The organism is Paenibacillus sp. AK121, assembly GCF_019042715.1.
Lineage (GTDB): Bacteria > Bacillota > Bacilli > Paenibacillales > Paenibacillaceae > Paenibacillus > Paenibacillus polymyxa_C.
In genome coordinates this window covers 115,344-170,989 of the sequence record NZ_JAHPJM010000004.1, presented here as the reverse complement: position 1 = coordinate 170,989, position 55,646 = coordinate 115,344, and the positions used below count along the sequence as shown (strand labels likewise).

At 46.0% G+C, this 55,646-nt stretch carries 70 protein-coding genes (2 of these 70 cut by a window edge); 57 read left to right on the top strand and 13 right to left on the bottom strand.

Features of this window, described 5'->3' with window-relative positions:
* Positions 1 to 412 carry the 5' end (the start) of a non-homologous end-joining DNA ligase gene (ligD, locus tag KSP24_RS09620; protein ID WP_090736333.1) on the bottom strand. Its footprint begins 491 nt before the window's first position, so only the first 412 of its 903 coding nucleotides appear in the window; its start codon is at positions 410 to 412; its stop codon lies beyond the left edge, outside the window.
* A gap of 206 nt (positions 413 to 618) precedes the next feature.
* Here ligD and KSP24_RS09615 point away from each other — a divergent pair, with 206 nt between their 5' ends.
* The 8 genes from KSP24_RS09615 (at position 619) to KSP24_RS09580 (ending at position 9,409) form a co-directional block, all read left to right on the top strand.
* On the top strand, positions 619 to 1,890 hold the full coding sequence (locus KSP24_RS09615; protein WP_225683733.1) for a sulfotransferase family protein: 1,272 nt from the start codon (positions 619 to 621) through the stop codon (positions 1,888 to 1,890).
* On the top strand, positions 1,887 to 3,812 hold the full coding sequence (locus KSP24_RS09610) for an asparagine synthase-related protein (RefSeq protein WP_216975016.1): 1,926 nt from the start codon (positions 1,887 to 1,889) through the stop codon (positions 3,810 to 3,812). Before KSP24_RS09615 ends, KSP24_RS09610 begins: the two co-directional genes overlap by 4 nt.
* Before the next feature lie 53 nt (positions 3,813 to 3,865).
* Entirely contained in the window at positions 3,866 to 3,994 is a 129-nt protein-coding gene (locus tag KSP24_RS09605) for a paeninodin family lasso peptide (RefSeq protein ID WP_013369856.1), read from the top strand.
* Positions 3,995 to 4,120: 126 nt separating this feature from the next.
* Positions 4,121 to 5,176 (top strand): dephospho-CoA kinase, encoded by a 1,056-nt coding sequence (locus tag KSP24_RS09600; protein ID WP_216975015.1) that lies wholly within the window; start codon positions 4,121 to 4,123, stop codon positions 5,174 to 5,176.
* The gene (locus KSP24_RS09595) at positions 5,163 to 5,465 is read left to right on the top strand and encodes a lasso peptide biosynthesis PqqD family chaperone (protein ID WP_013369858.1); all 303 of its coding nucleotides are present in this window, start codon (positions 5,163 to 5,165) and stop codon (positions 5,463 to 5,465) included. Before KSP24_RS09600 ends, KSP24_RS09595 begins: the two co-directional genes overlap by 14 nt.
* Before the next feature lies 1 nt (position 5,466).
* On the top strand, positions 5,467 to 5,952 hold the full coding sequence (locus KSP24_RS09590; protein WP_013369859.1) for a lasso peptide biosynthesis B2 protein: 486 nt from the start codon (positions 5,467 to 5,469) through the stop codon (positions 5,950 to 5,952).
* Between the two features lie 51 nt (positions 5,953 to 6,003).
* On the top strand, positions 6,004 to 7,530 hold the full coding sequence (locus tag KSP24_RS09585) for a nucleotidyltransferase family protein (RefSeq protein WP_216975014.1): 1,527 nt from the start codon (positions 6,004 to 6,006) through the stop codon (positions 7,528 to 7,530).
* Positions 7,531 to 7,549: 19 nt separating this feature from the next.
* A complete protein-coding gene (locus KSP24_RS09580; RefSeq protein WP_216975013.1) occupies positions 7,550 to 9,409 on the top strand; it encodes an ABC transporter ATP-binding protein in 1,860 nt (619 codons plus the stop codon).
* 19 nt (positions 9,410 to 9,428) lie between these two features.
* Here KSP24_RS09580 and ku read toward each other — a convergent pair whose 3' ends face one another.
* Positions 9,429 to 10,343 (bottom strand): non-homologous end joining protein Ku, encoded by a 915-nt coding sequence (ku, locus tag KSP24_RS09575; RefSeq protein ID WP_013369862.1) that lies wholly within the window; start codon positions 10,341 to 10,343, stop codon positions 9,429 to 9,431.
* Between the two features lie 209 nt (positions 10,344 to 10,552).
* On the opposite strand from ku, the gene KSP24_RS09570 reads away from it, so the two are divergent.
* Positions 10,553 to 10,792 carry a hypothetical protein gene (locus tag KSP24_RS09570; RefSeq protein ID WP_013369863.1) on the top strand — a complete coding sequence of 80 codons (240 nt, stop codon included), beginning with the start codon at positions 10,553 to 10,555 and terminating at the stop codon, positions 10,790 to 10,792.
* Positions 10,793 to 10,843: 51 nt separating this feature from the next.
* Entirely contained in the window at positions 10,844 to 11,023 is a 180-nt protein-coding gene (locus tag KSP24_RS09565) for an H-type small acid-soluble spore protein (RefSeq protein WP_216975012.1), read from the top strand.
* A gap of 132 nt (positions 11,024 to 11,155) precedes the next feature.
* On the opposite strand, the gene KSP24_RS09560 is transcribed toward KSP24_RS09565, so the two are convergent.
* The 5 genes from KSP24_RS09560 to KSP24_RS09540 form a co-directional block, all read right to left on the bottom strand.
* Positions 11,156 to 11,812: a 3-oxoacid CoA-transferase subunit B gene (locus KSP24_RS09560; protein ID WP_013369865.1), complete on the bottom strand. Its 657-nt coding sequence runs from the start codon at positions 11,810 to 11,812 to the stop codon at positions 11,156 to 11,158.
* A complete protein-coding gene (locus tag KSP24_RS09555; protein ID WP_216975011.1) occupies positions 11,805 to 12,473 on the bottom strand; it encodes a CoA transferase subunit A in 669 nt (222 codons plus the stop codon). The genes KSP24_RS09560 and KSP24_RS09555 overlap by 8 nt, the downstream gene beginning before the upstream one ends.
* 37 nt (positions 12,474 to 12,510) lie before the next feature.
* A complete protein-coding gene (locus tag KSP24_RS09550; RefSeq protein WP_013369867.1) occupies positions 12,511 to 13,251 on the bottom strand; it encodes an acetoacetate decarboxylase in 741 nt (246 codons plus the stop codon).
* Positions 13,252 to 13,304: 53 nt separating this feature from the next.
* Positions 13,305 to 14,489 (bottom strand): acetyl-CoA C-acetyltransferase, encoded by a 1,185-nt coding sequence (locus KSP24_RS09545; RefSeq protein WP_216975010.1) that lies wholly within the window; start codon positions 14,487 to 14,489, stop codon positions 13,305 to 13,307.
* A gap of 656 nt (positions 14,490 to 15,145) precedes the next feature.
* Positions 15,146 to 15,676 carry a cysteine hydrolase family protein gene (locus tag KSP24_RS09540; protein ID WP_013369869.1) on the bottom strand — a complete coding sequence of 177 codons (531 nt, stop codon included), beginning with the start codon at positions 15,674 to 15,676 and terminating at the stop codon, positions 15,146 to 15,148.
* Between the two features lie 135 nt (positions 15,677 to 15,811).
* On the opposite strand from KSP24_RS09540, the gene tsaE reads away from it, so the two are divergent.
* Genes tsaE through tsaD form a run of 4 tightly spaced genes read left to right on the top strand, consistent with a single transcriptional unit; the run spans position 15,812 to position 18,724 of the window.
* A complete protein-coding gene (gene tsaE, locus KSP24_RS09535; RefSeq protein ID WP_013369870.1) occupies positions 15,812 to 16,291 on the top strand; it encodes a tRNA (adenosine(37)-N6)-threonylcarbamoyltransferase complex ATPase subunit type 1 TsaE in 480 nt (159 codons plus the stop codon).
* A gap of 3 nt (positions 16,292 to 16,294) precedes the next feature.
* Positions 16,295 to 17,131: a tRNA (adenosine(37)-N6)-threonylcarbamoyltransferase complex dimerization subunit type 1 TsaB gene (tsaB, locus tag KSP24_RS09530; protein WP_137078054.1), complete on the top strand. Its 837-nt coding sequence runs from the start codon at positions 16,295 to 16,297 to the stop codon at positions 17,129 to 17,131.
* A 16-nt stretch (positions 17,132 to 17,147) separates the two neighbouring features.
* Complete coding sequence (gene rimI, locus KSP24_RS09525; RefSeq protein ID WP_013369872.1) at positions 17,148 to 17,663, top strand: ribosomal protein S18-alanine N-acetyltransferase; 516 nt, start codon at positions 17,148 to 17,150, stop codon at positions 17,661 to 17,663.
* Positions 17,660 to 18,724 carry a tRNA (adenosine(37)-N6)-threonylcarbamoyltransferase complex transferase subunit TsaD gene (tsaD, locus tag KSP24_RS09520; RefSeq protein ID WP_137078055.1) on the top strand — a complete coding sequence of 355 codons (1,065 nt, stop codon included), beginning with the start codon at positions 17,660 to 17,662 and terminating at the stop codon, positions 18,722 to 18,724. The genes rimI and tsaD overlap by 4 nt, the downstream gene beginning before the upstream one ends.
* A 547-nt stretch (positions 18,725 to 19,271) precedes the next feature.
* On the opposite strand, the gene KSP24_RS09515 is transcribed toward tsaD, so the two are convergent.
* Positions 19,272 to 21,236 (bottom strand): ABC-F family ATP-binding cassette domain-containing protein, encoded by a 1,965-nt coding sequence (locus KSP24_RS09515; RefSeq protein WP_017426495.1) that lies wholly within the window; start codon positions 21,234 to 21,236, stop codon positions 19,272 to 19,274.
* A 269-nt stretch (positions 21,237 to 21,505) separates the two neighbouring features.
* Between KSP24_RS09515 and KSP24_RS09510 the strand changes: the two genes are divergently transcribed.
* The 7 genes from KSP24_RS09510 to groL all read left to right on the top strand — a co-directional run bounded on the left by KSP24_RS09510 (position 21,506) and on the right by groL (position 26,791).
* On the top strand, positions 21,506 to 22,159 hold the full coding sequence (locus tag KSP24_RS09510; protein ID WP_216975009.1) for a 5-formyltetrahydrofolate cyclo-ligase: 654 nt from the start codon (positions 21,506 to 21,508) through the stop codon (positions 22,157 to 22,159).
* A gap of 38 nt (positions 22,160 to 22,197) precedes the next feature.
* Positions 22,198 to 22,686 (top strand): cyclic pyranopterin monophosphate synthase MoaC, encoded by a 489-nt coding sequence (gene moaC / locus KSP24_RS09505; RefSeq protein ID WP_216975008.1) that lies wholly within the window; start codon positions 22,198 to 22,200, stop codon positions 22,684 to 22,686.
* Between the two features lie 113 nt (positions 22,687 to 22,799).
* Positions 22,800 to 23,282: a MogA/MoaB family molybdenum cofactor biosynthesis protein gene (locus tag KSP24_RS09500; protein WP_013369877.1), complete on the top strand. Its 483-nt coding sequence runs from the start codon at positions 22,800 to 22,802 to the stop codon at positions 23,280 to 23,282.
* 102 nt (positions 23,283 to 23,384) lie between these two features.
* Positions 23,385 to 23,636: a twin-arginine translocase TatA/TatE family subunit gene (locus KSP24_RS09495; RefSeq protein ID WP_216975007.1), complete on the top strand. Its 252-nt coding sequence runs from the start codon at positions 23,385 to 23,387 to the stop codon at positions 23,634 to 23,636.
* Between the two features lie 112 nt (positions 23,637 to 23,748).
* On the top strand, positions 23,749 to 24,516 hold the full coding sequence (gene tatC, locus KSP24_RS09490) for a twin-arginine translocase subunit TatC (RefSeq protein WP_216975006.1): 768 nt from the start codon (positions 23,749 to 23,751) through the stop codon (positions 24,514 to 24,516).
* A 291-nt stretch (positions 24,517 to 24,807) separates the two neighbouring features.
* Complete coding sequence (groES, locus tag KSP24_RS09485; RefSeq protein WP_007429271.1) at positions 24,808 to 25,089, top strand: co-chaperone GroES; 282 nt, start codon at positions 24,808 to 24,810, stop codon at positions 25,087 to 25,089.
* 73 nt (positions 25,090 to 25,162) lie between these two features.
* Complete coding sequence (gene groL, locus KSP24_RS09480) at positions 25,163 to 26,791, top strand: chaperonin GroEL (RefSeq protein ID WP_013369880.1); 1,629 nt, start codon at positions 25,163 to 25,165, stop codon at positions 26,789 to 26,791.
* A gap of 66 nt (positions 26,792 to 26,857) precedes the next feature.
* Here the strand turns inward: groL and KSP24_RS09475 are convergent, their stop codons facing one another.
* Both KSP24_RS09475 and KSP24_RS09470 read right to left on the bottom strand, forming a co-directional pair.
* Positions 26,858 to 28,054 carry a tyrosine-type recombinase/integrase gene (locus tag KSP24_RS09475; RefSeq protein WP_216975005.1) on the bottom strand — a complete coding sequence of 399 codons (1,197 nt, stop codon included), beginning with the start codon at positions 28,052 to 28,054 and terminating at the stop codon, positions 26,858 to 26,860.
* Between the two features lie 15 nt (positions 28,055 to 28,069).
* Positions 28,070 to 28,462: a LexA family protein gene (locus KSP24_RS09470; protein WP_330705983.1), complete on the bottom strand. Its 393-nt coding sequence runs from the start codon at positions 28,460 to 28,462 to the stop codon at positions 28,070 to 28,072.
* 22 nt (positions 28,463 to 28,484) lie between these two features.
* On the opposite strand from KSP24_RS09470, the gene KSP24_RS09465 reads away from it, so the two are divergent.
* From KSP24_RS09465 to KSP24_RS09310, 35 genes are all read left to right on the top strand, one after another.
* Complete coding sequence (locus KSP24_RS09465) at positions 28,485 to 28,808, top strand: terminase small subunit (protein WP_254207710.1); 324 nt, start codon at positions 28,485 to 28,487, stop codon at positions 28,806 to 28,808.
* Positions 28,789 to 30,051, top strand: coding sequence for a PBSX family phage terminase large subunit (locus tag KSP24_RS09460; RefSeq protein WP_216975106.1), 1,263 nt, complete (start codon positions 28,789 to 28,791; stop codon positions 30,049 to 30,051). Before KSP24_RS09465 ends, KSP24_RS09460 begins: the two co-directional genes overlap by 20 nt.
* A gap of 20 nt (positions 30,052 to 30,071) precedes the next feature.
* Positions 30,072 to 31,544, top strand: coding sequence for a phage portal protein (locus KSP24_RS09455; protein ID WP_216975003.1), 1,473 nt, complete (start codon positions 30,072 to 30,074; stop codon positions 31,542 to 31,544).
* The gene (locus KSP24_RS09450) at positions 31,541 to 33,238 is read left to right on the top strand and encodes a minor capsid protein (RefSeq protein WP_216975002.1); all 1,698 of its coding nucleotides are present in this window, start codon (positions 31,541 to 31,543) and stop codon (positions 33,236 to 33,238) included. Before KSP24_RS09455 ends, KSP24_RS09450 begins: the two co-directional genes overlap by 4 nt.
* A gap of 232 nt (positions 33,239 to 33,470) precedes the next feature.
* On the top strand, positions 33,471 to 34,076 hold the full coding sequence (locus KSP24_RS09445; protein ID WP_216975001.1) for a phage scaffolding protein: 606 nt from the start codon (positions 33,471 to 33,473) through the stop codon (positions 34,074 to 34,076).
* Entirely contained in the window at positions 34,076 to 34,432 is a 357-nt protein-coding gene (locus KSP24_RS09440; protein WP_216975000.1) for a hypothetical protein, read from the top strand. The genes KSP24_RS09445 and KSP24_RS09440 overlap by 1 nt, the downstream gene beginning before the upstream one ends.
* Before the next feature lie 29 nt (positions 34,433 to 34,461).
* Positions 34,462 to 35,451 (top strand): major capsid protein, encoded by a 990-nt coding sequence (locus KSP24_RS09435; RefSeq protein ID WP_216974999.1) that lies wholly within the window; start codon positions 34,462 to 34,464, stop codon positions 35,449 to 35,451.
* Between the two features lie 17 nt (positions 35,452 to 35,468).
* Positions 35,469 to 35,663, top strand: a complete 195-nt coding sequence (locus KSP24_RS09430) for a hypothetical protein (protein ID WP_216974998.1) — start codon at positions 35,469 to 35,471, stop codon at positions 35,661 to 35,663.
* A 13-nt stretch (positions 35,664 to 35,676) separates the two neighbouring features.
* Positions 35,677 to 36,051 (top strand): head-tail connector protein, encoded by a 375-nt coding sequence (locus KSP24_RS09425; protein ID WP_216974997.1) that lies wholly within the window; start codon positions 35,677 to 35,679, stop codon positions 36,049 to 36,051.
* A gap of 43 nt (positions 36,052 to 36,094) precedes the next feature.
* Entirely contained in the window at positions 36,095 to 36,424 is a 330-nt protein-coding gene (locus KSP24_RS09420; protein ID WP_216974996.1) for a hypothetical protein, read from the top strand.
* Positions 36,421 to 36,819 (top strand): HK97 gp10 family phage protein, encoded by a 399-nt coding sequence (locus KSP24_RS09415; RefSeq protein WP_216974995.1) that lies wholly within the window; start codon positions 36,421 to 36,423, stop codon positions 36,817 to 36,819. The genes KSP24_RS09420 and KSP24_RS09415 overlap by 4 nt, the downstream gene beginning before the upstream one ends.
* A gap of 4 nt (positions 36,820 to 36,823) precedes the next feature.
* Complete coding sequence (locus tag KSP24_RS09410; RefSeq protein WP_216974994.1) at positions 36,824 to 37,249, top strand: phage tail terminator family protein; 426 nt, start codon at positions 36,824 to 36,826, stop codon at positions 37,247 to 37,249.
* The gene (locus KSP24_RS09405; RefSeq protein ID WP_216974993.1) at positions 37,242 to 37,484 is read left to right on the top strand and encodes a hypothetical protein; all 243 of its coding nucleotides are present in this window, start codon (positions 37,242 to 37,244) and stop codon (positions 37,482 to 37,484) included. Before KSP24_RS09410 ends, KSP24_RS09405 begins: the two co-directional genes overlap by 8 nt.
* Positions 37,484 to 38,365 carry a phage tail sheath subtilisin-like domain-containing protein gene (locus KSP24_RS09400; protein WP_330705985.1) on the top strand — a complete coding sequence of 294 codons (882 nt, stop codon included), beginning with the start codon at positions 37,484 to 37,486 and terminating at the stop codon, positions 38,363 to 38,365. Before KSP24_RS09405 ends, KSP24_RS09400 begins: the two co-directional genes overlap by 1 nt.
* A 22-nt stretch (positions 38,366 to 38,387) precedes the next feature.
* A complete protein-coding gene (locus tag KSP24_RS25630; protein ID WP_330705986.1) occupies positions 38,388 to 38,492 on the top strand; it encodes a hypothetical protein in 105 nt (34 codons plus the stop codon).
* Between the two features lies 1 nt (position 38,493).
* Positions 38,494 to 38,961, top strand: a complete 468-nt coding sequence (locus tag KSP24_RS09395) for a phage tail tube protein (protein WP_058830706.1) — start codon at positions 38,494 to 38,496, stop codon at positions 38,959 to 38,961.
* Between the two features lie 25 nt (positions 38,962 to 38,986).
* Positions 38,987 to 39,412: a phage tail assembly chaperone gene (locus tag KSP24_RS09390; protein WP_216974992.1), complete on the top strand. Its 426-nt coding sequence runs from the start codon at positions 38,987 to 38,989 to the stop codon at positions 39,410 to 39,412.
* 231 nt (positions 39,413 to 39,643) lie between these two features.
* Positions 39,644 to 39,775, top strand: coding sequence for a ribbon-helix-helix protein, CopG family (locus tag KSP24_RS25230; protein ID WP_254207709.1), 132 nt, complete (start codon positions 39,644 to 39,646; stop codon positions 39,773 to 39,775).
* Positions 39,776 to 39,893: 118 nt separating this feature from the next.
* The gene (locus KSP24_RS09385) at positions 39,894 to 40,352 is read left to right on the top strand and encodes a hypothetical protein (protein ID WP_216974991.1); all 459 of its coding nucleotides are present in this window, start codon (positions 39,894 to 39,896) and stop codon (positions 40,350 to 40,352) included.
* Positions 40,352 to 41,299, top strand: coding sequence for a PDDEXK family nuclease (locus KSP24_RS09380; protein WP_216974990.1), 948 nt, complete (start codon positions 40,352 to 40,354; stop codon positions 41,297 to 41,299). Before KSP24_RS09385 ends, KSP24_RS09380 begins: the two co-directional genes overlap by 1 nt.
* A 70-nt stretch (positions 41,300 to 41,369) precedes the next feature.
* Positions 41,370 to 41,723, top strand: a complete 354-nt coding sequence (locus KSP24_RS09375; protein WP_216974989.1) for a hypothetical protein — start codon at positions 41,370 to 41,372, stop codon at positions 41,721 to 41,723.
* 57 nt (positions 41,724 to 41,780) lie between these two features.
* The gene (locus KSP24_RS09370) at positions 41,781 to 44,255 is read left to right on the top strand and encodes a phage tail family protein (protein ID WP_216974988.1); all 2,475 of its coding nucleotides are present in this window, start codon (positions 41,781 to 41,783) and stop codon (positions 44,253 to 44,255) included.
* Complete coding sequence (locus tag KSP24_RS09365; protein ID WP_216974987.1) at positions 44,255 to 44,962, top strand: LysM peptidoglycan-binding domain-containing protein; 708 nt, start codon at positions 44,255 to 44,257, stop codon at positions 44,960 to 44,962. Before KSP24_RS09370 ends, KSP24_RS09365 begins: the two co-directional genes overlap by 1 nt.
* A 4-nt stretch (positions 44,963 to 44,966) precedes the next feature.
* A complete protein-coding gene (locus KSP24_RS09360; protein ID WP_216974986.1) occupies positions 44,967 to 45,965 on the top strand; it encodes an XkdQ/YqbQ family protein in 999 nt (332 codons plus the stop codon).
* Positions 45,965 to 46,324, top strand: coding sequence for a DUF2577 domain-containing protein (locus KSP24_RS09355; protein WP_023987551.1), 360 nt, complete (start codon positions 45,965 to 45,967; stop codon positions 46,322 to 46,324). The genes KSP24_RS09360 and KSP24_RS09355 overlap by 1 nt, the downstream gene beginning before the upstream one ends.
* Positions 46,321 to 46,728: a DUF2634 domain-containing protein gene (locus KSP24_RS09350; protein ID WP_216974985.1), complete on the top strand. Its 408-nt coding sequence runs from the start codon at positions 46,321 to 46,323 to the stop codon at positions 46,726 to 46,728. Before KSP24_RS09355 ends, KSP24_RS09350 begins: the two co-directional genes overlap by 4 nt.
* A complete protein-coding gene (locus KSP24_RS09345) occupies positions 46,721 to 47,788 on the top strand; it encodes a baseplate J/gp47 family protein (RefSeq protein WP_216974984.1) in 1,068 nt (355 codons plus the stop codon). Before KSP24_RS09350 ends, KSP24_RS09345 begins: the two co-directional genes overlap by 8 nt.
* Before the next feature lie 6 nt (positions 47,789 to 47,794).
* On the top strand, positions 47,795 to 48,328 hold the full coding sequence (locus tag KSP24_RS09340) for a YmfQ family protein (RefSeq protein ID WP_216974983.1): 534 nt from the start codon (positions 47,795 to 47,797) through the stop codon (positions 48,326 to 48,328).
* A complete protein-coding gene (locus tag KSP24_RS09335) occupies positions 48,321 to 49,742 on the top strand; it encodes a hypothetical protein (protein ID WP_216974982.1) in 1,422 nt (473 codons plus the stop codon). The genes KSP24_RS09340 and KSP24_RS09335 overlap by 8 nt, the downstream gene beginning before the upstream one ends.
* 189 nt (positions 49,743 to 49,931) lie before the next feature.
* Complete coding sequence (locus KSP24_RS09330; RefSeq protein ID WP_216974981.1) at positions 49,932 to 50,816, top strand: hypothetical protein; 885 nt, start codon at positions 49,932 to 49,934, stop codon at positions 50,814 to 50,816.
* 13 nt (positions 50,817 to 50,829) lie between these two features.
* On the top strand, positions 50,830 to 51,345 hold the full coding sequence (locus KSP24_RS09325; protein WP_216974980.1) for a hypothetical protein: 516 nt from the start codon (positions 50,830 to 50,832) through the stop codon (positions 51,343 to 51,345).
* Positions 51,342 to 51,488, top strand: a complete 147-nt coding sequence (locus KSP24_RS25625) for a CD1375 family protein (protein ID WP_367949304.1) — start codon at positions 51,342 to 51,344, stop codon at positions 51,486 to 51,488. Before KSP24_RS09325 ends, KSP24_RS25625 begins: the two co-directional genes overlap by 4 nt.
* 55 nt (positions 51,489 to 51,543) lie before the next feature.
* Positions 51,544 to 51,945, top strand: a complete 402-nt coding sequence (locus KSP24_RS09320) for a hypothetical protein (protein WP_090887529.1) — start codon at positions 51,544 to 51,546, stop codon at positions 51,943 to 51,945.
* Positions 51,946 to 51,948: 3 nt separating this feature from the next.
* On the top strand, positions 51,949 to 52,869 hold the full coding sequence (locus KSP24_RS09315; RefSeq protein WP_216974979.1) for a peptidoglycan recognition protein family protein: 921 nt from the start codon (positions 51,949 to 51,951) through the stop codon (positions 52,867 to 52,869).
* A gap of 15 nt (positions 52,870 to 52,884) precedes the next feature.
* Positions 52,885 to 53,469: a phage holin gene (locus KSP24_RS09310; RefSeq protein WP_216974978.1), complete on the top strand. Its 585-nt coding sequence runs from the start codon at positions 52,885 to 52,887 to the stop codon at positions 53,467 to 53,469.
* A gap of 472 nt (positions 53,470 to 53,941) precedes the next feature.
* On the opposite strand, the gene KSP24_RS09305 is transcribed toward KSP24_RS09310, so the two are convergent.
* A complete protein-coding gene (locus KSP24_RS09305; protein ID WP_064962270.1) occupies positions 53,942 to 54,406 on the bottom strand; it encodes a hypothetical protein in 465 nt (154 codons plus the stop codon).
* A 401-nt stretch (positions 54,407 to 54,807) separates the two neighbouring features.
* Here KSP24_RS09305 and KSP24_RS09300 point away from each other — a divergent pair, with 401 nt between their 5' ends.
* Positions 54,808 to 55,254: a NucA/NucB deoxyribonuclease domain-containing protein gene (locus KSP24_RS09300; protein WP_216974977.1), complete on the top strand. Its 447-nt coding sequence runs from the start codon at positions 54,808 to 54,810 to the stop codon at positions 55,252 to 55,254.
* Positions 55,255 to 55,393: 139 nt separating this feature from the next.
* Here the strand turns inward: KSP24_RS09300 and KSP24_RS09295 are convergent, their stop codons facing one another.
* A complete protein-coding gene (locus KSP24_RS09295; RefSeq protein ID WP_016822009.1) occupies positions 55,394 to 55,558 on the bottom strand; it encodes a hypothetical protein in 165 nt (54 codons plus the stop codon).
* Between the two features lie 22 nt (positions 55,559 to 55,580).
* Positions 55,581 to 55,646, bottom strand: the 3' end of a protein-coding gene (locus KSP24_RS09290) for a hypothetical protein (RefSeq protein WP_216974976.1). It continues 543 nt past the right edge of the window; 66 of the gene's 609 nt are visible here — the last part of the coding sequence; its start codon lies beyond the right edge, outside the window — the gene reads right to left on this strand; its stop codon occupies positions 55,581 to 55,583.

Here is a 55,646-nt window from a genome sequence, read left to right as displayed (position 1 = left end):
CCTCTCTGGATGGATCAAGATCAATCATCCATTCACAGGGCAGTTGGCTTCCTGCTAGGTGCAGAGAGGGATGAAATTCCAACGCAGCTTGATTACCGAGCCAGAGTAGTTGGGGCAGCTTGCCAAGCACGATATACTCAATGCCATCATGCAGAGCGGTTTCAATGTAGTCTGGCCGAGGATGTGGGGCATTTTTCTGATAAAAAAAGTCCCCATGAATCCCATGTGGCCAACGGATGACAGTCAGTAGACGCTGATGGCAATATTTGAGCAGGAAGGGGGCCAATACCGCAAGCTTGCGAAGATATAGCGCCTTAGTTACACCTGCTTCGGGCCACAGCGGTTTATCCGGGTTTGTGATCGCAATTTCGTGACCTTCAATCGTAATCGTACCTTTAACAGCTCGTCCCATAGTGCTATGCTCCTTTGGCTAACATGCAGCAAGATCATTATTTACAGACAGCTGGCTGCACTTCTAAATCTACATAAGGTTTAACATGAACGTGCAGCACAGAATTTATCCATTAAGGGGATTGACAAGATACACTATGTATCATAAATTATAATAAAAATACGATGTGTATCTATTAAAACGTCTTGAGCAGAGGTAGAGGAGGAATGTGCTTGATTGAAAAGCAAGGCGGAAAGCTAGTATTTTTGTTGAGTGTCCCTCGAAGTGGAAGCTCGCTGCTAACCGCCATTTTGCAAAACCATTCCCGCCTGTTTGCCACGCAGGAAATGTGGTTTCTGCTTAGTTTATATGATCTTCCTCAGTCACATGCCCGGCCATATGGAGGAACAGGAATACTCCGGCAATTTTTTAAAGGCATGGTCCCTCCACAGGTATTGGAGCAGGCCTCTCGTTCGTATGCACTTGAAATATATAATGGCCTGCTTCAAGGGACGACCGCTGATATGCTTATCGACAAATCACCGCGTTACTATACAGTGCTTGAATTTTTAGACCGTTTGTTCCCGGCTGCCCGCCGAGTATGGCTTATCCGCAATCCTTTAGCCATCGTGGCTTCGTTTAAAAAGGTTAATCAGCTCCGGGGCGGACACTTTCACCTGCTGAAGGAACTGGGGAGTCCGCATTTTAATATGAAAATGACAGATATTACGGTTGGTTTGTTCCGTTACGCTCATTATTTTGCCACACCTCATCCACTTGCATACCCGCTGATGTATGAACAGCTCGTAGCCAATCCAAGGATGGAGATCGAGAAGCTGTGTCATTTTCTGGGGATCCATTATGAGCCGGGAATGGAAAGGTACGGGAACTTTGCGAATACGCCTCAATCCAGTCTTTTTTATAGCATGGGAGCGGGTGATCCGTTTGTCATGGAGCATGAACAGGCGCATCAGAATTCGGTACATAGCTGGCAACATCTGTTAAGTAAAATGGAAATTGAACTGTATTGCAGAAGTATTGGAGCTCGCTTGTTTAGGCAGCTTGGTTACGGGGAGGCGCTGGAACAGGCTGAGCAGATGACTGGAGTCCGTTTTGAAGATGATCCGGATGTAGAGCTGTTGAGTCGACGTACACACCAATTCCTCCAACAAAGTGGCTTTGAATGGAAGGCAGCTTATCGGATGCTGGAAGAACATGATGCAGATAACAGAGTATTCATGACAAATGCAACCCGTCATGCAGCACCTCACAACCTGGCAAGGATGGATATATCACAGGTCGTGAGTGATAGACGAATTCAATCGCTGGAAAACAGACTGGCACATAGCTTTGAAGAGCGGAACCGGCTTATCGAGCAGCTCCAAAGCTATCATCGCCCTAGCCAAGGTATCGGATCCCGCCTATTTGCCCGTAAGCTCGGGCGCTGGGCGTCTGTAGTATTATCAAGTATCGGAAAAGAAAAAGGGGGGAGAACGTGAGTGCAATTGCCGGAATCTATAGATTTGGGCATGAGTCTGTATATGCTGAAGAAGGCGAGAGAATGATGCAAACTCTGCAAAAATATCCCGCTGACCGCGTGTGCACTTGGTGTGAAGGTTCCATTTTTTTGGGATGTCATGCCCAGCATGTGACCCCCGAATCTGTCCATGAGCGTCTTCCCTTCTATGATGAGCTGAGAGATTTGGCCATTACGGCCGATGCGATCATTGACAATCGTTCTGAGCTGTTTGAACGGCTGGCAGTTGAGCAGGGGCAGCGACAAGGTATCACGGACAGCGAGCTGATTTTGCTGGCATATGACAAATGGGGTGTAGATGCAGCAAGCTATCTGATAGGCGATTTTGCCTTTGTCATTTGGGATGCTAAGAAACATCGGTTATATGGTGCTAGAGATATGACAGGCAATCGTACGTTGTACACCTACCAATATGACGGAGGATTTGCGTTTAGCACGGTAGTCGCTCCGCTATGGGTTCTGTCCTCTCTGCGAAAAGAACTGCATGAACCATGGCTGGCCGAATTCTTATCGATCCGTGCAATGCAGGAATCCGTCGATATTGGAACGACTGCCTACAAGCATATCAATCAGTTGCCTCCTGCACATTGGTTCACCATGGAAGAGGGAAAGCAATTGCTCCGTAAATATGCATGTCTGGATGAGGTAGAGCCGCTGCGGTTCAAAACAGGGGGCGAATACATAGAAGCTTTCCGCGAGGTGTTCTCACAGGCGGTAACTGCCCGATTACGGACGCATCGCGCCGTAGGGACTGCCCTGAGTGGGGGATTGGATTCTGGAGCGGTTGCCAGCTTTGCCGCACCAGCGCTGCACTTACAACACAAGCCGCTACATGCCTACAGCTATGTACCTGTTCAAGATTTTACAGATTGGACACCGCCTACATTGCTGGCGAACGAACGCAGCTATATACAGTCCACAGCTCGCTATGTGGGCAATATTCATGAAAATTATATGGATTTTGAGGGGAAAAGTCCGTTTTCTGAAATTGATATTTGGCTGGAGTTGATGGAGGCTCCCTACAAATATTTTGAAAACTCCTTTTGGATCAGAGGTTTTTATGAGAAAGCACAGGAACATAATGTCGGTGTTCTGTTGACTGGGGCACGTGGTAATTTTACCGTATCGTGGGGACCTGCAATGGATTATTACGCCCGTCAGTTTCGTCGTTTACATTGGCTGCAATCCTTGCAGGGAGTGTGGCGATACAGCAAGCTTACGGGCAATCGTATGTCTCATCTACTACCTGTGATGTTGAAAAAAGCCACTTCACTTGAAGCCCGTACATGGTTGCGACGCGGCAATCGAAGTCCGATTCCTTCACTGATTCACCCGGAGTTTGCCAAACGGATGAATGTAGAAGATATTCCTGTATTGAGTGGAACAGGTTGGAGGAAAAATGCCGATCAGACAAGAAAAGAAAAGTTTTCGAATTTGGCGATTGCCAACAAAAATGGTGTTATGGCGACCAAACTTTCACTTCGTTATGGCCTGTGGGAACGTGATCCGACCGGGGACAGTCGTGTAATTCGCTTTTGCTTATCGGTGCCTTTTGAACAATATGTACAAAACGGTCGGGACAGGGCCCTCATTCGTAAAGCTATGCGTGATCATCTCCCTGATGATGTTCGGTTGAACCAGCGGGTACGCGGCGTACAGCCTGCTGATTGGCTACATCGTATGCTCCCTTGCTGGGACACGTTTATGGGAGAACTGCAAGTAATGTGTCATGATTTGCGAGCTGCCGAATATCTCAATATGGACTACATTAAGACGGCTATGGCGAAATACCGACATCCCCGTCCGGAGCAGGCATCTGATCCGAATATACGACTGTTTATGCACAGCCTGATCGTGTACCGTTTTCTCTGCGGTTTGAACTGATTTGGATCTATCCGATCGGACGGTGTGCCATTCGTGGGAGGGGAGGTGATGAGATGAGTAAAAAAGAATGGCAGGAACCTACGATTGAGGTACTGGATATTAACCAGACTATGGCGGGTAAAGGCTGGAAGCAGATTGACTGGGTGTCAGATCATGATGCCGATCTGTATAATCCCAGCTAACGGATAATTATACATGAGCCGATATTGGGCTGAGATCCATAAAGCTCACCGATCACGAGCCGTCTTTATTTTTTTCGGGGTAGGTTGGACCGGAAGAAATAAAGACGGGATTTTAAGAACAGGGGAGTGAGTCCTATCGCGCATGACAGGAGTGCCCAAAACAGTTGGGTGAAATATACAGCCTTTGGACTCAGGATTGCCAGTGAGCTGACTCTGCCTGAGCTGATCCCGGCAGAACCGGGATTGGTAGAGGATGTGGTCGTTCGACAGGTTGATTTGTCAGCATGGAGGGACCAACTGGAGCAGACCAATTTTGTAATACAGGGTGAACGCTTTATGTTCCTAATACCGGGCACGGCCATTTATGCCATCAGGGGAGGCCAGGAAATCGAGGTAAGTATGTTACCTGGGGCTGATCCTGACACCGTGCGGCTGTTTGTACTGGGCACATGCATGGGTGTTCTACTGTTGCAAAAACGGATTTTGCCTATTCACGGAAGTGCGGTTGCCATCGGAGGTCGGGCCTACGCATTTGTAGGTGAATCCGGCACGGGAAAATCGACGCTGGCTGCTGCCTTTAGACAGGCTGGCTATCAGATGATCAGTGATGACGTGATTGCTATAAACGTTACAGCTTCCGCAGCCATCGTATATCCGGCATATCCGCAGCAGAAGCTGGGGCTGGAAAGCTTGCTTCAACTGGAGGGATTACGGGAGAACAGGCATGTACGACAAAGAAAGCACGTCCTTTCCCTAACTGACGACAATCCTGTAAGGGCACAATACCGAGATTTGCGTAGGATTGCAGGGGAGTTCAATAAATATGCCGTGCCTGCTGTGGACGAATTTTATAACGATCCGCTTCCCCTGGGCGGCGTATTCGAGCTTGTGAGCGATTCTCCCAACCGTGAGTTGATGCGGGAAGGGGAGCCAGTGGCCGTTACGGAACAGCCCTTGAACAAACTGGAGTGCTTGCATACTTTACTACAGCATACATATCGTAGGGTGATCATTCCGCGAATGGGTTTGGGTGAATGGTATTTTGATACAGCGGCCCGGATGGCTCGGAAAGTGGAAGGCTGGCGACTGCTGAGGGATAGCTCCCTTTTTACGGCGTCCGAGGTTGTACAACGGGTACTTGAACTCATTCATAAGGAGGAAAAGAGTTATGGCAGCCACTAATCCAGCTAAGGATCATTATCGCGTCACGTATGGTGAAGAGGTCTATGTAAGTGATATGGACGGAGAAAAAGTGATGATGAGTATTCATACTGGAAAGTATTATAATTTGGGCTTCACCGGAGGACGGATCTGGGAACTGGCAGAATCCAGTCCTTCACTTGGAGATATTGTAACTGTCCTGATGAATGAATATGAAGTGGACGAGGAACAGTGCAGACAGCAGGTACATACCTTTGTAGCTGAATTGGAGCGGGAAGGATTGCTGAGACTCCTGCGGGAGTTGGACTAACATGCGGATACAACGGCTTCTTCTCTTGCCTCCAGAGGTCAGGAGATTGTTCCCGGAAGCCTGGCTGGAGCTGGGATGCGCGAGATTTCGCCAGCGTCGTTCTTTTGGAGATTACTCGGGGGCTTGGGGAAAATGCATGGAAGAAACTCCCTGGCAGTGCGAGATCGGGCAGGAGAAGTCTATCCGTCACATTTCACAAGCTGTGGATTTGGCCAGCCGTTATACTCCTTGGCGCAGTAGCTGTCTTGTACAAGCCGCTGCCGCTATGACGTTGCTGGTACGCAGAAAACTGGACTGCACACTGTATCTGGGCACAGCCAAAAATGCTGCGGGACAACTGGCCGCACATGCATGGGTACGCAGTGGGCCGATCTATGTCACGGGAGAACGGGAGATGGGGGCGTTTACCGTGGTGGGAATATTCGGGAGACGTGCTGGGACAGCTACAAATACGAAGACAGCGGATAAAGGCAGTTCTCTGTTTTAGTGCGATATAAAAGGAACAAAGAGCGTTCAAAGAATCGAAGGAGAAGAATCCATGACTACCAAGTCTATTTTGGAACTTGCGAATTGGAATGAGGATCAAGAATTCACGTTATTACTCTCTCTACTTCGTAAAGACGTCAATCTATGGCAGGATACGGCGACTGCTTTCCAGCTGCAGGAGATGGATTGGTCCCGCTTGCTGCGTCTGACAGAACACCATCGTGTGGTACCTACAGTGTATCTCCAGCTGAAAACGTTGAATCACCCGTTCATCCCCGCAGAATTGCTGCGAAACCTTCAGGCACAATATCAACGAAACACGCTACGCATGCTCCAGCTTCAAGCAGAAGCCGAGCGTCTGACCAGGCTGCTCACAGCTCATGGAATCCGTGTGCTGATGCTGAAGGGTCCTGCTCTGGCGCAGCAATTATACGGGGATGTTTCCCTGCGTACCTCTAAAGACATTGATTTACTTATTGCCCCGGATGACATGGATGAAGCGGAGCATTGGATGAAGGAAGCCGGATATGCGTCCAAAAGCGGAGAAGTACGCGTCCTTGGTAGCTGGAAGTGGAAGGATCATCATGCCTCCTTCCTACATCCGCAAAAGAGGTTAGAAATCGAGTTGCACTGGCGGCTTCACCCGGATGGAGGGCGGGAGCCCTCCTTTGACGAGCTTTGGGACTGTCGGCAAATGGGGAAGGCCGCAGGAGTTCGAGCCAGTCAGATGGCACCGGCGACTTCTGCCGACAACAGGAATGTGATGACATCCTGTATGTATACGCTTGGCAGCGAGCATCAATTTCTATACTTGAGCGCACACGGAGCGCGTCACGGCTGGTTCAGGCTGCGCTGGTTAGTAGACATCGACAGGCTTGCGGTACGCGCTGTCGATTGGGGGGTGCTACTGCCGCTAATGCGCCGTTACGGGGGCCTGCCTGCGGGCGGGCAGGCTTGGGCGCTGGCTGCTGCGCTGTTGGGTACGCCGATCCCGGAGCCGATGCGTCCGATATCGGCTACCCGGCAGGCGCACAGGCTTGCGCTGAGCGCGCTGGCCTTTATGCAGGCCAGCGTCCCCGCGCCGTACCCGGTTGCCAATCGGGCGGGTACAGGCAGACTCGTTCAGTCAGAGCTGTTGCCCAGCGTAGCTTTGACCGAGTCGATGAATACCGCACCTTTGAGTGGCGGTATTTCAGCCAGTAGAGCCGCAGGCGAAGCTGTTCTGTACGCCGTCAAGGATGCTGCTGACATACCGAAAGATGCCAGCAGTATCCTTGGTGACCCGGTGAATACAGTGAACACTGCTGTAAGCAGCCTTTCCAAGCCTGTAGGTGCTACTTCAGTCGCCCCCAGTCCAGCCATTGCTGGAGCTACAACAACAGCGTTTACCCCTCAGCCGGTTAGCCGCGCTTACTTGCTTTCCTTAAAGGAGCCAAGACACAGACTATGGTATCTCATCAGCCGTTTGTTTCCTTCTACGAGGGATTCAGTCGTTTTCCCACTGCCTCGCCAGCTGCATTTTTTGTATATTCCTTTACGTCCATTTCTTTGGCTGAAGCGGCGATTTACAAAGCACTGACCGATAAGGAGTGTACATTATGACTCACCTGCGAATATATATGACCAAGCTGTATGCTGTGAACGGCGGGGCACTAATTCTTAATATTGGATGTATGATCATCATCAGCTTACTGGAAGGTGTCGGCATTTATATGCTTATTCCTATGCTGGCGGCCATCGGTGTATTTGGTGGTCATTCAGAAATGCCATTTCTGTCGGATGGATTTGATTATTTTTTGCCGTACATTCCTAAAAGCTGGCTGTTGCCGGGGATGTTAATGCTTTTCGTAGTGCTGCTTACAGGGCAGGCTTGGCTTCAGCGTTACCAGTCCATTCTCAGCTCGCGGATTCAGCAGCGTTTTATGCGTTGCCTTCGCATAGACGTATACACTTCCTTTATGAAGGCGCAGTGGGCTTTTTATTTGCGTCAGCGTAAATCTGATTTTAGCCACGTGATGACGACCGAGCTGGCGCGTGTCAGTCAGGGAACGAATTTGCTCCTTCAACTGACCACAGCCATCATGTTTACGCTAATCCAGATTGCGCTGGCTTTTTGGTTGTCCCCTTCTTTAACCGGGCTGGTGTTTCTGAGTGGACTGGTGTTGTTTGTCGTGTTCCGTCGCTCCATCCGAAATGCCAAACAATTAGGTGATCGTACCACTGAACTGTCACAGGTTTATTTTGCCGGAATTACGGATCATATGAACGGGATGAAAGATATTAAAAGTAATCTGCTGGAAGCGGCGAATATCCATTGGTTTCGCTCTCTGACACAGCGTATGGAGGATAATACGACTCAGTTTGTTCGACAAAATGCGACCACGCAGTTTTTTCATCGCATAGCGGCAGCTGTTTTTGTCGTTAGTGTCCTATTTGTGTCGCTCCAGTGGCTGCATGTTACACCTGAAAAATTGATTGTGCTCATCCTTATATTTTCCCGCTTATGGCCCAGGTTTGCCCTTATTCAAGCGAGCCTGGAATACATCATGTCTATGATCTCTGCTTTTGAGAGTGTAACCAAAGTGCAACGAGAATGCGAGGCTTTCTCAGACCCCTCGTTGATCGGGCTTACATCTTCTAAGGCTCATGTCCCATTCGATTCATCGGTATATCATCTACCATCTATATCTGCACGGCAACCCCTATCCCTTCGTAATGGAATAGAATGCAGCCATTTGGATTATTGCTACGAGGGTGCGGCAGAACCTGCACTACGTCATATTAATTTGTTTATACCCGCCCGGGGAATGACTGCCATTGTAGGCAAATCAGGAGCAGGCAAAAGCACCTTGGTTGATGTCCTGATGGGTTTTATACGCCCAACTGAGGGGCAGATTAAAATCGATGGTCATGTGCTGGATGACGAATTGCTGCCGCTGTGGCGGCAGTCGTTTGGTTACGTGTCACAGGACCCATTTCTGTTCCATGCGACCATCCGCGAAAATTTGAAGCTGGCTGATAAGGATGCCAGTGAACAGCAGCTATGGGAGGCGCTACATTTTGCAGCCGCAGACAACTTTGTATCCAGACTGCCTGAAGGGCTGGACACGGTCATTGGTGATCGCGGGATCCGTCTGTCCGGGGGAGAGCGTCAACGGCTGGTATTAGCGCGGGCCATTTTGCATCATCCTCCTGTACTTATTTTGGATGAAGCGACAAGTGCGCTGGATGGTGAGCATGAGGCTGCAATTCAGGCAGCATTGGAACGGATGAAAGGTCAAATGACGTTGATCGTGATCGCTCACCGTCTGTCAACGATCAGACATGCGGATCAAATTGTTGTAATGGATCAAGGTGAGGTCATACAGCAGGGGAACTACCGCCAATTGGAAGAAGAGGAGCGGGGGGCGTTTAGTCAGCTACTATCGTATCAAAGCAGTATCAGCGCCGCCCCTTAATCAGACTTTTCTGTAAAGCTCAAGTTTCTTTACGTTTGGTGGTGCTTCTTCTCTTTTTGACTGGAGTCGGAGAGAGGGCGTCGCCTGCCACAGCCTGCTGTGCTGTCACGGCTGCTGGTTTACGCGTAGGACGTTTTTTCGCAGCAGGACCAGGATCGGTAACGACAGGCTTCACTGCCTCAATACTGGCTTGAAGGGCAGCCATTAAGTCAACCACATTGGTCTGAGGCTGTGTTGGGGCAATTCGCACCTCTTCACCAGCCACTTTATGCTGGATAAGATCCAGCAGACGTTCGCGATACTGATCCGTATACTTTGCTGCATCAAAAGGGGTAGATAGCTGCTCAATCAGCATTTTTGCCATGGTCAGCTCTTTCTCTTTAACCTCCTCCTGTCCAGGTAAGTTGGGAACTTGAGCAATGGGACGGATTTCGTCCGGATAAAACATGGTCTCCACCGCCAAGCATTCATCCAGCACGCGAATGGCTGCCAGACTACTTTTTGAGCGGATGGAGATTTGGGCAATCCCGATTTTTCCGGTATCTTTCATTGCATTCATGAGTAGCTTATACGCATTCGAGCCAGCCTGATCCGGGGACAAATAATACGTTTTTTGAAAGTAGATCGGATCAATTTCCTGTAAATCCACAAAGTCCAAAATTACGATATTTTTATCGGCTTGTCCGCTAACTTGCTCCAGTTCTTCCTTGTCGAACATGACAAATTTTCCTTTTTCATATTCGTACCCTTTTCCAATTTCCTCCCATTCAACCTCCTTATCACAAACAGGGCACTTCCGTACATAGCTTAGTGGACTCCCACACTCCTTGTGAATATAACGCATGGAAATGTCCTTGTCCTCAGTTGCTGAGAACATTTTAACTGGCACATGAACCAGCCCGAAGCTGATCGCGCCTTTCCAGACCGTATGCATACCGCCAGTCCTCCTTTTTTTAATCCTCATATTTCATATTTCGATTCCGGGCACCCGGGCTGTGAGCATTTCATTTTTCACTTAGTATGCTTCGTACAAAAGATTGTATGAGATGCAAATGAAGGCTCGAATTGCTTTCACTTGCGCATGGTTTCGGTTTTTTTGGTGAATGTTAAGCCATATCCGATTCAAAAGGAGGTATACAACTGATGCCTAGAAAACCCTATCCTCAGCAGATCAGTCATCGTGTGGGGCAAAGTCACATTGCCTTTCGAGGGCCTGCTGGAGGCGAACAGGATGCATTGCCGCCCGAGTTTGCTCTTTCACATGGAACGCCGCCGCCTTTTCCCGTAGCTGTTGCTCATGTGGATATGGAGGCTGTAGTTTCAACATCGCCTTCTCATAGCTTTCCTTCATTGGATGTGGAACGGATTATAGACGAAGACTAGGTGACCTATATTTTGAATTTTGCACAAAAAAAAGAGTAGGAGGAGAACAGCATGAACGTGGAACGAGCAAAAGCCATTTATGATTCATCCGAAACGATTGCCGTCCAATTGGATGGCAAACCGATTTGGATTGAGCATATAGATGAAGCGAATGGTATGGCAACGGTACAGATCGGCAGCAGACCTGGCGATACACAAACCGTTCGTGTAGATCGACTGGAAGAACAATAGAAGAGAGGCTCCAACCTAAAAAGGCTCGCAATTGCTCAATGAGCAATTAGCGAACCTTATTTTATATAATGAATGCGATTGTGAAGACAAGTTAAACGCCAGACAAGTTAATTTGAAGGTGGAACTGATTTTTTACACTGCAATGGTCTTTAAATGTGGAGAAACCATCAACTCAGCCTCTGTCGCCATTTGAACATCTTCCACCGACAAACCTGGAGCAATTTCCTTGAGCATCAGCCCTTTACCCGGTATAACATCAATGACACCTTTTTCGGTTACAATGGTCTTTACCACATTTACAGCGGTTAGGGGCAGCTTGCATTGTTTCAGTATTTTCGGCGCCCCATTTTTGTTCACATGCTCCATGGCTACAATCACTCTCTTGGCTCCAACCACCAAATCCATGGCCCCACCCATGCCTGGCACCTTTTTCCCGGGGATCATCCAGTTTGCAAGGTTGCCTTTTTCATCGACCTCCAGGGCACCCAAAACGGTGACGTCCACATGCCCTCCACGTATGATGGAAAATGAAAGCGCACTGTCAATAAAGCAGGCTCCTTTCACGGTTGTAACGTAGTTTCCGCCTGAATCGATACAATCGAGTCTTTCTTTTCCCGGAGCTGCTTTGGGGCCAACGCCGACGATTCCGTTCTCCGCCTGCAGCATAATATTAACGTTTTCGGGGATGTAGTCCACCGCCATTGTAGGCAATCCAATACCAAGATTAACCACTTCACCATCTTTGAATTCTTGGGCTATTCTTCTAATAATCAATTCTCTATTATTCATTATCTCCACCCACCTTTACAATCGCGTCGACAAATATTCCGGGAACGTTGATATGATTGGGGTCGATTTCCCCCGCTTTCACGTATTCGTCTGTCTGAGCAACTACATACTCGGCTGCGGTAGCCATCACCAAATTGAAGTTGCGTGAAGAGCCGTTGATGACAAGGTTCCCTGCTTCATCAGCTTTATGGGCTCTGATAAGCGCCACATCGGCTTTGAGCGGTAGTTCGAGCAGATATTCTCTTTCGTCAATTTTGATTTTCTTTTTTCCTTCCTCTACAATGGTGCCTACACCTACGGGGGTTAAAATACCACCCAAACCAGCTCCGCCTGCGCGTATTTTTTCAGCGAGCGTCCCTTGCGGGAAGAGTTGAACATCCGCTTCTTTCGTCATCAGGAGTCTTCCCGTTTCCGGATTGGAGCCGATATAGGATGCAAAAATCCGCTTGACTCTGCCACTTTTCACAAGTCTATAAATAGATAATTCCGGTGTGCCTGTGTCATTGGAAATGATCGTAAGATTATCAGCGGAATTTAAGTCGACAAGCGCACGCACCAGCTCCTCCGGAATGCCTCCTTGCATAAAACCCCCAACCATCACCGTGTCTCCGTCTTTAATTTTCTTAATTGCTTCTTCAGCGGAGTTTACTTTTTTATTCATGGTTCCGTCTCCTTATCTATTTTTAGGAAAGCAAACTTTATTGGAGATAATCGTATAGGACTCTTCCATATGGAAGCGTTAAATCGGCAATAAAATGTTTTCCGCCAACATAAGTTTTAACCGGCAAATCTGCCACAGGAGCATTGACATGGGGGATCAAGCTTAATCTGGCAGGCCCTGACCAGGCTCCTTTTACAGTAATATTTTCAAGATTATATGCCACTAGCTGAGCAATTTTAGGAGTGCCGTCCACATCAGGAATTAATTTTAAATTAACTTGCGTTTTTGCGATGGCTTTAGCCGTTTCCTTTTCATCAAGCACGTTATATTTGAAAGGGGTGGTTCCCATAGCTACCAGGACGTTATTGTAATGCAATGTACCCGTCAGCGTCTCTGTATCCTCAACGACCAGGCGAGGCTTCGCCCATTTTTTCGGAAATCCCCAGATTTCACGTCCCCCCAGAATAGCAGGTGCATTATCCAAATACATTTGGGCAACAAAATTACACGGTTCTCCCTGAAAAGTACACGGAATGACAATACCGCTTTCCTCATAGCTTCCCAAACCGGATGAATCGGGCATTTTGATCCATTCATAGGAGACCGTATTACTTCCATCTGGCTGAAGTGGTTCCGGGACCGCCTGTCTTATCGCAGCGGGATCGGATTCATAGGTAATAATGAAGAATTCCCGGTTGATGAAGCGGCATGGCGGGCGTCCATAACTGCCGCTGGCCGCAGGCATGGATTGAAGTGAAAGTACATCTTTTTGATTCATAGCGATCTCCCTTCCTTTTTAAGAGGTATTTCAACAATCATTGAAAACGAACTTTAAATGAGTGCATTTTCAACCAGCATTGCTATTCCCATTCCCGTTCCGATGCATAACGAGACTACGCCGTAACGTGAAGATCTGCGCACCATTTCATGAACTAACGTAACCAATACCCTAGCACCGCTTGCACCAACAGGATGACCGATTGCGATCGCGCCGCCATTGACATTGACCTTTTCCGGACTGACTCCCAGCTCTTTTTGCACCGCTAGTGCTTGTGCAGCGAACGCTTCATTAATTTCAAAGAGATCAATGTCATCAATCGACATTCCCTGTTTCTTCAGCAGTGACGAAATGGCTTTTACCGGTCCCATTCCCATATATGCAGGGTCAACACCAACAAGCGAATAACCCTTGATATATGCCAACGGCTTTAACGCATGTTCCTTACATTTATCTTCCGACACGACTAACATAGCTGCCGCACCATCATTGATTCCCGAAGCATTTCCGGCAGTAACCGTTCCGTCCTCTTTAAACGCAGGCTTCAAGTTTGAAAGTTTTTCTTTCGTCGTATTTCCTCTTATGTGTTCGTCTTCTGTGAAATAAGTAGTTTCTTTTTTGTTTTTGATCATGACCGGAACAATTTGCTCTTCAAAAAACTTGTTGTTTTTTGCTTCGAAAGCCTTTATCTGGCTTTCATAGGAGAATGAATCTTGCTCCAGTCTTGAGATTCCATATTTTTCGGCAACATTTTCGGCAGTAATTCCCATATGGTAATGGTTGATTGGGCATGTTAGGCCGTCAGCCACCAGGGAGTCTACCAATTCACCGTTGCCAAGCTTATAGCCGTTTCTTGCATTTTTTAGCAGATAAGGGGCGTTCGACATGCTCTCCATGCCTCCAGCCAAGACGATGTTTCCTTGCTCCGCCAATATTGAATCGTAAGCTAACGCGACGGCATGAAGTCCTGAACCGCAAACCGTGTTTATCGTTGATTCGGGTACATCAATGGGGATACCCGCTTTTAGTGCCGCCTGTCTGGCAGGATTTTGACCATTGCCCGCTTGAAGAACATTTCCCATAAAAATTTGATCAATCAAAGAAGGCTCCAATTTACTTTGCTGCAGGCATGCTGTCATCACGGTTGCTCCCAATTCAGGAGCGCTTAGAGGCGCAAGGGTTTTGTTAAAAGAACCGACCGCTGTTCTCAACGGGCTTACTATAGCTACTTTTTTCATAAAAACTCACATTCCTTTCGCTGTGTTCGAGACACAATACATCCATGACTGCACTTCAATTCATACTTTCCGGTCCTAACCTGCGAAACGTAGAAACTGCAAGATACATTTACATGCGGGCATATCATGGTGCCTAAGACAGTGAGTGTGACGGTCCGATCGCCTTCTTTCGTTGCTGGAAATTAAAACCAGAATTATCATAGTTCTAATACAGATTTTGCTCAATGTTCAAATCTTTACATATATCCAAATATAGAGCCATATCTTCCACAATAAATAGGCCATCCTAATGTTTTCTGTTAATTTCTTGATCTTTCTGAAAATTGTGATCAAAAATTGAATTTTATGTTAAATATGAAATTTCAAATCAACCTGTGAAAATAATTTCTTAGCAAATCATTTAGATCATCGCAGGGGAGGAAATCCCTTTATATGTAAATTTGTAACTGACTTATAGCATCTAAAAAAGCTAGGCAAGTTGCCAATCAAAATGAATACATTTGGAATTCGGATAAACATAAATCCATATAAGCCTGAGCCACCTATAGCATTGACGTTATAACGTCAGTGTTTTTTATTTGCTCGCGTGAACAAAAAAAGAAGCCGACCTGCTTGAAAGCAATCGGCTTGGAACGTAAAAAATTCACTTCTACATTTCACGAAAAATGTACATCTGCCGTTGTGAGCAAACGTGCAAAACGATTACCTAGCACGGCATTGTGATGAGCTACGATTTGTTCGCCGCTTAGTACCTTGCTATCAAATGTACTATGCGCATCCGATACGAGCACGTTGTTCTGGTATCCCAGACTATAGGCGCTTCGACAAGTCGTGTCGAGACAAAATTCAGTCTGCATCCCGGCAATAATCAGCTGTTCCGCCCCCAATTCCTGGAGCACATCACGCAATTCAGTTTGGTAGAAGCTGTCCCAGGATGATTTTCGGACAATTCGTTCATGAGGAAGAGGACGCACCACGTCGGCGATGGCCCAGCCTACACTGTTTTCCCGGAAATCCTCATCCGCTTCATCGGTATGCTGCACGAAAATTACTGGTGTGCCGATAGTTCTGGCTTCGGTCAAAAGCTGCTGTAAATGCGCTACAACTTCCTGCTCACGATACAGCTTCTCATCATACATGAACATTGCCTGCTGAACATCAATCAAGAGTAAAACGGTTTGTCCCATCAGTTTGATTCCCTCCTTGTGTGTAACACTTAACTTACAATAGCATGTCTTCATGCCTTGCGGCGACATAAGGTGAACTATATAATAAAGAACAAGTTGGAACGGTCCGATTCGGACGAAAGGTGATTAAAAGATATGACAATTTCGCAGGAACAGTTTGTATTCCGTTCTGTCTCAGAGGCACAGACTGGGACATTAGCAGGCTTTTTGGCAGCCCAAGCGGTTCCCGGAACCGTGATTGTGCTTGACGGAGATCTGGGAGCGGGCAAGACTGCTTTTTCCAAGGCTTTTGCCAGCCATTTAGGTGTACCGGGTATCGTAAATAGTCCAACCTTTACTCTCATTAAGGAGTACGAGGGCCGATTGCCTTTGTATCATATGGATGTATACCGGATTTCCCAAGACGAGGCGGAGGATCTTGGACTGGACGAATATTTTTATGGGACAGGAGTATGTCTGGTGGAATGGGGTAGTATTATACCGGATATGTTGCCGGATCAGCGGCTTCACATGTATATAGAAACAACGGATGTAGGGGAGCGCTTGATTCACCTGACCGGGTACGGCGAGCCTTATGAACAATGGTGCCGCATTTTGCGGGAGAATGGAGTTTGAACCATGCAAAGAGAGCATACAGATGTAAATGAAAAGCCGCGTGAGCGGTTTTTGACGTTAGATACAGCGACGACCGTAATGGCGGCCGCCCTAATGAACGGAAAAGAGCTGCTGGGAGAAAGTAACGTTTATGGCGAACGCAATCACTCGGTGCATGTCATTACCGAGCTGGAACGGCTCTTGAGCGAAGCAGGACTGACACGCGATGATGTGGACGGTCTTGCAGTAGGGGTTGGACCGGGATCTTACACCGGTATCCGAATCGCGGTGACCGCAGCCAAAACACTAGCTTGGGCCTGGGGCGTTCCGGTGACATCCATTTCCACTTTGCACGCTTTGGCGTGGGGTGGTTGGAACCGTGGTATCGAGCTGAAGGGGCAAGAAGGTAAACATGAGTCTGTGAATAACGACTCGCCCGGGGCGCAGGCAGCAGATTGGATTGTACCTGTGCTGGATGCGCGCCGCGGTCAGGTGTACACGGGGCTGTTCGCCGCAAATACAGTTAAAGACATCGGTAGCCCGCAACGGTTAGAGCCGGATGCCATCCGGTTGATGACTGCGTGGACCGATGATTTGCTGCAACGTTTGGAGGTTTTGCCTGCCGAGGAGCGTCCTGCGGTTATTTGGCTCGTCGGTGAAACGGCGGTTCACGCCGAAACAGCCGAGCGCTTGCGTGCATGGAGCGAGCTTCGTATCGTGCCTTATGAACTGGAAGGAAAATGGGTTGGCCGCCTTGGGGCGGATAAGCTGCTTCGTCAGGAATATGACGAGCTACATACGCTGGTTCCGAATTATACCCAGCTGGCGGAGGCGGAAGCCAATCTGCTTCGTCAGCGCTGAAGAGGCGGTGAGCAACATGGCAAAGAACATACAGCGGGAAGAGAAACTTGAGTTTCGCTTAATGCAACTGGATGACATCCCCGATGTGCTGGAGATTGAGCATGAAGCGTTCACGTTGCCGTGGACGGAGGAAGCCTTCCGCAATGAGCTGACAATGAATCATTTTGCTAAATATATGATTATGGAACTTAATGGACGAGCTATTGGTTACGCAGGTATGTGGACGATTATGGATGAGGCCCATATTACGAATATTGCGGTTCGTGAGGCTTATCGTGGACGCAAGCTTGGAGACAAGCTGTTGGATGAGCTGATGCAGACCGCATCTTATTTAGGGATGGAGCGTATGACCCTAGAGGTACGGGTAACGAACCGGATCGCTCAGGGCTTGTATGAGAAAAAGGGCTTTAAGCCCGCGGGTGTGCGCAAGGGCTATTATTCGGATAATAACGAGGATGCCGTGATCATGTGGGCGGATCTTCCCGCACACGGGGCATCCGGTGAACAGGAAGGAAGCGTGCAGGAGCAATGACGCAAGCGGAAAAAGCAGGTACAGGCTCTGCCTCTGGCGAGCCTTGCTATATACTGGCAGTGGAAACGAGTTGTGATGAAACGGCAGTTTCTGTCGTGAAAAATGGCACAGAGGTGCTTTCGAATCTGATTTCCAGTCAGATTGAAACACACAAAGCCTTTGGCGGTGTTGTGCCAGAGGTAGCATCACGTAAACATGTGGAAAGCATTACCTACATGCTGGATGAGGCTATGCAAACATCGGGAATCAGCCCCCGCGAGATTTCAGCGGTTGCCGTGACACAAGGACCAGGACTGGTTGGCGCATTGCTGGTTGGTATTGTCGCCGCCAAGAGTGTGGCTATGGCGTTCGGCAAACCGCTAATCGGAACGCATCATATTGCGGGACATATTTATGCCAATCAGTTGGAGCATGATATTGTATATCCGTGCATTGCTCTTGTGGTGTCAGGGGGGCATACCGAGCTGGTGCTGATGGAATCCGAAGGGCAATTTCAGCTTATTGGTCGTACGAGGGATGATGCGGTTGGAGAAGCCTACGACAAAGTAGCGCGAGCCATCGGATTTCCGTATCCCGGCGGTCCGCATGTGGATCGTGTAGCTCATGAATCGGAGGAAGTGGTTACTTTGCCGCGTGCATGGCTGGAGCCGGATTCTTATGATTTTAGCTTTAGCGGCTTGAAATCGGCGGTGCTGAATGTAATTAACCAGACGAAAATGCGCGGAGAAACCGTTCATGCGGGAGCGATTGCAAGAGGCTTTCAAGAGTCGGTCGTAGAGGTGCTGGTAGAAAAAGCGATTCGCGCTATGCGTGAATACGGTGCGAAGCAGCTGCTGCTTTGCGGCGGAGTTGCTGCCAATCGTGGACTACGTACAGCATTGCGGGAACGCTGTGAGCGTGAAGGCATCAAACTGCTTGTACCATCCATGAAATACTGTACAGATAATGCAGCGATGATCGGTGCCGCAGCATACGCCAAGTGGAAGCGCGGAGAATTCACCTCATTGGACATGAAAGCTGATCCAGGGCTGTCTCTGGAAGAGTGGTCTGTTCAAACTTAATTGAACGAATAGGAAGGACACGACACATCTTTGGGGTCGTGTCTTTTCTGTTTCGCGCTATACATATATATAAATAGAATTTCAAGAGGATAAAATACAGGAGTTTGAGCGTATGAATGCCGGTATCTTATTTCCTCGCATGATTCGTCACAATGGTTCACGATTTTTCATGTTCCACCAAAAAGATTATCAAAATTTTATACTGCCCGAATAATGATGTGATTTGTCAAGTTGTGAACAAAGTTATCCACATATACCGTTAAAAATGTGGATAAATAGGCTCAAAGCAAGCAGGCTAAGACTTTTAGCAGATAGCTGGATGGGGGATATATCATAGCTATAGTGATTGTGAAATCTGTGGATAATGTGGATAAAATGGTGGATAAATTTGGTTTTCATTTGAAGTTGGCGGTTTATCAATAAAAAAATGGCCTAAAAGGCCATTTTCCAATATCGTCCATGCACAAAATCTGTGGATATTCTTGTGTACAAAAAATAGAAGAGGGAAATGTGAAATTTTTATGGCTAAGATTTTATGCAGCAGCTTTTATGCCTCAAGCAGTTCCTCCCAGGATGCATAGGTTTCAGTCAATTCCTGTTTATGGGTGTCGAGTTGTGCCTGAATATTCTGAAGTGCTGTGTAATCCTGATAAATCTCGGGCAGGGTCATTTGTTCTTCCAATCCTACAATTTGTTCCTCCAGTGTTTTGATTTTGTTTTCCAATGCCTCCAGCTTGCGTTGACGGCTGCGTTCCTCGCTTTTGGCTTGTTTGTCTGCCGCATAGGTGGCTGCGCGTGATTTGGGAGTGGTCTCGTCTGTTACAGATGCAGAGGCAGACGATGTTTTGCCACGAGTGGACTGACTTGCCTCGAGAGCTTCCTGTGCGATTTCCTCCAACTCTTGTTTTTTAGCTACATAGTCATCATAATTCCCCAGGAAATGTTCTATCCCTTCAGGATGAAGTTCAATGACACGTTCAGCCATTTTGTTAAGGAAATAACGGTCATGGGATATGAACAACAGTGTACCGTCATAGTCCATCAGAGCCGCTTCCAGCACTTCCTTGCTAAACAGATCCAGATGGTTGGTAGGCTCATCGAGAATTAATACGTTGGCTTCACGCAGCATTAGCTTGGCCAGTGATACGCGGGCTTTTTCTCCTCCGCTTAATGAAGCTACCTTTTTCAGTACATCGTCACCGCTAAATAGGAAATTACCCAGCACTGTCCGAATCCGTGCTTCTTCCATATGAGGGTACTCGCTCCATAACTCCTCCAGCACGGTATTGGCGGGGTTCAGGTTTGTCTGCTCCTGGTCATACAGACCGATTTTGATCTTCGTACCCCAGTGGATGGACCCAGCTGCAGGTTTAAGTGAGCCGGTCAGGCATTTGAGTAAAGTCGATTTTCCGATCCCGTTCGGACCAATCAGTGCCACCGTATCTCCTCGTTTTAAGTCAAAGGAGGCATGCTGAAATAAAGGCTTTTTCCCCTCATACGCTACGGAAAGGTCGCGCACCTCTAATACTTCCTTACCCGACATATAGGCGGTTTCAAAAGAAAAGTGGGCTTTTTTCAAATCGCCCATAGGTCGATCCATACGATCCATTTTATCTAGCTGCTTGCGGCGGCTTTGGGCACGTTTGGTTGTAGAGGCTCGCACGATGTTGCGTTGTATAAATGCCTCCATCCGTGCGATCTCCTCTTGCTGCTTTTCGTAATGCTTGAGGTTTGTTTCATACTCGGCAGCCTTTAGTTCCATATAGCGGCTGTAATTGCCTGTATAGCGAGTGGAGCGATGGCGTTCGATTTCAACAATCGTCGTCACCAGTCGATCCAGAAAATATCGGTCATGTGATACGACCAGCAGGGAGCCGGAGTAGCCACGCAAATAGTCTTCCAGCCAGGTCAATGTCTGAATATCCAGATAGTTGGTAGGCTCATCGAGCATAAGGACATCTGGAGCGAGCAGTAGGATGCGTGCTAGCGCAAGCCTGGTTTTTTGACCTCCGCTCAGGGTGACTACAGGCGTCTCGGGTGCAAATGAACCAAAGCCCATGCCGTGTAGCACGCTGCGAACACGGGTCTCCATTTCATAACCGCCGTGATCCTTGAACCAGTCTGAGCGTCGTGCATAGCGTTCAAGCAGATCGGCATAACGCTTTTCGTTCTGCGCATTGGCCGGATCGGCGATTTCCTGCTCCATCTGCCGAAGTTCCCTTTCTGCTGCAATCAGCGGTTCGAACACCAGCATCATCTCATCCCAAATCGAACGATCAGAATCCAAACCGCTGTTTTGCGCCAAATAACCGATGCTGGTTTCCTTTGCTTTAAAGATTTGTCCACTGTCATAGGATATTTCGCCAGCAATGATTTTGAGCAGGGTCGATTTGCCTGCACCGTTCACACCTACCAGTCCAATACGTTCACGTTCCAATATTTGAAGGTTAATCCCGTCCAGAACGGGCTCAATTCCATAGGATTTAGTAATTCCGGTTACTTGCAATAGCATAGCGTATCGTTCCTCCATTACATTTTGCACAGTTCTTCCTGCCTTTTTCGCAGGTACCTTCCTTCCAGTTTACATGAAATTACCCACTATTGCACTGCTTTCACCCCCTAAACCCTTGAGCCGCATGTAGTCAATTTGTATAAACAATGATAAACTTAAACGAGAAGTGAAAAAGAATGAAAAAAACTTGCAACGTACAGCACTTACTGACAAATGGGACAATTGTAACGTGTTGATGATTATCGACGATTGTGCGGGAGGGCGGATGTGTGGATGTCTGTAATGTGAAGAACGCGCTGCGTGTACAGCAACGGGAAGCGCGTGACTCCATGGACCCGCTGACAAGGCAGAAGGCATCGGCTGTGGCCTGTCGGCATGCAATCGAGGCATGGGAGCAGCTTAGAATAGACAGAAACGGGGATAAGCTAACCTTATTTAGTTATCTCTCTTTTGGCAGCGAGATTTCTACGACTCCCCTCATTGAGCATTGTTGGTCACAGGGAGATCGTGTCCTGGCCCCGAGAGTGGATTCGGTAACCCGAACCATGGAGCTGAGGGAGATGGATCAGTATGGAAATATGGTACCCGGCGTATGGAACATTCCTGAGCCTGTATTGACATGCAAGGAATGGTTGCCTGAAATGTGGACGGGAATCGACTGGGTTGTTGTGCCCGGCTTGGCCTTTGATCGTCGTGGAGGCAGGATCGGCTATGGCGGAGGCTACTATGATCGCTTTACCGCACAGGTAGAGGCAGTGAAGCGTAATAATGGTTCCGTAGGTCCGCTTTATGTCTCGCTTCTGTTGCCGGGACAATTGTTGGCACAAGTACCCATGGAGCCGGGAGATTTGCGAGTGGACGTGCTGTTTACACCGGAAGGACGCTTAGATTGTAATCATGCAAAATCCACAAAAGATGAATGAAGTAAAGTTGGGTATGTGAAAGGAGCTGTGAGGGAGTCATGGATTCCTTTACTCATTTTAACGAACAGGGACGGGCTCGTATGGTAGATATTTCGGACAAAACGTCTACGGTTCGTACAGCAGTCGCCGTGACTCAGATTACGATGAACCCGGCTACATTGACGGCTGTAAAAGAAGGAAGAATCGGCAAGGGTGATGTACTTGCTGTAGCTCAGGTCGCAGGGATTCAAGGTGCGAAAAAAACGTCAGACTGGATACCGATGTGTCATCCGCTGGCGCTGACAGGCGTGAACATTACTTTTTCCGATAATGGACATGATGTGCTTCATATTGAAGTTGAAGTGAAGACCGAGGGTAAGACAGGTGTAGAAATGGAAGCTTTGACAGCGGCTTCAGCCGCAGCGTTAACCGTGTATGATATGTGCAAGGCGCTGCAAAAAGATATGATCATCGGCCCTACCATGCTGCAATCCAAAACGGGTGGCAAGCATGGTGATTTTCAAAGGGAGGACCACCAGAAACCTTGACATAGACAACATTGTCGCCGAGAGGGTACTGTGATGTGATGGAGGATGCAGCGTGGCTGTTTCTGATTTTCAGAAGAGAAAGTATTCTTTCATGATAGGAGAAGGGTGATCTTATGGTGTGGAAAACGGCGATCCTAACAGCCAGTGATAAAGGGGCAAGGGGAGAGCGTGAGGATACAAGCGCACAGGTCATCCGGGAACTCGTCGAAGAAGAACTGGGCGGAGAGATTGTGGAATACCGGATCGTTCCCGATGAACCGGATGAGATTATTGCGGCTTTAATCGAAATGACCGATTATTTTCATGCAGACTTGGTGCTTACTACAGGCGGGACCGAACTGGCGATCCGTGATGTGACACCTGAGGCGACCAGACGGGTCGTGGAACGGGAAGTGCCAGGTATGGCGGAAGCCATGAGAATGATCGTGATGCAGAAAAATCCGGCGGCCATGCTTTTTCGTGGAATCGTGGGGATACGTGGACGTACGTTGATTGTCAATTTACCAGGAACGCCCAAAGGCGTGCATGAAAATTTGGCAGCGATTATGGATCAACTCCCGGAAGCGTTGCTTATGGTGACAGGTCAGTTTCGGTAGAAGGCAGACCGTGTGTGTGGTATGATACCTGTAAGAATTTATAAGGCCGTATACGGACAGAGGTTCTCATTTTGTCCGTCAACATAAGGAGGATTACTACACATGCCCAATATTGGAGCACCGGGTTATATTTTGTTAATTATTCTGGCGCTGCTGCTATTTGGTCCGAACAAGCTGCCTGAGCTGGGCCGAGCTGTAGGGCGTACATTCCGTGAATTTAAAAACGGGGCACGCGATATTTTATCTGAAAATGAACGGACTGGGCGGAAAGAAAGCAAAGATAGTGTGGTCCAAGCATCACAGACAACGTCTTCAGAAGTTCAACCTCAGCCTGAGGATAAACGTTTGTCATAGATTTAGTTATTTATTTTTGCTGCTTGTATAATGAACATGAGCCTCTTCTTTAGTGAAGGGCTTTATTTTTTAGGAGGCGCTGCTGCGTTCCGTTCAGAAAGGAGGAATGGACTTGACCCCATCAGAGCATGAAATGCCGCTATTGGAACATCTGGGTGAGCTCCGCCGACGAATAATTTATGTGCTGATTGTATTTGTATTGGCACTGGCTGGTGGATTGTTCGCGGCGGGTTCTGTCTATAATTGGCTTATTCGCTCCGGTTCGGCGAAAGCTTTTCAGTTAAATGCATTTTCCTTTTGGGACGGAATCGGCATCTACATGAAGATCGCCATGATCATTGGGATTGCAGTGGCGTTACCGTTTGCATGCTACCAATTGTGGAAGTTTGTCAGCCCGGGATTAAGGCCGCAAGAACGGAGTGCAACCTTGCGATATGTGCCTTATGTGCTGCTTTTGTTTATGATTGGTACAGCTTTTGCTTATTTCATTATTTTCCCGATGGCGATTCAGTTTACATCGTCCGTCACCAAAAGTATGGGATTGCAGGAAACGTACGGTATTGCGCAATATTTCACCTTTATGTTTAATATTGTGTTGCCTGTAGCGTTGCTGTTTGAACTCCCCCTGCTGATCATGTTTCTGACAGGGATTCGTGTATTAACCCCGATGAGGCTTCGCAAATGGCGGAAGATTTCTTATTTCCTGCTTGTTTTTGTTGCCGTTGTTATCACTCCGCCGGATTTTATATCCGATTTTTTGGTGGCGATTCCGTTGCTGGTGCTGTATGAAGCGAGTGTATATTTGTCATCAGTCGTGTATCGCAAGCAATTGCGTGCACAGGAGGAACGGGAGGCCGAATTGCGTGTAGCTACGGAATAATAAGACAGGACCTGAATGGCTCAACAACTAATTTCTCTAAAATTGATCAGTATAGCTATCTTAAAAATAACCATTAGCCTTGAGTTAACGGTTATTTTTAAGATAGGTGGATATAATCGAGAATGGTTGCCCATAAAAATTCCCATAAAAAATACATTAGGGACTTGAAATTCAATCTCAAGTTGAGTATCATAAAGTTGGTTGTTAGCACTGACCACTGTTGAGTGCTAATACATACAACATAACAACCAAATTACAGGATAAAACACTTAATAAGGAGGCTATTTTTTCATGATCAAACCTTTGGGTGAACGCGTATTGGTGGAAGCAATTGAGCAAGAAACAACGACTTCCTTCGGAATCGTACTTCCTGACTCTGCCAAGGAAAAGCCGCAAGAAGGCAAAATTATCGCGGTTGGCGCAGGCGCATTGAAAGACGGTGCCCGTATTCCTCTGGAAGTAAAAGAAGGCGACCGTGTCATTTTCTCCAAATACGCTGGAACGGAAATCAAATATGAAGGTAAAGAATATTTGATTATGAAAGAAAGCGATATCCACGCGATCATCGGTTAACCGGAACCCGGACAAGACCTAAATATAGGAATTGAAACAAATCATTCATAATCCATAGGGAGGTTTATCACAAATGGCTAAAGACATTAAATTCAGTGAAGACGCTCGCCGCTCCATGCTGCGCGGGGTAGATGCATTGGCTAACGCTGTTAAAGTAACACTCGGACCGAAAGGCCGTAACGTTGTACTGGAGAAAAAATTCGGTAGCCCGCTCATCACTAATGACGGTGTAACGATTGCAAAAGAAATCGAGCTGGAAGACGCGTTCGAAAACATGGGCGCTCAACTGGTTAAAGAAGTAGCAACCAAAACGAACGATGTAGCTGGTGACGGTACTACTACGGCTACTGTTTTGGCTCAAGCCCTCATCACTGAAGGTTTGAAAAACGTAACTGCTGGCGCAAGCCCAATCGGTATCCGTAAAGGGATCGACAAAGCAGTTAAAGCAGCTGTTGCTGAACTGCAAGCTATCTCCAAACCAATCGAAAGCAAACAATCCATTGCTCAAGTAGCTGGTATTTCCGCTGCTGATGATGAAGTAGGCGAATTGATCGCTGAAGCTATGGAAAAAGTGGGCAAAGACGGTGTAATCACAGTTGAAGAATCCCGCGGTTTTGCAACAGAACTGGAAGTAGTTGAAGGTATGCAGTTTGACCGTGGCTACATTTCTCCGTACATGATTACAGATACGGACAAAATGGAAGCTGTTCTGGACAATCCGTATATCTTGATCACTGACAAAAAAATCACAAACACACAAGAAATCTTGCCATTGCTTGAAAAAATCGTACAACAAGGCAAGCCACTCGTTCTGATCGCTGAAGACATCGAAGGCGAAGCACTGGCTATGCTCGTTGTCAACAAACTGCGTGGTACATTCAACGCTGTAGCTGTTAAAGCTCCAGGCTTTGGTGACCGTCGTAAAGCAATGCTGCAAGATATCGCTGCCCTGACAGGCGGTCAAGTAATCACAGAAGAACTGGGTCTGGACCTGAAAACAGCTTCCGTGGACCAACTGGGTACAGCACGTCAAGTGCGTATTACAAAAGAAAACACGATTGTGGTTGACGGTGCTGGAAACAAAGCCGACATCGACGCTCGTGTTAGTCAAATCCGTACGCAACTGGAAGAAACTACTTCCGAGTTCGACAAAGAGAAACTGCAAGAGCGTCTGGCTAAATTGTCTGGCGGCGTAGCAGTAATCAAAGTCGGTGCGGCTACTGAAACAGAATTGAAAGAACGCAAACTGCGCATCGAAGATGCTTTGAACGCAACCCGTGCTGCGGTTGAAGAAGGTATCGTATCCGGTGGTGGTGTAGCACTCCTGAACGTATACAAAGCAGTTGCTGCTGTTGAACTGCAAGGCGACGAGCAAACAGGCGTGAACATCGTGTTGCGCGCTCTGGAAGCTCCAATCCGCACTATCGCTGCTAACGCAGGTGAAGAAGGCTCTGTAATCGTTGAGCGTCTGAAACGCGAAGAAGTTGGCGTGGGCTTTAACGCAGCTACTGGCGACTGGGTAAATATGATTGAAGCTGGTATCGTAGACCCTGCGAAAGTAACTCGTTATGCATTGCAAAACGCAGCTTCCGTAGCGGCTATGTTCCTGACTACTGAAGCAGTGATCGCTGACAAGCCAGAACCAGAAAAGGCTGCAATGCCTGACATGGGCGGAATGGGCGGAATGGGCGGCATGATGTAATGAACCAAAAAACCCTTGGTGCAACAAGGGTTTGATGGATCGTTATATTGATTTGTTAACAATTTGTTAACTCTGATCAGATTTTTTTGAGGCTCTCATTAGTTCGCTGAACTTTTGAGCAGCCTCTTTTCTTTTTGGCTTAGTTATATGAAGGTATATTCTGCGTGTTATCTCGTCGTTTGCATGTCCTAACCGCTGCATAATTTGTTCGAGAGTAGCCCCAGCTTCAGCTAATAGCGAAGTATGAGTGTGACGAAGTGAGTGTGGGGTGAGATCAGGATTAAGTCCAGCTAGTTTTAGTAATCGCTTCATCCTAAGTTCAACCATTTTTATTACTTGAGGATACCCAGCAAATTGCCCTACTCTTGCGAATATAAATCCTTGATCGTGATAAGTCGTTGGCCTTTTGCCTTTCTCTATCTTTTGAATTGTCAGGAGGTTTTGAAAACCTACAATAACTTCATGATCAACATCTATTTCACGAACCGATGATATAGTTTTTGGTGTGTTGAGTTTGTAAAGAGCATAATTGTTATTTGGGTTGTACAAAGTTTTCGTTATTCTTATCTTGTCATCTTCGAAGTTTACGTCCAGTTCTTTTAATGCACATAACTCGCCGACTCTTATGCCTGTATAAGCCAACGTATTAAAGGTTTCAAAATCATTATCCAATCCATGTTCTTGAGCTATCTGTAGAAAATGAACGAGCTCATCTCGTTCTAAATATTTTGGCATCTCATTATCCTGCTCTAGTTCTTGTATAGTTTTCTGGCGCTTAGGCACAAAAGCAGTTAATGTAGGATCTGTTTTCAAAGCGCCGATTTTTAAGCCATATGAAAAGATCATTCTGCCGGTTGAATGCACACCTGATAACGTATTATCGGCTAGTTTGCTTTGTAGACTTATGAGTGCATCCTGATACATCTGTTCAGTGATTGAAGATACATTGAGCTTTGCAAAGAACGGTAACAAGTTTTCTTTTTCATTAGTTCTGATTCGGATCGTACCATCTTTTTTTGGTTTTCCATGAGAACTATAATATTTCAACCACTTGTCCGCTAATTCTTCAAAAGTCATTTTGGTTTCTTCTTTGAACACGCCTCGATTTATCTCGGACAGCATATCCGCGGCAGCAGCTTGCGCTTCTTTTTTAGTCTTAAACCCGCCTTTTCCCTTTTGTTTTCTTTTACCTGTTTTCGGATCAGTACCAATGCTGATCATAAATGACCAGGTTGATCCTCTTTTATAGAAACTTCCTTCCAATTTCGAACACTCCTTTTATTGTCTGAAATGCCCTACATAAACTCCACAAACTATAAATTCATTTGGTGTCACCTCCATGGACTGATAAGAATCATTTTCTGGTACAAGATTAAACTTTGCAGAACCTTCAGACCATTTCATTCTCTTTAAGACGCCTTCTTCGCCGTTAATGATAACCGCAACAATTTGTCCATTGAATTCTGCCCAGCTTTCTTTCCTCATGAAAACAATGTCTCCATCATTAATGCCCGCATTAACCATAGAGTCACCTTTTACTCTTAAAGCATAGTCTGGTTGTTTTTGTTTCATAAAAGGATAGTTTATATATTCTTCAATATTGTTTTCTGCAATTATCCCGTCACCAGCACAGATTGATCCGATCAAAGGTAAAGCTAAATCAGATGCCACTATGAGGACAAATGCTAGCAAATTGCTAACAAAACCTAACGTCAGAGCCTATATTGATGATAAAATCGCGCAAAAAGACGACGAAAGGGTAGCCAAACAGGACGAAATACTCCAATTCCTTACTAAAGTTATGCGAGGGGAACACACTGAACAGATACCAGTGGGCAAGGGCGATGGGTATTTTGAGCTTGAGGACAAGGATACTTACGTTAAAGACCGTGTAAAGGCTGCTGAACTGCTTGGGAAGCGTTATGCAATGTGGACTGATAAGCAGCAGATTGATGGTAACGTTGGTGTGGTCATTGTGGATGATTTGGGTGATGGCGATGACAGCCCTCAAGGTTAAGCTATCTGAGAAGGTTACACCCCACTTTCAAAGCTTCTGGCGGGTATCCAACTCACATAAATACCTGAAGCACGTACTTAAAGGCGGCCGTGGCTCGGGTAAGTCAGCACACATAGGACTGAAAATCATTAAGGACATGATGAAATACCCAGTGACTACCCTGTGTGTTCGTAAGGTTGCTCGTACACTTGAAGAATCGGTGTTTGAGCAGCTTAAAGAGGCAATAGAGATACTTGGGGTATCTGAGTATTGGAGAGTCGTCAAAAGCCCGTTACAGCTTGTCTACATCCCTCGTGGCAACAAGATAATATTCCGTGGTGCGGACGATCCTGCAAAGATTAAGTCAATCAAGATGTCCAAGTTCCCAATAGCCTTCCTTTGGATTGAGGAAATGGCCGAATTCAAAAATGAAGATGAAGTATCAACCATCGAGAAGTCCATTTTGCGCGCTAAGCTGCCAGATGGTCTTTTTTATGCATTCTATTACTCTTACAACCCACCAAAGCGAAAGCAGAATTGGGTTAACAAGCTGTATGAATCGCAATTTATACCAGCTAATACGTATGTTCACCACTCAACTTATCTTAACAATCCGTATCTGTCTGAAGAAAGTATCGAAGAAGCGGAGGAAATGAAGCGTACGCGGTTCCAACGGTATGAGTGGGAGTATCTAGGCAAAGCGATAGGGAGTGGTGTTGTGCCGTTCGATAATCTTACATTCCGCACAATTTCAGACGAAGAGGTCAAAAGCTTCGATAACATCCGGCAGGGCAATGACTGGGGTTACGGTGTTGATCCGCTTGCCTTTGTTCGCTGGCATTATGATAAAACACGGCGAAAAATCTACGCCTTGGACGAAGTATACGGCGTGAAGATATCTAATCGGGAGTTGGGTGAGAAGCTCAAGAAGAAAAAGTATGACCAGCAGTTAACCATTGCAGACAGTGCGGAACCCAAGTCAGTGGATGAATTAAAAATGCAGTTACATTGCCGTTTCAAGGGTGCGAAGAAAGGTCCAGGTTCAGTGGAGTATGGTGAAAAGTGGCTTGATGATCTGGGCGAAATCGTTATTGATCCAGTTCGTACGCCAAATATTGCTCGAGAGTTTGAGAACATCGACTATCAGACGGACGCAGACGGCAATCCACGGACTCGGCTGGACGATAAGGACAATCATACCATTGATGCCACACGGTACGCCTTTGAGGACGATATGAGGCAACCAGGTATCTCATTTGATTAATACAGGAAGGAGGACATGCATTGAGCACAACACAAGATATCATCCGCATGCTTGAGGAAAACTCTCCAATGACCAATAAGGAAATAGCTATGCAAGAGGTCGCGGATTTCAAAGGATCTATGAAGCGTAAACTTATGATCTTGGGGCAGATGTATTATGAAAACAAGACGAAAATACTTGAGAAGAAGCGTACTGTTGTTGGCGAAGGCGGGGTAAGGCAAGAAGTCCATAATCTAGCTAACAATAAGCTAATACATGGATTTGTTCGCAAACTCGTAGATCAGAAAACAGGGTATCTGCTTTCCAAACCCTTTAGCATACAAACTGACGGTCCTGATGAATACAAGAAACATCTTAGTGAATACTTCGGCAAAGACTTTCAGCGTACACTTAAGAACGTTGGTAAGAATGCAATCAATAAGGGGATAGCCTGGCTACAGGTTTATTACACCGAGACTGAAGAACTTGCCTTTAAGAGTATTCCAAGTGAGGAAATTGTCCCGCTTTGGAAAGATTCAGCGCATACAGAGTTGGATGCAGTCATTCGATTCTATGATGTGATCTACTACGAGGCGAAAACCAAGAAGACCATTACAATAGTTGAATTTTGGGATTCAAAAGGAGTCATGCGCTTCTCTCAAGACAGGCTAGTCTCGAAGGATTTAAGTCCATTAGGAGAAGTTGAATCTCACTTTACAGCCATAGTAAACGGTAAGGAAATGCTTCTGAATTGGGAACGCCCACCTTTTGTTGCATTCAAGTACAACGACGAAGAGCAACCGCTAATAGAAATGATCAAAACATTGGTTGATGATTATGATTTGCAGATGTCGGAGAACGCGGACAATATCGAGGATATGCCAAGCAGTATTATTGTGCTGAAGAATTACGGTGGCGGAAAGTTGGAAGACGCACGGCGTAACTTGGCTCAACTACGTATGGTTAGGGTTGAGGCAGACGGCGGCATTGATACGTTAGGTATAGACATCGACACTACAGCACTAAGCAATCATATTGCTGAATTGAGGAAGAGTATTTATGAGTTTGGTCGAGGTGTGGACACGCAAACGGACAAGTTTGGTAATAATCCGTCCGGCATAGCCCTTCGCTCTCTCTATCAGGATTTAGACTTGGATGCGAATACGATTGAGGCGGAATTTCAAGCCTCGCTGGAACAGCTTCTTTGGTTCGTAGATCAACATCTGTATAACACAACAAAGGTTGACTACTCTAGTTATGACGTTGATTTTATTCTTAACCGAGACGTTATGATCAATGAAACTGAAGCAATTGAAAACGTCAAAAACAGCGTAGGTATACTGTCCGATGAAACTAACCTTGCTAATCATCCATGGGTGACTGATGTAAAGACCGAAGAGGAGCGTAAGAAAACCGAGGCCGATGAAGCCATGAAAACAGCAGAGGATCAGCCTTATGGCGGTACAGGTGGCAATCCCCCTGAAACAGACCCAAAACAGGATGAACAGTCATGAGGTCCGAGGAATATTGGTCAGGTCGTATGGATGCCCTCAATGAGGCGCAGCTAGGCAAAGGCGATGCATATGTCCGCAAGATGGAAATTGAGTACGCCAAGGCTAACGCATCCATCCAAAAAGATATTGACGTGTTCTACCAGCGGTTTGCGAAAAATAACGAGATAAGCCTAGCGGAAGCACGGCAAGTGCTGAAAGCTGGAGAGCTCAAAGAGTTCAAATGGACGGTAGACGACTATATCAAGGCAGGCCGCGAAAATGCTGTGGATCAGCGGTGGATGAAGGAACTTGAGAATGCATCCATAAGAGTGCGTATGACTCGCTTAGAGGCTTTGCAAATGCAGATGCGGCAACATGTCGAGGTGCTGACTGGAAAGCGTCAGGCAGGCGCTAAGGAGCTTATGGGCGACATATACAAGGATGGGTACTATCACTCAGTGTTTGAGTTACACAAGGGTACAGGGTTGGGCGCCACTTTCTCTAAGTTGGACAAGCGGCAGATTGAAGCGGTTTTAAGTAAACCCTGGGCAGCCGATGGTTCGAACTTCTCTGCACGGATCTGGAAAGACCGTGACAAGTTGGTCCATGAGCTTCAAACAGTGCTCACTCAAGGGATGATACGCGGCGATACACCGGATAAGATGATTAACGCCTTATCTGACCGAATGGGTGTTTCCCGTTCTGCAGCTGCACGAATCATTCAAACAGAATCGGCCTACTTTGCCGGCCAGTCTCGTATGGATGCCTATAAGGAGCTGGGAGTAGAGCAATACAAGTTTACAGCTACCCTAGACAAGCGTACATCAAGTATCTGCCGGCACATGGATGGAGAGGTATTTGCATTGTCCGAGGCTGAGGTAGGAGTTACTTACCCGCCGCTACATGCTTATTGTCGGTCCACTACGATTCCTCATTACGAGGACAATGTTCAGGAGCGAATAGCTCGGGATGAAGATGGAAAGAACCAAGCGGTACCCGGTGACATTACCTATGAGCAATGGGAAAAGGAATATGTTAAGCCGAACGCACCGAGTGAACCCACAGAAAGCAACGTGCCAGATCCTGAGGTTGAAGAACCTGGGGGAAGTTTTAATCGGAAGTACAATCCTAAAGCTTCTTACCATGTTGATCTACCTAATGTGTCTGAACCGGTATTAGAAAAGTTAGCTGAGGTAAACCGCAGTCTTGCCCGGGAAGGTCACAAAGCAGGTAAAGAAATAATGGTCATTATGGATCAAACCGCAGGCAAGAAAATCGGTAGAGCAGACGGCATCATAAATAAGGTTACATTCACGCCTGAGATACACGATTCGCTTATTAAAGCACCGCCAAATAGTGTGATCCTGACTCATAACCACCCAAGAGGAACAAGGGTTAACGTTAAGGATATTCGCAACATGGCGATTTATCCGGCTATATCTAGCCTGCTTGCAGTTGGACATGATGGAGGAGTAAGTGGCGTATCATCTAATGGTAAATCATCCGATCTGCTTGTGTTTAATAATGTGCTGGAATCCACTGCTATGACCGCTCTTGAGCAGTTACAAAGCAGCGAGAACTATGCTACAATGTCAGAAACAGCCAAGAATGAATATATGGATTACCTATGGTTGCGATTAATCATAAAAGAACTGGGGTGGACGTATGTCGAAGACTTCCAAGCAGCCAAAGCGGACTATCGGTTTAATCGATGATACGCCGCTGAAACTGGATTTCACTAAAACGCCTAAAGAAATAGCTGCTGACATGCTAAGGCAAGTCAAAGAGCCGTTTGAAAAACAAAATAGTAAGGATTAAAGCCTGATTGCACATTTAGATGCAGCAGGCTTTTTATTTTGCCTATCGCCGTTTGGTATTGTGGGCGAAAAACACAAGACATCACTGGTCGAGACCAGGGTAAAAAACGAAGATGAAGGAGCGGTATTTATGGAATGGTTGAGAGTATTGCTGGAGGGTCAAGGCGTGCCAGCGGACAAAATTGATGCTATCACAAAGGGGGTTGAGGAAAAGTACACCGGATATGTACCTAAGCATCGATTTGATGAAATAAATGATGCTAAGAAGCAACTTGAAGGTGATTTGAAGGAACGCGATAAGCAACTGACCGATTTGCAGAAGGCCGCAGGGGATGTCCCAGCGCTACAAGATCAGATTGCGAAGCTTCAGGCGGACAATAAAGCCGCTACCGACAAGTACGAATCTGATATGAAGGAACTGCGAATGAACACTGCGCTTAAGATGGCTCTAAGCGGTCAGGCGCACGATCCTGATATTGTGGCTGGACTGCTGGACAAAACAAAAATCGAACTGGACGACAACGGCGCTGTAAAAGGCGGCTTAGACGACCAACTCACTGGCCTACGCGAAAGCAAGGGCTTTTTGTTTGTGCAAAAAGAGGAAGGCAATACGCAACCGACTTTCAAAGGTGCTAAACCAGCAGAAGGTGCGGGCGCAGGCAACCCACCAGCACCATTGAAGGGTTATGACGCAGGCAAGTCTATTGCCGAGCAAAGAAATGGGAGTGAAAAATAATGAATTTGAATCCACGTGTTAAAGAGTATGGATCACAGAAGGAAATCCTTTATACAGTGAAGGGCTCCATTGAAAAGATCGGTGGGGTGACGTTGGATGGCACTAAGTTTGCTGTAAACACACTTGTTCCAGCAGGTACAGCAATCAGCATCCAAGCCAACGGGCTGGCTAAACCGTTTGCGGATGCTGACACAGGCAAGGTTTATCTCACATCACATGATGCGTTTACAGGAGATGCGACCACACAGAACGTCATTGTAGGTGCATGGGCGGAAGCATTGGTTGTGGAAAGCAAACTCACAGGCGTTACAGCAGCATTTAAAACAGCGGCAGGCGGACGTTACCGCTACTACTAAAACAGGGATAAGGGAAGGGGAATATATAAATGGGTATTCTTTCATTAGATCAATTTAAACAGCCGGAATTCATGGGGTATGTTGAGAACCGGCTTATACCAAAAAAGTATCTTCTTAAAGCTATCAGTGCCACCGATACGACCTATGATTTGACTTTTGATTATGACGTATTTACACAAACCTATGCACCAAGCGCCTCCATTACTGGATGGAACTCAGGTGCTCCGCTACGGGACAAACAAGGGTTAAAAACACTCACTCAAGAGGTTGCTAAGATCCAGCACGGATTCCGCTTGGACGAACGTGAACAGCTCAAGTTTACTAACCCGCGTGTTGAAAACGAACGCCAACGGGCAATCCAACGCATCTATGACCAAACGGACCTCCTGATAGAGGGTGTGAACGATACAGAGGAATGGTTGAGAGCGCAGGCTGTTTACAACGGGGTTATCGTGTATAACAAAAATGATGTGCAGATTAATGTAAACTTTGGCCTGACGGCTAAGGTAACGCCGACAGTTCTATGGTCGGATCGTGCTGTTTCTACGCCGCTGGATGATTTGCGAGTTGCTATTAAGGCGTACAAAGACGCTAACGCAGGCCAAGCGCCGCGCTATATCGACATTTCGGGTGACGTTATGCTCGATCTGACTCTTAACGCTCAGACAAGAGGCGCGTTGTTCGGTGTTAACAGCGCTATGTTGCCTACCCGGGAGCAAGTAGAAGGCCTCATCACACAAATCGCTGACGCTCCAATTACGATTCGAGTGAATGACGATGTGGTTTCTTTGGAAGGGGCGGCGCCTGCGCGGTTGCTCGAAGCTCGTACAGTTGCATTACTGGGTGAACAACCTATCATCACGGTGCAAGGACCAACAATTGAAAAGAACTTTGAACCAGGAATCTATGTACTGCCTATCGTTAAAGAAGGCCCACCGCCATCCGAAGAAGTATACGTTGGTGAATCTGCTTTTGTAGCTGTACAAAAACCATCCCAAATCTACCGCTTGTCGGTTTAATAGGAGGAACTTATATCATGGCAAAACAAAAATATAAGGTGCTATCCCCGGTGATCCAAGCCGGGGTTATTGTGAATTCTGGTGAAATCGATCTTGATGATAAGTATGGAGCCAAACTAGTTGAAAAAGGCGTACTTGAAGAAGTGACACCAGCAAAGAAAGCGGACAGCACAAATAAAACCGAAGTGGATACCGCAAATAAAACCGAATAGGCTGGTGAGTAATATGGACCCGATACGTCTCGAAGCCTTACTCACTAAGCTTAAGGTTCTGCTGGGTCTGCCAGTTACTGAAACAGAGAAGGACGTGCAGCTGTCTTTTGCCCTCAACTTTACGATTGATGGTATCAAAAACTACTGCAACATATCTGATATCCCGGAGCAGTTAGAAAACACAGTATTGCTGATTGCAAAGGACTATTACCTCAACCAGTTTTTAGCTCCGGCTGCAGCTGGTGAAGGTGAAAAGAACGTCCAGAGCATCAAGCGCGGTGACGTGCAATTCACATTCTTTGCGGATGCTAAGCTGGGCGTTGAGGGTACCGCCTTTATTAAGGCATATGGCGCGCAGCTTAACGCATTCCGCAGATTGAGGTGGTAGCATGCAACTGGGCAATCCAGCAACAGAACGCAGGCTTCTTGAAATGACCTATACGGGCGTTTGCCGAGTCGAAGGACAGACAACCCGCAAAGACCCCGTAACAGGCGTAGAACGACCCACAAAGGGCGTTATATTCGACAACCAGCCGTGTGCATTGTCTCAGGCATCATTACCGAGTGCCCAGCAGACGGACACAAACAACGACATTGCCTATGATGGCAAGCTCTTTATTGCTCCGGATGTCGTTATCCCCTCCGGAAGCCGTATCTTTGTTACGCAGGACGTAATGAGCTATGAATTTCAGCAATCGGGCGAGGCGTTCATTTACCCAACTCACCAAGAAATCAAAATGAAGCGGGTTGGTAAAGCATGAGCTTTGCTGAGTTTGATTTTAGTGAGTTTGAGCAACTGGGCAAGAGCCTGCGAAAGATGCAGGCCGATTATCCGCGCTTTGTGGAGGACTGTATAAGAGAGCTTGCCAGTAGGCTCCTGGCTAAAACGGTTGCGAGGACTCCCGTAGATACGGGAATGCTCCGGCGTAACTGGCAACTGGGAACTGTAGAGCGTGTAGGAGGGGGTTACAGCATTGAATTGTTTAACCCTATCGAATATGCGCCTTATGTGGAATACGGGCACCGCACACGGCTACACACAGGCTGGGTAGAGGGGCGGTTTATGCTGACTATTTCCGAAAGGGAACTTGAACGCGAACTGCCTGCGCTGATGGATCGTAAGCTTAAACGCTTCATGGAGGACCATTTGAGGTGATGCAATGGAAGATGTTAAAAACGGAATATTGAAGTACCTGAGCACCTTTCAAACGGGTGTCCCAGTGTACGATGAGCGAATCGAGCAGGGTTTCAAGGAACCATGCTTTTTTGTGTTGATTATTGATGGAGCACAGAACCGGGAATTTAATCGCCGGTACATGCGGACTGATAGTTTCGACATTCACTATTTCCCGAGCCCCGACAACCCAGTGAAGCGCCGTGAATGCGAAACGGTTGCTGACCAACTGTACGAGGAATTGGAATACATCCAGTGGGAAGGCAGCCTTTACAGGGCGGTGGGGATGAAGCACCAAATTGCCGATGATGTGCTGCATTTCTTCCTGGATGTGAATGTTCATTTAATGCGTCCAAAGGGACCAGAAACAAAAATGAGGACTTTAAAACAGGAGGCTGGTATACGTGGCTGATAACCAAGAAACAGAAACCGAGACAACGCCTGCGGCAGCGCCTACGAAGAAAGAGGCGGCAACGTCCACAGCTTCGGTAGAACCCCGTTTTGCCAAAGAACAATTTCAAGATTCACAGCAGTTTACACAGATTGAAAAGGATACACTGAACGTCCTTCTAGAGGATGGCCAGGATTACACCATCGGCGAAGCTAAACGAGTTCTAACCGAGTGGTTGAAGAAGGAGGTTAAATAATGGCCGGCACTTGGGTTACACAGAATAAGGACCTACCTGGCGTATATACCAACGTTGTATCTGAGCCTAAACCATTAGGCACGTTAAGCGATCGTGGTACCGTTACCCTGCCATTGACATTAAGCTGGGGGCCAGCAAAACAAATCATTACTATTGATGCTGGTGATGATATTTCAAAAGCGTTGGGATACGACATTACACATACAAGCCTCCTGTTGGTTAAGGAGGTTCTTAAACGCGCTAAAACACTGCTGGTGTACCGATTAAACGAAGGGACAAAGGCTACAGTTACAAGCGGCAATCTTGTCGCTACGGCGAAGTATGGCGGCGTGAGAGGTAACGATATTTCAATCGTTATTCAGGCCGATATAGATACACCGTCTAGCTTCAATGTTCGCACCCTGGTTGAGGGCCGAGAGGTAAACACACAAAAGGTTGCTAACATTGACGGGCTGGTTGCGAACGAGTGGGTTAGCTTCAAGGCGTCAGCTACAGATAAGACGTTGGCAGCTACGGCCGGGGCTCCGCTGACTGGCGGGGCTGATGGCACGGCAACCAATGCAGACCATTCGGATTATATGGCTGCTATTGAGACGCAAGACTTCAACACCATTGGAGTTCCTTACGATGATGCAACGCTGAAGCCTTTGTATACCACTTACGTTAATCGCCTGCGGAATGACGAGGGCAAAAATGTACAAGTGGTACTACCAAACTATAGCGCGGCCGACAGCGAAGGAGTAATAAACGTCACAAACGGCGTTATTCTTTCAGACGGCACGGTGATCGACAAGGTTAAGGCAGTTGCCTGGGTTGCAGCTGCAACGGCAGCAGCAAACGTAAACGAATCCCTTACTTACGCCGACTACGAACGCCATTGAGGAATTCAATGGACAAACAGACGTGACTATAGTTGCTGGGACGGACAAAGATGCACTTTACGCTGAATACTTCGTTAAGCCTGTAGACAGTGCGGAAAAAATCTATCAGAAAGCGCGGGTGAGATAATATGGCATGGTTAAAAGCGAAGGACACCATTTCCGGTCAAGAGGGCCGGGCATACGCTACGATTGACGGCGATGTGGAAGAAATGTTCTACATTAAGTCGTTGGAAGCAACAGTGGAAAAAGAAAAAACCGATGTTAAAACCCTAGGAAAGCGTGGTACCCAACATAAGGCCAACGGCTGGAGTGGTTCCGGTAGTATGACGGTCTACTATACAACAACTCGTTTCCGTCAATTGATGCTTAAATACATCAAAGAAGGCGTTGATACCTACTTCGACATCATGGTGGTAAACGACGATCCATCGTCTTCTATCGGGCAACAAACAGTAATTCTCAAAGGTGTAAATCTAGATAGTGTCATTATGGCTAAAGTCGATACCGATTCCGAAGTATTGGATGAGGATATCGACTTTACTTTTGATGATGTGGATATTCAAGATAGCTTTACCGCCCCTACATTGGGAGCCTAATTTTAACTAAAGGAGATTAATATAAATGAGCGACTTGACTTTGTTTTATGCACAAAACGTGGATTCTGAAATTACTGAAGATGTGGCAATTTCACCTCGATTCAAGGATAAAGAGGGCAAGCCTGTAAAGTGGGTTATTCGTAGTATCCCAGAAACTGAAAACTCTGTACTTCGCAAGGAGTCAACAAAGAAAGTGAAAGGGAAGAACGGTATCTACTCCAATGAATTTGATTCAGAGGCATACTTGTCCAAAATGGTAGTAGCGGCAGTTGTTTACCCAAATTTGAAAGATGCGGAATTACAAAAATCGTATGGTGTTCTGGGTGCTGAATCACTCATTAAGAAGATGTTACTATCCGGTGAGTATTCTACTTTGCTGGATAAAGTGCAGTCTCTGAGCGGTTACGATCGAGATATGAACGAATTGGTTGATGAAGTAAAAAACTCATAAAGGAGGATAGCGGGGAAGCTAACTATGCCTACTATGCCCTCCATGAACTCCATATTCTGCCGCATGAACTGATGGCAATGAGTCAGCGTGAACGTGCTGCTATTTACGCTATGATCTCTTATAGAATAGACCAAGAGAAAGCTGCTCGAAAGAAATAAGCAGGACAAATATTCCAAACCTCTTGATTTGCTATCATAGTGATAGTATAATGATAGTACAGGAGGTGAGGATTTGAGAACGCTAAATATGAAGATGCCCGAAAAACTTTATGAAGATTTAACACAAAAAGCCAAAGACATGAATATATCCTTGGCGGCGTTGATCAGATTAGTTTGTTCGGAATATCTTGATAAGCAAAAATAAAAGGAAGCCCTTCTCCCCGACAAGAGATAAAAGGACTTCCCAACCAGGTTGTTGCCAACCTGTGAAATATTATAGCACGGGTTGCAACCTCCTCGCAATTAACAAGGAGGCAACATCAATGGAAAACACGTCCAAAGAAACCCGTATGACTGAAGAGGTTAGTGAATTTATCGAAACTTGGATGCACACTTCACCGAGTGATCAAAGAGTTGGGGAAGCGACTCAAATTTATAACTATATCATGAATCGTTTTGATAGAACTCATTGGCTGGCATTAGGAGCCATTTACACCTTTGGTTTTCAAGAAGGGAGGCGAACTGAACGCGCAAGAAAACAAAAAAATAAACAAGCAATTCAAGTACAGAGAGTAAGCAACGAAGATATATCAGAGCCGGAACGATTATACGTCTTGCAATATCAGAATAAACTTAAAGAGCAATGTTTAAATATATTACTCGCTATAGTCGATGATGAATTGTACGACAAAGAAAATATCAAAGCCGATGTTATCGATATAGTCAAAACGTTAAATGAATTAGAAGCAATCTTCCCTTTATATAAGGGGGTTGCGCTCTAATGCCACGTTATTTCGATCATCAAATGTTCTTAGAACGTGTTGCAATCCTTGGGAACGGTGAATACACCGTTCTTGGGGAATATAAGAAGGCTAAAGAAAAGGTTTTAATCAAGCATAATATATGCGGTCATGAGTACTTGGTTGAACCTGACAAATTTTTGGCCGGAAGGCGTTGTCCGGTATGCGCCGATAAGAACCGTCATGTCAGAAGGCGTTTACCCTTAGAGGAAGTCAAAAGAAGAATGTTCGAACGAGCTGGAGATGAGTTCAGTATAGTAGGAGAATATAATGGGAGAGCCAAACACACCACTCTAAAGCATAACGTTTGCGGCCATGTTTGGGGTGCGAGAATAGATAACTTTTTAGAACTTGGAAGAAGATGCCCTAAATGCGGGGTGAAACGAAGAGGTTTGAAAAGAAGACTGACGCAAGAACAATTCGAAGAAAAGTTTCAATCCGCATTAGGCGATGAATACGAACCATTGGAACCTTATGTGACGGATAAGCGGAAAATCAAGGTTTTGCACAAGGGATGTGGAACTGTTTTTTTAGCGCCGCCAATGACCTTGTGGAAAGGCCATGGCTGTCCTGTGTGCAGGAAAAGTAAGGGTGAGTTGAAAATAGTTAATTTCCTGAATGATGCGAACATTGAATATATTCCTCAATATTCCTTTGATAATCTTAAATACAAGCTTAAATTAAACTTTGACTTTGCTGTTTTCAAAGACGAAAAGTTGATGTGTTTGGTTGAGTACGATGGAGAACAACACTTCCAACCTGTCAAAGCGTTTGGCGGAAAAGAGGGATTTGCGAAGGTTAAAAAGAGAGATCAACTTAAAGACCAATACTGCAAAGAAAACGAAATAAAATTAATCAGGATACCGTTCACGCAATTTGATAATATCGAGGGGATTCTTGAACGAGAATTGAAGATTTTATCGAAGTGAAAATAATAGACTAACCCCTCCTTGTTTGGTAGAATGATGGTAAAATCTACCCATTCATGGAGGGTCATTTGTGAAAAAAGTCCTAACTTTAATTTTATTGGTGATTTCATTAACGATTGTTACTGCCTGTTCTTCTGCTAAAGAAGAAGCGGCTACACCTACTCTTGATGATTATGTAAAAGCATTTACGGATGCAGGGGCAAAAGACCGAGGCGAAAATGCTTTTACCTTAGTCGGCGCATCCAGCGGAAAGTTCCTTTCATTAAGTAATGACTCTATTCAAATTATCCAATATGATTCAGAGGAGGACGCTCAGAAAGCCAAAGAAGAACAACCTAAACTTAAGAATTGGTCAATACGAGGGAAAGTATTGTTAAGTTCTCAAAGCGACGAAGCAAAAAAGATATTTGATGAACTGAAATAAATTGGTTGAGAATGGCGCCTGTGAAGGCGTCTTTTTTTATGCCAGAAAGGAGAAATGATGGCAACTGTATCAGCCAGTCTCCAGTTATTTGATAATTTCTCGCAACGTTTGAACTCAGTAAATCAAGCCGTTGAGAGTACTACGCGTCATATGGAATGTCTGCAAGCGATAGCAAGAAATAATATAAGGATAAGCGCAGATGGTAGTAATGCGATATTCCAGTTGAATGCCGTCCAACGAGCTATACAAGCTATTAACGACAGAATACTAATCCATATTGATGCCGCTAATGCTATTCGTGAATTGGAAGTGGTCAAAAACCATATCAGGGGAATGGGTGCGGGATCAGTTGTGAATATTGTAGTGAATTCCGCAGACATTCTACGTGAGATCACACTTATACGCGACCGCATAAGGATGATGTTCACTAGGTCGGTTGTAGACATAACACTTAATGCCGGGGATATTATTAGCCAAGCGAGACGCATACGACAGCAAATCGAAAGTCAACTGCGCCATATACACGCCCGTATACAGGTTGAATTACCGATAGCCCTGCAAGCAATGTTCGGAAATCTACAGATGCTTGTGCTAAGGCTGATTAGAGTTGTGCGGCAATTACGGACAACCAGCGGCGCAAATGCCGCTGAACTTCAAAACGCATTGCAACGGATAGCGGATTTGGAAAGAAAAATAGCCCAATTGCAAGAGCAGATAAACGGAAGCTTGAGAAGAGGCGAGGGTGCATCGTCTGGCTTGCTGGCTAACCTCAAGGGCATGGCCGCTGCCTATCTATCACTCCAAGGAATAAAAGAATTATTCAGTGCTACCGTGGGCGGTGCAATGGATCAGCAGAAGATGGAAGACATGTTTGTTGCTCGTACGGGGCAGGAAGATGTAGGACGCGCAATGTTTGATCGCTTTAAGAAAAACGCATTGGAAGCCGGGCAAGATGTAAATGAGTCTTTGAAAGGCAGTCTTTCCTTTTTCTCAGCAACGCAAAATGTTGATCAACTCGAGAAGCTTAATAACCTCGCCCAACGATTGAATGCCTTTGATAGTGCAGGAAATGGAATGGAGGGAGCTGCCTTCGCCCTTAAGGAAGCATTATCGGCCGATATTGTGTCCTTGGCTGAACGCTTCAATATGGGGAAATCCGATATCCGTGCATCTGGCATCGTGGACTTTGCCAAGAAAGGTGACATCGACGGTTTTATCAAAGATTTTGACAAGTTATTGGAGTCTCAAAAGATGGGGCAAAAAGCGTTTGATACTATGCTGGCAAGTCCGGCCAAACAGTTAGAGATCATGAAGAATAACGTAAGATCCATGTTTGCGGACGCTGGTGGCGCTGCTACTAAGTCACTCCTACCAATGATCCAAATGCTAAATACCGCCTTTCAACAAGGCAAATTTGACGCCTTCTTTGCTAATCTGAGCCAAGGTTTAGATTGGGTAGTACAGAATGCCATTAAAGTGTTTAATGTTATATCTCAAGTTTACGGCTTCATCTCTAGCAATTGGCAGAACATAGCTCCTATTGTTAAAGGAGTTGCAGCAGCGTTTATCGCTTGGAACCTTGCAATGAAGGCTGTAGCAGTTACCCAAGGGATTATAGCTTTTGCCACAGGAAGTAGTACAGCCGTGATCTTTGCCCAAACGTTAGTTACTCGTGGTCTTTCTGCGGCATGGGCCACTTTAAACGCAACAATGAAAGCAAACGTGTTTATTGCCATACTGACTGTGCTGGTGGCAATTGTGACGTGGATGTACGAGGTGTATCAAACCAACGATATGGTGGCAGCAGCGATGTTGCTAAAGTGGGATCAGATTTTAAACTTTTTCGATCAAGTACCTATCTTTTTCGCAAAAGTCGGAGTCGGTATCGCTCAAGCATTCATGAATGCAAAGGCCAGCGTTATGCAGACGATGCAAGACATGACTAACGGAGTCATAAGAAGTGTTAACGACATGCTTGACGCATTGGGCAGAACAGGTATGGTCGACGTTAAATTTATAGACGAGGTGCGTTTTGCGGATGATTCCAAGATAGCTGCGGATAACTTCAAAAATAAAAGTGACGCAAAAATTGCTGCAATGGAAGCAAATGCTGCCGCTAAAGCGAAGCAAAGGCATGAAGAAACGATGGAATATACACGGCAGAGATATTTTGATAAGCGCAAGCAAAACCAAACTGCCGCAGCAGATAAACCTTTCGACTTCACCAAATGGAACGCAGCAGCCGATGCAGCTAAAAAAGCTAATGCTGGAGATGACAAAAAGAAAAACGTTGGCAAGGTAGATAAAGTCGGCAAGATCGAGGACAAGGTTGATATTTCCTCTGAAGATTTGAAGGTAATGCGGGATATCGCAGAGATGAAGTCAATCCAAAACTTTGTTACTCTTACACCTACGGTACAGGTCAAGACAGGCGACATCAACAACGGGGCTGATGTGGATACGATTATTAAGAAGATCGGTGATCATCTGGAAGAGCAGTTTGTTTCAACAGCACAGGGGGTGTACACCTAATGGAACACGCCATACTACTAAGCTACAACAACGGAGAAGAAGCATTTCGTATCCCAGTCAATCCGCCTGAAATGAGTATCAAAGAGGCTGGAGATGGTTCCACATTTAAAATTGTGGACGGGGGCGAGATCAACGCGATTCAGTCACGGAAACTTACGGAGATATCCTTCGATAGCTTTTTCCCTGGACAAGCGTACCCATTCGTCAACACCGATGAATTACGTCCAATACCTGAATATATAGCCTTAATAGACAAGTGGATGGACACTAAGCGGCCCATCCGCTTTATTTATTCTGCAATCAGTTTTGATCCAGGTGCGCAAAAGAGCCCGCAAGAGATCGCTATAAATATGCCAGTGACCATCGAAGAGTTTGAATGGAAGCCAGTAGCCGGTACATCGGATATTGAATACACCATCACATTTAAAAAGTACGTTTTTTACAATGCGGTGCAGGCCAAGGTAAAGAAAACCACAACCAAGGCAGGCGCAAAAAAGACCACGACCACAAAGGCGAAGGCAAAGCGACCCAACGAGAAGGTAAAGCCCAAGTCTGTCAAGGTCAAGGCAGGCGATACGCTTTGGATTATCGCTAAGAAAAACCTGGGTGACGGGTCCCGCTACAAAGAGATCCAGACGCTAAACAAGATTACGAATGCACAGGCCAAACGGCTAAAGGTTGGGCAAGTGCTAAGACTGCCGGGGTGATGGCATGGATATATTCATAGACAACCGGGATGGTAACGTGTGGCAGGTGTCCGGCGAGGCTATGGCGGGCAAGGAAAATGCCGCTGGGTTGGTGACTGAATTAACTTGGAAGACCGAACGCACCGGGAGCCCAGGCAGCGTAGATATCACGCTTGTTAGAGATGGCATCTACCAAAACAAAAAGTTCAAGGTCCAGAATGGGGATATCGTCCGGATTACCAGAGGCAAGTACAAGATATTCTACGGATATGTGTTTTCGGTGGAGCAGTCGGAAAATTCTGATATGAAGATTACCGCATACGATCAAATAAGGTATCTCAACGCCAACGACACTTATGTTTTTAAAAACTTAACGGCAGGCGCGGTGATAAAGCGGATCGCTGAGGACTTCAAACTCAAAACAGGCATGATTGCCGATACGGGATACAAAATACCTGCTATGGTCGAGGATAACCAAAAGCTATTAGACATCATCTACAAGGCCATTGACCAGACGCTAATGTCTACCGGAACAATCTATGTATTTTACGACGACTTTGGCGCTCTGGCCCTTAAACGTGCCGCTGATATGCTTGTATCTGTATCCGTGGGTGATGGCAGTCTAATGACCGGATACGCGCTTAAACGGTCCATAGACAGTGAGACGTACAACTACGTTAAACTGGTGCGGGATAATAAAGAGAGTGGTAAACGAGATGCTTACGTCTACCAGGATAGCAACAATATAAAGAAATGGGGCAAGCTCCAGTTGTATGACAAAGTAGACGAAAAAATGAACGCAGCGCAGATTAAGCAAAAGGCGCAAAACTTGCTCACTTTACACAATAGGGAGAGCAAAAGCTTGAGTATAGATGCTATGGGGGATTTAAGTATCCGGGCAGGTTGTTATGTGCCTGTATTTATAGATGATCTGAAGGTAAGCCAAGTTTACTTGGTAGATTCATGTACACATAAATTTTCGGGTTTAGAACATACCATGTCACTCGAATTGAAGGTGATTTAATGTACAAACAATTACAAAAAATGGCGTTGGAAACTATGAAAGCATCCAAGCCCAGCGAAGGTATGCTTGGACAGGTCACTGCTATTTCACCGCTTGAAATTACTGTAGATCAACGTTTGGTGTTGGACGAGGAATTTCTATTAATCACTGAGCGGGTAACACGTTATGAGGTTAGTCTTACACATAGCCATGTGTATAAAGACGAGACTCCTACTGAGACGGCAACAAAGACCACTCAAACCGCTTTGCCTGATGTGTTGGTGATCCGCGAAGGCCTTAAGGTAGGCGATGCCGTGCTATTACTACGAATGCAAGGCGGTCAACAGTTTGCTGTGCTGGATAAGTTGGTGACACCATGATACCAGAAGGCGGCAGCATCGTTGATGAAGAGATTGAGGAAGAAGAAATGCCCACCAAGACATATGCCTTAGACTTCACGAATGGACGCGCACGCGGCGTTGTGGACGGTCTGGAGGCTATGCGGCAAGTGGTATATAAGATACTCCAAACATTACGTTACGAAAACTTAATATACTCTGATGATTACGGAGCTGAGATAGACCGGCTGCAAGGGCAGAGCCGGTTATTTGTGCAGACTGAGCTTAAGCGATTAGTGCGTGAGGCTTTGCTGGCGGATGACCGGATTACAGATGTGAGAGATTTTCAATTTATCTTTACAGGATCGGACGTACTGGCAGAATTCGAAGTCGTTACTACGCAAGGTAATTTCAGGAACGAAACGGGGGTGAGCGGCATTGTATGAGGCTCAAACATTTGAGACCATCTTAGAGCGCATGCTAGCTCGTATACCGGACAGCATGGATAAACGGGAGGGCAGTGTTATATATGATGCGTTGGCCCCAGCTGCTTCCGAATTAGCGCAAATGTATGTGGAATTGGATACGAATATAAGCTTGATATTCCCGAACGCCGAAAACGAGGAATATTTAGACTCGGCCGTGGCATGGTCCGGTATAACTCGTAAAGAAGCAACCAAAGCACATTGGCGAGGAAAGTTTTACGACAGCCAAGGTGTTCTCATGGATGTGCCTATTGGTAGCCGCTACAGCATTGAGGATCTAAACTATGTTGTACTCGGTAAATTGGGTGGCGGCCAGTTTGTAGTGGAATGCGAAACGGCTGGGCTAATAGGTAATCAATTTTCGGGTTCACTGTTACCGATTGATTTTATAAACGGGCTGGCTCGGGCTGAATTGGTCGATTTGTTAGTGTCTGGAGAAGATACCGAAACGGGGGCAGCGTTGTTTGATCGTTATCAGGACAAAGTGACTAAACCGATAACGAGCGCGAACAAGAATCAATATGTCGTGTGGGCTCGTGAGGTTTCAGGCGTTGGGGATGCGAAAACTTTCCCGCTCTGGAATGGTCCTGGCACGGTTAAAGTAGTCGTCTTGGATAATAACAAGCGAACTCCTTCGGCGGCAGTCGTCCAAGCTGCACAAAAATATATAGATCCTACACAGGATGGGCACGGCGAAGGGGCCGCTCCAATCGGACCAGTGGTTACAGTTGTGGGAGCTGGTGAAGTGCCTATTAACGTCAGTGTGCGGGTTCAACTCGCAAGGGATGCGACTGCGGATGATGTAAAAGAGCAGTTGGAAGCCAGCATTAAAAAGTATCTGGAGGGTTTGGCCTTTAACGAAACTGATACGTTGGTGCGGATTACTCGGATAGCAAACTTTATTTTGGACGTGCCGCCTGTTATCGACTACTTTGATTTGACCATTAACGGAGTGACCAGCAATATTCAAGTGCCTTTGGATTCGGTTGCTGTGCTCGGGACGGTGGATATACATGTCTAAAAACTTATGTCTTATCTGCCTGACTATTATCAGGAGATTGAAGAGTTCGTACAGATAATGGACGCTGAAGATATCGAGTTCGACAAGTTGAATGCAGCGATAGTAGATACATTCCGCCAGTTTCACCCGGAGACAGCAACCTGGGGCATTAAGTATTGGGAGAAGGATCTAAAAATAGTCTCCATGCCTTCCAAGCCGATTGAGCAGCGCCGCAGCGTGGTTATCTCTAAGATGCGCGGGAGCGGCAAGGTGTCGGCTAGCATGATCAAAAATGTGGCAGATAGCTACGATCGTGGCGAGGTTGATGTAACTGTGTTTCCGTCTGAATACTATTTCGTAATCAGATTCATTGGGACTCTAGGCATACCACCGAACCTACAAGATTTGAAGGATGCAATAGAGGAAATAAAACCGGCACATTTAGAAGTAAGATATAAATTTCGCTATTTGGTTATTCGTGAAATACACCATGTAATGCGGATAAACGAAATAAATAAAACACCATTAAACAATTTTGCAGGAGGTGTGCCGATTGGCTAGTAATACACCTAATTTGAGTTTATACATGAAGGACCCGGTAGCAGACGGGAATGATTTTTTTGATGTTGAAACAATGATGAATGACAACTGGGAGAAGATTGACGGTTTTGCTGGTGGTATGGATGAGGTTAAAGAACGCCTTAATACTATATCCCGTCAGGGCGTAGCACTACAGCCAGGTGTGCAGATCATCAACGTTGCCAAGTCATCCTTATTCCAGCTTTCTGGTTTGACAGGCCGGATGTTGGCAAATCTGCTCGGGCGGATGGGGAATTGCGAAAACGTAGGATTGTGGTCTTCTAACACGACCATAGCATTAGATACAACTAACAAAACCAGCGGGACCAGCAGTTTTAAGCTTACGCTAGGTTCTGTACCCGCTACAGCTTCAGCAAGCTTTTTAACCACGCCCGGGAAAAAGTATGTAGCCATTGCCGATGTGAAAAATGGTAATACCAGCAAAGTGGCCGTATCTATAAACGGTATTGCTGGAGCTGCGGGTAATGAGGTTACATCGTCCTCTGTTTTTGCACCTTCAGTCGTGCGGTTTGCAGCTACTGACTATTTTCACATTGTTACGATCACAGGCACAGGCAACAGCGGAAGCACTTTTAATATGGACAGTGTGCGCGTTTACGAGGTCAGCGAGGCGGACTATGCAGCCGCCGCAACCCTTACGCCTTTTCAGGTAGCAGCTAAGTATCCATATGTCGATAGCATAATGACTGTACGTAATCCGTATGTGATACGGTACGGTGAAAACCTTTTACCTAGCTTTTACGAGTGGACGCTAGTTGACACCAAGGCGACAGAGCCATATGCAGCAGCCATGACACCAACTGTTTCTAACCGCGTTACCTATTACGAGGCAGCTACAGTCCCAGGAAAGACATACACCCTTTCGGCGCAGCACAACGGGAATATCGCTCTATCATTCTTAGATTCCAGTGGTAACGTTATCGGGACACCATCCTATACAACATCACAGACGGTATCCGGTACAGCACCAGCAAACGCGCAGCGGATGAGGGTATCTTTTTCGAATCTAACCGTCACAACGGGTATACTGACTATTTCAAACCCAATGCTCAACATTGGTAACATAGCAAAACCATTCAAACCGCGTGAAGACTCAATGTTAGCGTTACAAACAGACCTGTACGCTGATCCAGTTACAGGAGCTAATGCAGATACAGTGTTTGAGCTTGACGGACAATACTTCAAGGCCAAGAAGTGGCAAGGGCTGACGCTGGACGGTAATCAAGATTGGGCGTACAAAGACACTAGGGCAGGCAACAAACAGGTAAAACTATCCTTGCCCAACTCAAAGACCGATAGCGAAAGAGTTACTAAGTATGACGGCAAGCTAATCGCACACGCCTACCCGTGGACGGATGCTGATCAATCGTTTTAGTCGGCTGAGGGGTTATTCATCTCAATACCCGTTGCGGACAGTGGATGGGCGGACGGGTACCAACCAGACCAGAACGACATCAAAGCCTATTTCTGCGGCTACAAAGCTTATGACGCTAATACCATAACGCCAGCGCAAGCACAGGCAGCGACAACAGCGACGTGGAACGGTACAGGTACTAAGTATTGGGTGCAACGTGTGGGCGCTCCTAACTTCACGCAATCCGTACCGCAACAATCCTATGCAGGGTACACACCGTACCAACTTGTATACCAACTCGCTACGCCTACAGTAGAGCCTATTGTTCCAGAGGGACAGCTAAGTTTTGTTGAGGGAGACAATCAGGTTGAAGTAGGCACAGGGGTAATCATTCGTGAAAAGGCAAAGCTTTACCAAGAGTTACCTGTATCAGGTGTGGGCAGATGGAACATCAACAATGGTAGCCCAGGAGAGTATCAGGCATCTCTTTTGAACTACAGAGTTGACAGGTTTATCGGTATTTACCGAAATTCGCAGCGTGACAGCTGGACATTGTTCCCTAACACTGTAACACCTGCTGGTGCTCTGGCTCAAAGTTACAATGTGGATACAGCCGCAGCCTATACCGTTTCATACCTTGCGTTCATGTCGTCTCCAGTCGTGCCGTTCACAGGTTCCTACGCAGCCAATGAAAAAACGCTGCTTGCGGACTTGGTGGACAGTGTACAGCAAAACACGGCGCGTGTGAGTGTACTTGAGAACAAGAAGGCTGACAAAGATAATCCCGCATGGATTACGCCTATTTTGCTTAATGCTTGGATTAACTATGGTGCGAACGATGATACGGCGGGTTTTTTAAAGGATTCCCAGGGTTATGTTCACATTAAGGGTACAATAAAACTTGGCGCGCTCAATGTTCCTGTATTTACCTTGCCTGTAGGGTATAGACCTAAATCAACATTGAGATTCACGATTAACGCAACGAATAAATTCGGGGCAATGAGAATCGGAGTAGATGGTGCAGTAATTATGGAAACAGGCGTGGATGGGACGTATGTGTCTTTACAGATACCGCCGTTTTTAGCAGAACAATAAAGGAGGGAACACCATGAAAGTAGTTCCTAAAGTAAATACAGATGGCCTCTACATAGAGGTGGTAGAAGTGGACGATGCCTTTTCCGGTGTCGTCCCTTTTTATGCCCAGCCAGATAACACCGATCAGGATGCGGATTCAGAGCCAACAACACCCAAGATTGCCGGGTACATTGTTGGCGTACCACTTACAATAACGGGCTTGTTCAAACCGCGTTTTGATCTTGCTGCGTGGGAAACGTATCAAGCAGCCGTTTATGAGGCACAGGAGGCGTATATAACCGCATTGGATGACTGGCAGGCTAAGGGACGGAATCCAGAAAACCAACCTGTATATGTTGCTCCTAAGCAGCCAGACAAGCTATGGATTGAGGGACTTACGCCAGAACAGATAGCGGAATTAACCAAGCAGCCAGAACCGCAGCCAAAGCTTCGTGAAGAACTTACGAATACACAGATTGCAATGGCTGATATGTACGAGCAAATGCTTGCAATGCAAGCTGAACTTAAAGCTCTTAAAGAGGGGAGGTGATTAACGTGGCAGCCATATATGGATCTCTAATCATGAAAGGCATAAAGACGTTTGCTCAGGTGCCAGATATACAAAAGGAACCGGTTAGAGCATATCTAGCAAGTTGGGGATTAGACGTGGATGGCACACTTTTAGAAAAGTAGGATGGGTAAGACAGTGAAAATTATTGAGCAAAAATAGAGAGACGGGGGAAAGGTCATGAATGAAACGGGGGATATCTTCAAAGGAGGGGAAGGGGATGTAGTGCCGATCCAAAGGCTTGAAGATGTGGAAAAAGGTTTGTCAGCACTGGGAGATGAATTCGCTAGGCTTGCAGCAGAAAGTAGAACCATGCAACTTAAACTGAACTATCTGGATGAAAGCCGGAGCCGCCATGAAGAAGATGTAAAGCAAATCAAACAGTCTGCTGCAGAAATGAAGATTCAATTCAACGAAATTATGCGCCGGTGGGACACCTTGGATGCACGTATGTTCCAGTTACTTCAGCAAAGCCAAGAAGATGAAAAGGCAGGCCAAAAGAGTTGGATGGACTTCACTAAGTTTGTTCTAGGCGGCACGATCATTGCTATAGTCGCATTCATTTTTAGAGGGGGATTGTGATAATTGTTTAATCCAAAAAAATACACGATAGAACGGCGCTACATAAACAAGCGCCATAACGTAAGACCGGGTACTCGATTAACGTCGGGTACGCCGGTCTTTTTAGTTGCTCACGACACAGGTAATCCAGGAGCTTCAGCGGATAACCACTTTACCTATTTTCAAAATCTAAAAGACCGGTCCGCATCTGCTCAGGTCTTTGTGGATGATAAAAAGATTCTGGAAATCATCCCAACCGGTACCGGACCCGACCCGGCAGAAAAGGCATGGCATGTCTTGTATAACATTAAGCTTGATAACGAGTTGTATGGCGATGATGCAAACGATATTGCCCTTGGTGTAGAACTATGTTTCGGTGGCAAAATCGACACGCTAGAGGCTCACAAACGCTTTGTATGGTATCTGGCATACTGTTGCAACAAATGGGGGATTAACCCACGTACACACATACCGAGCCATAAGCAGCTTGACCCAGCCCGCAAGAGGGACGTTGACCAAGCTCTGGCGACGATTGGAAAGACACTCAAGGAATTGGTTTATGACGTGGAAGCGGAGCTTAAAGGCGCTGCTGTGGCTCCTGCTACGCTGGACTTTACGCCGTTACCTGTGTATATCGCTCAATCCTTGATTGATAACTATGTATCTCCAGCTTGGTTTGCCAGCCAGAAGGCAGCGGACCAGGAAGGCAAAACGCATTTTCACAACCTTGCTAATAACCTGCGGGCAGCTGCTGGGTTGAACGAAAAGAATCTGCCGCTTGCTGGAGCTGTGAAGTTGTTTAAATCCAATGCCCAAGAAATTATCTTTCGTTGGCTTCAACCAGCTTGGTTCAAGGCTAAACAAGCAGGCGACAAGGAACAAATGCAACACTATAACAATCTGGTCAACTATCTGCGGCGTGCTGCAGGTTTGCCAACACAATAAGAGGGGGATTTATAAATGCAAACTATTATCGAAACCATACAACCATATGTAAGTACCGTCGCTACCGCCATTTTAGGAGTCCTGACAGCCATTGTTATAGCTGGGATGAACACGATTAAGGTGAAGGCTAATGAGTGGATAAATGCCCGTACAACGGAGTCACAGCGCGTCCTATTGCACAAATTGGCGGAAGAAGGATTTTCTCTCGCTAAGACAGTTTTCAAAGAGGCGGACGGTCCGAAAAAGCTACAACAGGCTTTATCCTACGTAACCAGACAGCTGCAACAAAGAGGGATTTATCTTACTGACATAGAGATTCAGGGAGCCATAGAAAAGGCGTACCTGGACTACAAAGCCAAGCAAAAACCCATTAACACGGAGGAAGCTACTATAGCGGATGCAGCAGCCAATGTTAGCACCGAAGTAGCAGCTCAAGCAGCAGCGAAAGAGGCTATGGCTAGTTTAGCAGCTAGGGTAAACGAACTGTTGTCACAGGCTACGGCGGAGGTATTCAATACCGTTCCTGTTAAGGTGCAATATGAAGCTGAGGCTATTCCAACATCGATAGGAGATGTTCAAGTGCACCCATCCACTGAATAGAGCAATAGAACTGTTGCATAATCTGAAATGTGAAGAGCTACTGTGCACATTATTTTTGGAGTGGATAGCAATATGGTTATCTAAGTAACTGGTGTAATTGGTGTATTTGAGGCGGTGATTTCGTACATCTTGGTCGAGGCTTGTGTGGATGGGAAGTCGGCTGGAGTTACGGGGACTGACTAGCTTGAATAATCGTAACCATTAGTAGGGTCAGTTAATTTGCTGAATCAGCTGGCAGCTTTCCTTAAGAATATAGCGCCTCCTGATCATTTACAATGAATTCAAAGAGGCGCTTTATATTTACATTTTTTATAATTAACAGTACAACTACCTATTATGTTATTGTTACTTTTTTTCATTGTTGTTGACTAGCCAACTCGGGCCTGTAACAAATCCTCTCAGCAACCGTTTTTCAGTAGTATACTTTGAAACACTAAACGCTCCTTTTCGTCATCAGACAATTAAACGCGTACTAGTAAGCAACCGATCTGTCCACTACTTCTAAGCGAATGTTTTTAATGGATACCAGCGTATGTTCAGTTTCTATCTTAACGTACCGGATATGGCTCACTTCTGGGTGTTTACTCTTGTATATTGTCCAAGGAATAGTGTAAACACCATCATATCTGTCATAATGCAACGGGGTCGAATCCTCTAAGTACCATTTTACTCCATCCTGAGAATAATACAGATTAACCCATTCAGGACTAGCTCCACGATCTTCCGTTTTTGCATTGAAAACACTCTTTATGCTATACATATTTCTTGGAACTCCAGGATCCCCCAGATCAAAGGTGTAAGACATGCCTCCAGCTTTAGCTTCCCATACTTGGCCAATATGGTAGGTATCAGCTGAAACTGTTTCAGGATAACTAGGAAGAATGGTGACTAAAGTAATCATTGCCATTAATAAAATTGAAAACCATTTATTTCTCATTAAATTTCATCCTCTCAAGTTGTTCCCACATTAGATATCTAGTTTTTTATCCTATTTTTAAAAGGTAAGTCTATTTATCAACCGGGTTATTATTACTCTAAAACATCGCAACTGAACAGATAAGTGTAGTGAGCCATGTCACTGTCTGAAGCGTCAAAGCAGTGTCTCGACGGTTACTGACTATGTTACTAAATCTAATTAATTCCTCATTAGAGAGTTCACCCCCTGTAATATATTAACTATATTTGTAATTATAAAGAATAAAATATAAATTTCACATAGGAGTAAATACCTATTTAGCATTTTGTTATGTGCATTTTTAGAAAGAACCGATATTATATAGAAACATCAGTGACACCCTGCTGGCGGTATTTTTCTGTTTTATAGGGGGAGGAATACATATGTTTAAATGGATATTCACCGTACTAATTACAATCCTATTAGCTGGCTGCAGCGTACAACAAGACGTTGTAAAGACCACTAAGAGCGACCCTGTAGCCGTTCCGGTAACGCAGGTATCTGCCGATACGGTCAAGCTGGAATTTCCGTCAGACCGTTATCCTGAAACAGCACAGCACATTAAAGAGGCTATAGCATCCGGAAAGTCACCAGTATGCACCATAGACCGCGAAGGAGCCGACCATAACCGTGAACTATCTCTGAAAGGTGTACCCACTAAAAAAGGCAAAGACCGCGACGAGTGGCCTATGGCGATGTGCTCCGAAGGTGGAGAGGGTGCAGACATTAAGTACATAAGTCCAAAGGATAATCGTGGAGCTGGATCATGGGTAGGTCACAAGTTAGACGACTACGCAGATGGGACAAAAGTTGAATTTATCGTGAAATAGAAAATCCCCGCTAACCTTAATTGGTCGGCGGGGAGTCTTTTTGTCATTGCTCATATGGGATTTACACCAAAAGATTTGGTATGTAATATAAAAGCCCTCCATTAAAGGAAGGCTATAAAAAAATCATAAATTTGTTTGATTATAAATATGAACTAACCAAAGCGATTGCTAAAATAACAAGAATAACCATAAAAAATATTTTATAACCAGGTTGCCCGTGTGTATTTTTTTTCTTCTTAATGTAGTAGACAGCCATATAACTTATTCCCCAAATAATCACTAAAACAGCTAAAATACTGGTCATAGAGTCTCCTTACTGTGTCGTATTACAAAGGTTCAACATCAAACACTGCCGCCCATGAAACAGAAACATAAACTCCGTTACCATTGTT

What these genes read in the sequence shown, in the direction of transcription:
- KSP24_RS09400 (WP_330705985.1), top strand. Translation starts at nt 37,484, where the DNA reads ATGGCCGGCACTTGGGTTACACAGAATAAGGACCTACCTGGCGTATAT.
- KSP24_RS09380 (WP_216974990.1), top strand. Translation starts at nt 40,352, where the DNA reads ATGCCACGTTATTTCGATCATCAAATGTTCTTAGAACGTGTTGCAATC.
- KSP24_RS09430 (WP_216974998.1), top strand. Translation starts at nt 35,469, where the DNA reads ATGGCAAAACAAAAATATAAGGTGCTATCCCCGGTGATCCAAGCCGGG.
- KSP24_RS09555 (WP_216975011.1), bottom strand. Translation starts at nt 12,473, where the DNA reads ATGAATAAAAAAGTAAACTCCGCTGAAGAAGCAATTAAGAAAATTAAA.
- KSP24_RS09360 (WP_216974986.1), top strand. Translation starts at nt 44,967, where the DNA reads ATGGATATATTCATAGACAACCGGGATGGTAACGTGTGGCAGGTGTCC.
- KSP24_RS09540 (WP_013369869.1), bottom strand. Translation starts at nt 15,676, where the DNA reads ATGGGACAAACCGTTTTACTCTTGATTGATGTTCAGCAGGCAATGTTC.
- KSP24_RS09320 (WP_090887529.1), top strand. Translation starts at nt 51,544, where the DNA reads ATGAATGAAACGGGGGATATCTTCAAAGGAGGGGAAGGGGATGTAGTG.
- KSP24_RS09350 (WP_216974985.1), top strand. Translation starts at nt 46,321, where the DNA reads ATGATACCAGAAGGCGGCAGCATCGTTGATGAAGAGATTGAGGAAGAA.
- KSP24_RS09395 (WP_058830706.1), top strand. Translation starts at nt 38,494, where the DNA reads ATGGCATGGTTAAAAGCGAAGGACACCATTTCCGGTCAAGAGGGCCGG.
- KSP24_RS09310 (WP_216974978.1), top strand. Translation starts at nt 52,885, where the DNA reads ATGCAAACTATTATCGAAACCATACAACCATATGTAAGTACCGTCGCT.
- KSP24_RS09420 (WP_216974996.1), top strand. Translation starts at nt 36,095, where the DNA reads ATGACCTATACGGGCGTTTGCCGAGTCGAAGGACAGACAACCCGCAAA.
- KSP24_RS09340 (WP_216974983.1), top strand. Translation starts at nt 47,795, where the DNA reads ATGTCTTATCTGCCTGACTATTATCAGGAGATTGAAGAGTTCGTACAG.
- KSP24_RS09440 (WP_216975000.1), top strand. Translation starts at nt 34,076, where the DNA reads ATGAATTTGAATCCACGTGTTAAAGAGTATGGATCACAGAAGGAAATC.
- ku (WP_013369862.1), bottom strand. Translation starts at nt 10,343, where the DNA reads ATGCATACGGTCTGGAAAGGCGCGATCAGCTTCGGGCTGGTTCATGTG.
- rimI (WP_013369872.1), top strand. Translation starts at nt 17,148, where the DNA reads ATGGCAAAGAACATACAGCGGGAAGAGAAACTTGAGTTTCGCTTAATG.
- KSP24_RS09300 (WP_216974977.1), top strand. Translation starts at nt 54,808, where the DNA reads ATGTTTAAATGGATATTCACCGTACTAATTACAATCCTATTAGCTGGC.
- KSP24_RS09305 (WP_064962270.1), bottom strand. Translation starts at nt 54,406, where the DNA reads ATGAGAAATAAATGGTTTTCAATTTTATTAATGGCAATGATTACTTTA.
- KSP24_RS09605 (WP_013369856.1), top strand. Translation starts at nt 3,866, where the DNA reads ATGAGTAAAAAAGAATGGCAGGAACCTACGATTGAGGTACTGGATATT.
- KSP24_RS09590 (WP_013369859.1), top strand. Translation starts at nt 5,467, where the DNA reads ATGCGGATACAACGGCTTCTTCTCTTGCCTCCAGAGGTCAGGAGATTG.
- KSP24_RS09550 (WP_013369867.1), bottom strand. Translation starts at nt 13,251, where the DNA reads ATGAATCAAAAAGATGTACTTTCACTTCAATCCATGCCTGCGGCCAGC.
- KSP24_RS09570 (WP_013369863.1), top strand. Translation starts at nt 10,553, where the DNA reads ATGCCTAGAAAACCCTATCCTCAGCAGATCAGTCATCGTGTGGGGCAA.
- KSP24_RS09325 (WP_216974980.1), top strand. Translation starts at nt 50,830, where the DNA reads ATGAAAGTAGTTCCTAAAGTAAATACAGATGGCCTCTACATAGAGGTG.
- groES (WP_007429271.1), top strand. Translation starts at nt 24,808, where the DNA reads ATGATCAAACCTTTGGGTGAACGCGTATTGGTGGAAGCAATTGAGCAA.
- KSP24_RS09450 (WP_216975002.1), top strand. Translation starts at nt 31,541, where the DNA reads ATGAGGTCCGAGGAATATTGGTCAGGTCGTATGGATGCCCTCAATGAG.
- KSP24_RS09565 (WP_216975012.1), top strand. Translation starts at nt 10,844, where the DNA reads ATGAACGTGGAACGAGCAAAAGCCATTTATGATTCATCCGAAACGATT.
- KSP24_RS09515 (WP_017426495.1), bottom strand. Translation starts at nt 21,236, where the DNA reads ATGCTATTGCAAGTAACCGGAATTACTAAATCCTATGGAATTGAGCCC.
- KSP24_RS09355 (WP_023987551.1), top strand. Translation starts at nt 45,965, where the DNA reads ATGTACAAACAATTACAAAAAATGGCGTTGGAAACTATGAAAGCATCC.
- KSP24_RS09385 (WP_216974991.1), top strand. Translation starts at nt 39,894, where the DNA reads ATGGAAAACACGTCCAAAGAAACCCGTATGACTGAAGAGGTTAGTGAA.
- KSP24_RS09370 (WP_216974988.1), top strand. Translation starts at nt 41,781, where the DNA reads ATGGCAACTGTATCAGCCAGTCTCCAGTTATTTGATAATTTCTCGCAA.
- KSP24_RS09500 (WP_013369877.1), top strand. Translation starts at nt 22,800, where the DNA reads ATGGTGTGGAAAACGGCGATCCTAACAGCCAGTGATAAAGGGGCAAGG.
- KSP24_RS09415 (WP_216974995.1), top strand. Translation starts at nt 36,421, where the DNA reads ATGAGCTTTGCTGAGTTTGATTTTAGTGAGTTTGAGCAACTGGGCAAG.
- KSP24_RS09580 (WP_216975013.1), top strand. Translation starts at nt 7,550, where the DNA reads ATGACTCACCTGCGAATATATATGACCAAGCTGTATGCTGTGAACGGC.
- KSP24_RS09545 (WP_216975010.1), bottom strand. Translation starts at nt 14,489, where the DNA reads ATGAAAAAAGTAGCTATAGTAAGCCCGTTGAGAACAGCGGTCGGTTCT.
- tsaB (WP_137078054.1), top strand. Translation starts at nt 16,295, where the DNA reads ATGCAAAGAGAGCATACAGATGTAAATGAAAAGCCGCGTGAGCGGTTT.
- tsaD (WP_137078055.1), top strand. Translation starts at nt 17,660, where the DNA reads ATGACGCAAGCGGAAAAAGCAGGTACAGGCTCTGCCTCTGGCGAGCCT.
- KSP24_RS09585 (WP_216975014.1), top strand. Translation starts at nt 6,004, where the DNA reads ATGACTACCAAGTCTATTTTGGAACTTGCGAATTGGAATGAGGATCAA.
- KSP24_RS09560 (WP_013369865.1), bottom strand. Translation starts at nt 11,812, where the DNA reads ATGAATAATAGAGAATTGATTATTAGAAGAATAGCCCAAGAATTCAAA.
- KSP24_RS09425 (WP_216974997.1), top strand. Translation starts at nt 35,677, where the DNA reads ATGGACCCGATACGTCTCGAAGCCTTACTCACTAAGCTTAAGGTTCTG.
- groL (WP_013369880.1), top strand. Translation starts at nt 25,163, where the DNA reads ATGGCTAAAGACATTAAATTCAGTGAAGACGCTCGCCGCTCCATGCTG.
- KSP24_RS09435 (WP_216974999.1), top strand. Translation starts at nt 34,462, where the DNA reads ATGGGTATTCTTTCATTAGATCAATTTAAACAGCCGGAATTCATGGGG.
- moaC (WP_216975008.1), top strand. Translation starts at nt 22,198, where the DNA reads ATGGATTCCTTTACTCATTTTAACGAACAGGGACGGGCTCGTATGGTA.
- KSP24_RS09365 (WP_216974987.1), top strand. Translation starts at nt 44,255, where the DNA reads ATGGAACACGCCATACTACTAAGCTACAACAACGGAGAAGAAGCATTT.
- KSP24_RS09445 (WP_216975001.1), top strand. Translation starts at nt 33,471, where the DNA reads ATGGAATGGTTGAGAGTATTGCTGGAGGGTCAAGGCGTGCCAGCGGAC.
- KSP24_RS09595 (WP_013369858.1), top strand. Translation starts at nt 5,163, where the DNA reads ATGGCAGCCACTAATCCAGCTAAGGATCATTATCGCGTCACGTATGGT.
- KSP24_RS09495 (WP_216975007.1), top strand. Translation starts at nt 23,385, where the DNA reads ATGCCCAATATTGGAGCACCGGGTTATATTTTGTTAATTATTCTGGCG.
- KSP24_RS09615 (WP_225683733.1), top strand. Translation starts at nt 619, where the DNA reads ATGTGCTTGATTGAAAAGCAAGGCGGAAAGCTAGTATTTTTGTTGAGT.
- KSP24_RS09390 (WP_216974992.1), top strand. Translation starts at nt 38,987, where the DNA reads ATGAGCGACTTGACTTTGTTTTATGCACAAAACGTGGATTCTGAAATT.
- KSP24_RS09410 (WP_216974994.1), top strand. Translation starts at nt 36,824, where the DNA reads ATGGAAGATGTTAAAAACGGAATATTGAAGTACCTGAGCACCTTTCAA.
- KSP24_RS09460 (WP_216975106.1), top strand. Translation starts at nt 28,789, where the DNA reads ATGACAGCCCTCAAGGTTAAGCTATCTGAGAAGGTTACACCCCACTTT.
- tsaE (WP_013369870.1), top strand. Translation starts at nt 15,812, where the DNA reads ATGACAATTTCGCAGGAACAGTTTGTATTCCGTTCTGTCTCAGAGGCA.
- KSP24_RS09295 (WP_016822009.1), bottom strand. Translation starts at nt 55,558, where the DNA reads ATGACCAGTATTTTAGCTGTTTTAGTGATTATTTGGGGAATAAGTTAT.